The organism is Pseudomonas sp. P97.38 (genome assembly GCF_001269745.1).
In the GTDB taxonomy this organism is placed as follows: Bacteria; Pseudomonadota; Gammaproteobacteria; order Pseudomonadales; family Pseudomonadaceae; genus Aquipseudomonas; species Aquipseudomonas chlororaphis_E.
The window spans coordinates 56,750-113,284 of sequence record NZ_LHVJ01000010.1; the positions used below are offsets into that span (position 1 = coordinate 56,750).

53 protein-coding genes and 2 pseudogenes (2 of these 55 only partly in view) are annotated in these 56,535 nt (G+C 64.5%); 23 read left to right on the forward strand and 32 right to left on the reverse strand.

Annotated elements, in window-relative coordinates:
- Positions 1-1,582, forward strand: the 3' portion of a protein-coding gene (locus AD664_RS04875; RefSeq protein WP_053144801.1) for a dipeptidase. Its footprint begins 158 nt before the window's first position; the window shows 1,582 of its 1,740 coding nt (coding positions 159-1,740); its start codon lies beyond the left edge, outside the window; the stop codon is at positions 1,580-1,582.
- A 63-nt stretch (positions 1,583-1,645) separates the two neighbouring features.
- On the opposite strand, the gene AD664_RS04880 is transcribed toward AD664_RS04875, so the two are convergent.
- Positions 1,646-1,873, reverse strand: coding sequence for a DUF3079 domain-containing protein (locus AD664_RS04880; RefSeq protein ID WP_047738039.1), 228 nt, complete (start codon positions 1,871-1,873; stop codon positions 1,646-1,648).
- Positions 1,874-2,060: 187 nt separating this feature from the next.
- Between AD664_RS04880 and AD664_RS04885 the strand changes: the two genes are divergently transcribed.
- Genes AD664_RS04885 through AD664_RS04900 form a run of 4 tightly spaced genes read left to right on the forward strand, consistent with a single transcriptional unit; the run spans position 2,061 to position 5,181 of the window.
- Complete coding sequence (locus AD664_RS04885; RefSeq protein ID WP_053144803.1) at positions 2,061-2,591, forward strand: iron transporter; 531 nt, start codon at positions 2,061-2,063, stop codon at positions 2,589-2,591.
- 2 nt (positions 2,592-2,593) lie between these two features.
- A complete protein-coding gene (locus AD664_RS04890) occupies positions 2,594-2,956 on the forward strand; it encodes a cupredoxin domain-containing protein (protein ID WP_053144805.1) in 363 nt (120 codons plus the stop codon).
- Positions 2,957-2,977: 21 nt separating this feature from the next.
- On the forward strand, positions 2,978-3,832 hold the full coding sequence (locus tag AD664_RS04895) for an FTR1 family protein (protein WP_053144807.1): 855 nt from the start codon (positions 2,978-2,980) through the stop codon (positions 3,830-3,832).
- A complete protein-coding gene (locus tag AD664_RS04900; protein ID WP_053144809.1) occupies positions 3,820-5,181 on the forward strand; it encodes a 4Fe-4S binding protein in 1,362 nt (453 codons plus the stop codon). The genes AD664_RS04895 and AD664_RS04900 overlap by 13 nt, the downstream gene beginning before the upstream one ends.
- A gap of 174 nt (positions 5,182-5,355) precedes the next feature.
- Here the strand turns inward: AD664_RS04900 and AD664_RS04905 are convergent, their stop codons facing one another.
- From AD664_RS04905 to AD664_RS04960, 12 genes and pseudogenes are all read right to left on the reverse strand, one after another.
- Entirely contained in the window at positions 5,356-6,417 is a 1,062-nt protein-coding gene (locus AD664_RS04905) for a methyl-accepting chemotaxis protein (protein WP_371260944.1), read from the reverse strand.
- Positions 6,418-6,453: 36 nt separating this feature from the next.
- A pseudogene (locus AD664_RS28125) lies at positions 6,454-6,975 on the reverse strand (MCP four helix bundle domain-containing protein); the annotation flags it as partial.
- Between the two features lie 112 nt (positions 6,976-7,087).
- Positions 7,088-7,783 carry an anaerobic ribonucleoside-triphosphate reductase activating protein gene (locus AD664_RS04910; RefSeq protein ID WP_053144813.1) on the reverse strand — a complete coding sequence of 232 codons (696 nt, stop codon included), beginning with the start codon at positions 7,781-7,783 and terminating at the stop codon, positions 7,088-7,090.
- Positions 7,780-10,002 (reverse strand): annotated as a pseudogene (locus tag AD664_RS04920) (ribonucleoside triphosphate reductase). The gene AD664_RS04910 and the pseudogene AD664_RS04920 overlap by 4 nt, the downstream one beginning before the upstream one ends.
- Before the next feature lie 278 nt (positions 10,003-10,280).
- A complete protein-coding gene (moaA, locus tag AD664_RS04925) occupies positions 10,281-11,273 on the reverse strand; it encodes a GTP 3',8-cyclase MoaA (protein WP_053144819.1) in 993 nt (330 codons plus the stop codon).
- A gap of 24 nt (positions 11,274-11,297) precedes the next feature.
- Positions 11,298-12,260 carry a peptidylprolyl isomerase gene (locus AD664_RS04930; RefSeq protein ID WP_053144821.1) on the reverse strand — a complete coding sequence of 321 codons (963 nt, stop codon included), beginning with the start codon at positions 12,258-12,260 and terminating at the stop codon, positions 11,298-11,300.
- 10 nt (positions 12,261-12,270) lie between these two features.
- Positions 12,271-12,951 carry a respiratory nitrate reductase subunit gamma gene (narI, locus tag AD664_RS04935; protein ID WP_053144823.1) on the reverse strand — a complete coding sequence of 227 codons (681 nt, stop codon included), beginning with the start codon at positions 12,949-12,951 and terminating at the stop codon, positions 12,271-12,273.
- Positions 12,944-13,699 carry a nitrate reductase molybdenum cofactor assembly chaperone gene (narJ, locus tag AD664_RS04940; protein WP_047738027.1) on the reverse strand — a complete coding sequence of 252 codons (756 nt, stop codon included), beginning with the start codon at positions 13,697-13,699 and terminating at the stop codon, positions 12,944-12,946. Before narJ ends, narI begins: the two co-directional genes overlap by 8 nt.
- A 2-nt stretch (positions 13,700-13,701) precedes the next feature.
- Positions 13,702-15,240, reverse strand: coding sequence for a nitrate reductase subunit beta (gene narH / locus AD664_RS04945; RefSeq protein WP_042732204.1), 1,539 nt, complete (start codon positions 15,238-15,240; stop codon positions 13,702-13,704).
- 10 nt (positions 15,241-15,250) lie between these two features.
- Positions 15,251-19,018, reverse strand: a complete 3,768-nt coding sequence (locus tag AD664_RS04950) for a nitrate reductase subunit alpha (protein WP_053144825.1) — start codon at positions 19,016-19,018, stop codon at positions 15,251-15,253.
- A 66-nt stretch (positions 19,019-19,084) separates the two neighbouring features.
- Positions 19,085-20,482 (reverse strand): NarK family nitrate/nitrite MFS transporter, encoded by a 1,398-nt coding sequence (locus AD664_RS04955; protein ID WP_042729947.1) that lies wholly within the window; start codon positions 20,480-20,482, stop codon positions 19,085-19,087.
- Positions 20,460-21,761 (reverse strand): nitrate/nitrite transporter, encoded by a 1,302-nt coding sequence (locus AD664_RS04960; protein ID WP_053144827.1) that lies wholly within the window; start codon positions 21,759-21,761, stop codon positions 20,460-20,462. Before AD664_RS04960 ends, AD664_RS04955 begins: the two co-directional genes overlap by 23 nt.
- A gap of 309 nt (positions 21,762-22,070) precedes the next feature.
- Here AD664_RS04960 and AD664_RS04965 point away from each other — a divergent pair, with 309 nt between their 5' ends.
- From AD664_RS04965 to AD664_RS04975, 3 genes are all read left to right on the forward strand, one after another.
- On the forward strand, positions 22,071-23,870 hold the full coding sequence (locus AD664_RS04965) for a HAMP domain-containing protein (RefSeq protein ID WP_053144828.1): 1,800 nt from the start codon (positions 22,071-22,073) through the stop codon (positions 23,868-23,870).
- Complete coding sequence (gene narL / locus AD664_RS04970) at positions 23,867-24,514, forward strand: two-component system response regulator NarL (protein ID WP_042729950.1); 648 nt, start codon at positions 23,867-23,869, stop codon at positions 24,512-24,514. The genes AD664_RS04965 and narL overlap by 4 nt, the downstream gene beginning before the upstream one ends.
- Before the next feature lie 223 nt (positions 24,515-24,737).
- On the forward strand, positions 24,738-25,415 hold the full coding sequence (locus AD664_RS04975) for a Crp/Fnr family transcriptional regulator (RefSeq protein ID WP_042729951.1): 678 nt from the start codon (positions 24,738-24,740) through the stop codon (positions 25,413-25,415).
- Positions 25,416-25,576: 161 nt separating this feature from the next.
- On the opposite strand, the gene AD664_RS04980 is transcribed toward AD664_RS04975, so the two are convergent.
- The 8 genes from AD664_RS04980 to norR all read right to left on the reverse strand — a co-directional run bounded on the left by AD664_RS04980 (position 25,577) and on the right by norR (position 32,649).
- Positions 25,577-25,951 carry a putative zinc-binding protein gene (locus AD664_RS04980; RefSeq protein WP_053144831.1) on the reverse strand — a complete coding sequence of 125 codons (375 nt, stop codon included), beginning with the start codon at positions 25,949-25,951 and terminating at the stop codon, positions 25,577-25,579.
- Positions 25,951-26,421, reverse strand: a complete 471-nt coding sequence (locus AD664_RS04985; protein WP_042729953.1) for an SCP2 domain-containing protein — start codon at positions 26,419-26,421, stop codon at positions 25,951-25,953. Before AD664_RS04985 ends, AD664_RS04980 begins: the two co-directional genes overlap by 1 nt.
- The gene (locus AD664_RS04990) at positions 26,415-27,305 is read right to left on the reverse strand and encodes a U32 family peptidase (RefSeq protein ID WP_053144833.1); all 891 of its coding nucleotides are present in this window, start codon (positions 27,303-27,305) and stop codon (positions 26,415-26,417) included. Before AD664_RS04990 ends, AD664_RS04985 begins: the two co-directional genes overlap by 7 nt.
- Before the next feature lie 11 nt (positions 27,306-27,316).
- On the reverse strand, positions 27,317-28,312 hold the full coding sequence (locus AD664_RS04995; protein WP_042729955.1) for a peptidase U32 family protein: 996 nt from the start codon (positions 28,310-28,312) through the stop codon (positions 27,317-27,319).
- A gap of 81 nt (positions 28,313-28,393) precedes the next feature.
- The gene (gene glp / locus AD664_RS05000; protein ID WP_053145046.1) at positions 28,394-29,617 is read right to left on the reverse strand and encodes a gephyrin-like molybdotransferase Glp; all 1,224 of its coding nucleotides are present in this window, start codon (positions 29,615-29,617) and stop codon (positions 28,394-28,396) included.
- Between the two features lie 32 nt (positions 29,618-29,649).
- Positions 29,650-30,204, reverse strand: coding sequence for a molybdenum cofactor biosynthesis protein B (gene moaB / locus AD664_RS05005; protein WP_042729956.1), 555 nt, complete (start codon positions 30,202-30,204; stop codon positions 29,650-29,652).
- Positions 30,205-30,293: 89 nt separating this feature from the next.
- Positions 30,294-30,941: a pyridoxamine 5'-phosphate oxidase gene (gene pdxH, locus AD664_RS05010; protein ID WP_053144835.1), complete on the reverse strand. Its 648-nt coding sequence runs from the start codon at positions 30,939-30,941 to the stop codon at positions 30,294-30,296.
- A 175-nt stretch (positions 30,942-31,116) separates the two neighbouring features.
- Entirely contained in the window at positions 31,117-32,649 is a 1,533-nt protein-coding gene (gene norR / locus AD664_RS05015; RefSeq protein WP_053144837.1) for a nitric oxide reductase transcriptional regulator NorR, read from the reverse strand.
- A 160-nt stretch (positions 32,650-32,809) separates the two neighbouring features.
- Between norR and ytfE the strand changes: the two genes are divergently transcribed.
- Positions 32,810-33,484 (forward strand): iron-sulfur cluster repair protein YtfE, encoded by a 675-nt coding sequence (gene ytfE, locus AD664_RS05020; RefSeq protein WP_042729959.1) that lies wholly within the window; start codon positions 32,810-32,812, stop codon positions 33,482-33,484.
- Between the two features lie 136 nt (positions 33,485-33,620).
- Here ytfE and AD664_RS05025 read toward each other — a convergent pair whose 3' ends face one another.
- Together AD664_RS05025 and AD664_RS05030 are read right to left on the reverse strand one after the other, a co-directional pair.
- The gene (locus tag AD664_RS05025; protein ID WP_053144839.1) at positions 33,621-34,061 is read right to left on the reverse strand and encodes a hypothetical protein; all 441 of its coding nucleotides are present in this window, start codon (positions 34,059-34,061) and stop codon (positions 33,621-33,623) included.
- Between the two features lie 22 nt (positions 34,062-34,083).
- Entirely contained in the window at positions 34,084-35,274 is a 1,191-nt protein-coding gene (locus AD664_RS05030; RefSeq protein ID WP_053144841.1) for an NnrS family protein, read from the reverse strand.
- Between the two features lie 567 nt (positions 35,275-35,841).
- On the opposite strand from AD664_RS05030, the gene AD664_RS05035 reads away from it, so the two are divergent.
- Complete coding sequence (locus tag AD664_RS05035) at positions 35,842-36,525, forward strand: Crp/Fnr family transcriptional regulator (protein ID WP_042729963.1); 684 nt, start codon at positions 35,842-35,844, stop codon at positions 36,523-36,525.
- The gene (locus AD664_RS05040; RefSeq protein WP_042729964.1) at positions 36,522-36,722 is read left to right on the forward strand and encodes a hypothetical protein; all 201 of its coding nucleotides are present in this window, start codon (positions 36,522-36,524) and stop codon (positions 36,720-36,722) included. Before AD664_RS05035 ends, AD664_RS05040 begins: the two co-directional genes overlap by 4 nt.
- 3 nt (positions 36,723-36,725) lie before the next feature.
- Here AD664_RS05040 and AD664_RS05045 read toward each other — a convergent pair whose 3' ends face one another.
- From AD664_RS05045 to AD664_RS05070, 6 genes are all read right to left on the reverse strand, one after another.
- A complete protein-coding gene (locus tag AD664_RS05045) occupies positions 36,726-38,564 on the reverse strand; it encodes a nitric oxide reductase activation protein NorD (RefSeq protein ID WP_053144843.1) in 1,839 nt (612 codons plus the stop codon).
- A gap of 87 nt (positions 38,565-38,651) precedes the next feature.
- Positions 38,652-40,079, reverse strand: coding sequence for a cbb3-type cytochrome c oxidase subunit I (locus AD664_RS05050; protein ID WP_053144845.1), 1,428 nt, complete (start codon positions 40,077-40,079; stop codon positions 38,652-38,654).
- Positions 40,080-40,082: 3 nt separating this feature from the next.
- Complete coding sequence (locus tag AD664_RS05055; RefSeq protein ID WP_042732967.1) at positions 40,083-40,523, reverse strand: cytochrome c; 441 nt, start codon at positions 40,521-40,523, stop codon at positions 40,083-40,085.
- Positions 40,524-40,701: 178 nt separating this feature from the next.
- Positions 40,702-40,959 (reverse strand): cytochrome C oxidase subunit IV family protein, encoded by a 258-nt coding sequence (locus AD664_RS05060; protein WP_053144847.1) that lies wholly within the window; start codon positions 40,957-40,959, stop codon positions 40,702-40,704.
- A 12-nt stretch (positions 40,960-40,971) separates the two neighbouring features.
- Positions 40,972-41,556, reverse strand: coding sequence for a cytochrome c oxidase subunit 3 (locus AD664_RS05065; RefSeq protein ID WP_053144849.1), 585 nt, complete (start codon positions 41,554-41,556; stop codon positions 40,972-40,974).
- Positions 41,540-42,343 carry a CbbQ/NirQ/NorQ/GpvN family protein gene (locus tag AD664_RS05070; protein WP_053144851.1) on the reverse strand — a complete coding sequence of 268 codons (804 nt, stop codon included), beginning with the start codon at positions 42,341-42,343 and terminating at the stop codon, positions 41,540-41,542. The genes AD664_RS05065 and AD664_RS05070 overlap by 17 nt, the downstream gene beginning before the upstream one ends.
- Before the next feature lie 335 nt (positions 42,344-42,678).
- Between AD664_RS05070 and nirS the strand changes: the two genes are divergently transcribed.
- The 11 genes from nirS (at position 42,679) to AD664_RS05125 (ending at position 51,728) form a co-directional block, all read left to right on the forward strand.
- Positions 42,679-44,220, forward strand: a complete 1,542-nt coding sequence (gene nirS, locus AD664_RS05075) for a nitrite reductase (protein ID WP_234408026.1) — start codon at positions 42,679-42,681, stop codon at positions 44,218-44,220.
- Positions 44,221-44,244: 24 nt separating this feature from the next.
- Positions 44,245-44,556, forward strand: a complete 312-nt coding sequence (locus tag AD664_RS05080; RefSeq protein ID WP_042732948.1) for a c-type cytochrome — start codon at positions 44,245-44,247, stop codon at positions 44,554-44,556.
- A 170-nt stretch (positions 44,557-44,726) separates the two neighbouring features.
- A complete protein-coding gene (locus tag AD664_RS05085; protein ID WP_053144855.1) occupies positions 44,727-45,056 on the forward strand; it encodes a cytochrome c in 330 nt (109 codons plus the stop codon).
- Entirely contained in the window at positions 45,053-46,231 is a 1,179-nt protein-coding gene (locus tag AD664_RS05090) for a cytochrome D1 domain-containing protein (RefSeq protein WP_053144858.1), read from the forward strand. Before AD664_RS05085 ends, AD664_RS05090 begins: the two co-directional genes overlap by 4 nt.
- A 2-nt stretch (positions 46,232-46,233) precedes the next feature.
- On the forward strand, positions 46,234-46,707 hold the full coding sequence (locus AD664_RS05095) for an Lrp/AsnC family transcriptional regulator (RefSeq protein WP_053145048.1): 474 nt from the start codon (positions 46,234-46,236) through the stop codon (positions 46,705-46,707).
- Entirely contained in the window at positions 46,688-47,200 is a 513-nt protein-coding gene (locus AD664_RS05100) for an Lrp/AsnC family transcriptional regulator (protein ID WP_053144860.1), read from the forward strand. The genes AD664_RS05095 and AD664_RS05100 overlap by 20 nt, the downstream gene beginning before the upstream one ends.
- Positions 47,193-47,636, forward strand: coding sequence for an Lrp/AsnC family transcriptional regulator (locus tag AD664_RS05105; RefSeq protein ID WP_053144861.1), 444 nt, complete (start codon positions 47,193-47,195; stop codon positions 47,634-47,636). Before AD664_RS05100 ends, AD664_RS05105 begins: the two co-directional genes overlap by 8 nt.
- Complete coding sequence (locus AD664_RS05110) at positions 47,611-48,147, forward strand: Lrp/AsnC family transcriptional regulator (RefSeq protein ID WP_047737996.1); 537 nt, start codon at positions 47,611-47,613, stop codon at positions 48,145-48,147. The genes AD664_RS05105 and AD664_RS05110 overlap by 26 nt, the downstream gene beginning before the upstream one ends.
- Before the next feature lie 26 nt (positions 48,148-48,173).
- Positions 48,174-49,355: a heme d1 biosynthesis radical SAM protein NirJ gene (gene nirJ, locus AD664_RS05115; protein ID WP_053144864.1), complete on the forward strand. Its 1,182-nt coding sequence runs from the start codon at positions 48,174-48,176 to the stop codon at positions 49,353-49,355.
- Positions 49,356-49,392: 37 nt separating this feature from the next.
- Entirely contained in the window at positions 49,393-50,235 is an 843-nt protein-coding gene (cobA, locus tag AD664_RS05120) for a uroporphyrinogen-III C-methyltransferase (protein WP_053144866.1), read from the forward strand.
- Positions 50,232-51,728, forward strand: a complete 1,497-nt coding sequence (locus AD664_RS05125; protein WP_053144868.1) for a nitrite reductase — start codon at positions 50,232-50,234, stop codon at positions 51,726-51,728. The genes cobA and AD664_RS05125 overlap by 4 nt, the downstream gene beginning before the upstream one ends.
- Positions 51,729-51,936: 208 nt before the next feature.
- On the opposite strand, the gene AD664_RS05130 is transcribed toward AD664_RS05125, so the two are convergent.
- The 3 genes from AD664_RS05130 to AD664_RS05140 all read right to left on the reverse strand — a co-directional run bounded on the left by AD664_RS05130 (position 51,937) and on the right by AD664_RS05140 (position 56,134).
- A complete protein-coding gene (locus tag AD664_RS05130; protein ID WP_042731725.1) occupies positions 51,937-53,121 on the reverse strand; it encodes a porin in 1,185 nt (394 codons plus the stop codon).
- Positions 53,122-53,465: 344 nt separating this feature from the next.
- On the reverse strand, positions 53,466-54,740 hold the full coding sequence (locus tag AD664_RS05135) for a glucarate dehydratase family protein (protein WP_053144870.1): 1,275 nt from the start codon (positions 54,738-54,740) through the stop codon (positions 53,466-53,468).
- Positions 54,737-56,134: an MFS transporter gene (locus tag AD664_RS05140; RefSeq protein ID WP_042731727.1), complete on the reverse strand. Its 1,398-nt coding sequence runs from the start codon at positions 56,132-56,134 to the stop codon at positions 54,737-54,739. Before AD664_RS05140 ends, AD664_RS05135 begins: the two co-directional genes overlap by 4 nt.
- A 107-nt stretch (positions 56,135-56,241) precedes the next feature.
- Here AD664_RS05140 and AD664_RS05145 point away from each other — a divergent pair, with 107 nt between their 5' ends.
- Positions 56,242-56,535: the 5' end (the start) of a LysR substrate-binding domain-containing protein gene (locus AD664_RS05145; RefSeq protein ID WP_053144872.1), read on the forward strand. 597 nt of this gene lie beyond the right edge of the window; the window shows 294 of its 891 coding nt (coding positions 1-294); its start codon is at positions 56,242-56,244; its stop codon lies off the right edge, out of view.

The window sequence follows — 56,535 nt, forward strand, 5'->3', positions numbered from 1 at the left end:
GACAACCGTCGGCAAGAGCGACGCGGCAAAAACCGCCGGCCTCGCCCCGGCCATCGACGGCTTCCTCGGCAACAAAACCCTGACAGCCGAACAACAGAACGAGATCCATCGCCTGTTGGGCCTCTATGCGCGGGTCAAATACGGCGCCGCAGCCACCGAAACCCTCAAGGAGCTGGTGGCGATCCCGACTTACCGCAAGGAAGGCGTGGCCCAGCACGAGAACCCCGAGTTCCTCAAGATCGCCGAGAAGATCAAAAGCCTTGCCCAGTCCTTCAACCTGAACTTTCGCAACGTCGACAATCGCGTCTACGAGATTTCCCTCGAAGGCAGCGGCGACGAGGTCGTGGGCATCCACGCCCATGCTGACGTCGTGCCGGTGACGCCGGAAAACTGGGTATTGAAAGATGGCACCCGGCTCGATCCGTTCAAGGTGACCCTGGTGGGCGACCGCATGTACGGCCGCGGCACCGAGGACGACAAGAACGGCATCGTGGTCGCGCTGTATGCGATGAAAGTCATCAAGGAAGAAAACCTGCCGCTGGCACGCCATTTCAAGCTGCTGGTGGACACCACCGAGGAAACCACCGGTGACGCGATTCCTTATTACTTCGAGCACAACCCGACGCCCAACTACAACCTGGCGCTGGATGGCGGCTACCCCGTGGTGATTGCCGAGAAAGGCTACGGCACCGTCATGGCGAACTTCGCCCGACGCGAGGCTCAGGGCAAGGGCGCGCAGATCACCGCGCTGACCGGCGGCCTGGCGACCAACCAGATCCCGTCGACGTCGGTGGCCACCTTCGTCACCGACCAACCCGCCGAATTGGCAGCCAGCCTGCTCAAGGCCGGCACCGAGTACGCCAAGGGCAATGGTGGCAACTTCGAGGTGACCAGCCAGGTCGTCGGCAAGGATGTCCAGTTGACCTTCACCGGCGTTTCCGCGCATTCCTCCGAGCCCGAATCAGGCGTCAACCCGGTCGCGCGGATGCTGGGCTTCATCAACAGCCTCGACGGCAAGGTCGCGCTCAAGCACAACCACATCACCGATGCGGCCCGCTACGCCGCCGACAACTGGGGCCTGGACTACCTGGGCAAGCAACTGGGCATCGGTTTCTCCGACGCGTTCATGGGCCCGCTGACGGCGTCGCTGACCTATGTCGGGATGGACGACAAGACCTTCAAGCTGGCGGTCAACCTGCGGGTGCCGGTGGGTAAATCCACCGAGACGCTCAAGAGCGAAATCGCTGGCAAGCTGGCCGACTGGAGCAAGCGGACCCATGTCGCGGTGGCCTTCGACTATTCCATCGACGAGCCGATGTACCGCAACCCTGAAGGCGAATGGGTCAAGGCGTTGCTGGCGGTGGCCAGTGAAAACCTTGGCATGGAACACAAGTACGGCACGTCCGCCGGCGCCACCTCGGTCCATGACCTGCCCAACGGCGTGCAATTCGGGCTGGCGATGCCGGACGTCAAGTACACCGGTCACAACGACAACGAGTTCAAGACGGTCGAGCAGTTCCTGCTGGATTTGCAGATCGTGACCGAGATGATGGGCCGGGTTGGCCAGCTGCCGAAGCTGTAACCGCAAGTCAGACCTGCGGGCCTTGTGGCGAGGGGATTTATCCCCTCGCCACAAGGGTCCAGCTTATTTCTCCGGGTGCTTTGCAAACTCATCCACGGTTTTGTCGGTGATGTCAGTCAGTTCCAACCCCCAATCCCCATGCAGGTACCAGTCCTCGCCGATCATCTCGGCCGGGTGCATGGTGCGGTCGGCGCCGTTGCCACAGGCCAGGGCCGTTGCCGCGCAGTAACGGTCGCAGCCCCAGCAGATGCGCTCCGGGTGCTTGGGACTGAGGGGAAAGGGCTTGGCCATGGGGACCCCGCGAACAGATGGGTGTACCTGCACCCTAGCGCCTCGGGCCCGGACCAACCTTGATTTCGATCAATAAGCGCCTGGGCATCCGCTTCGCACAATCACGCTGAAAATTGACAATAATCATTATTATTCGCAGCAAAGCTTCCTAGACTCGCTCATCTCTTACGCCGTCCAGGAAGTCACCATGCGTACCCTCGCCCCGCTGTCCCTCGCCTTGCTGTTTCTCGCACCGTTGGCCCAGGCCAAGGAATACCCCATCGGCGAACCGCAACTGTGTCCGGGGCTGGAAGTTGGTGCGGTCTACCTGCAACCGATTGAAATGGCCCCCGCCGGGATGATGCGCGCGACCGCCGATTCCGACGTCCACCTGGAGGCCGACATCCGCGCCACGGCGGACAATCACCAAGGCTTCCAGGAAGGCAGTTTCGTGCCCTACCTCAACGTATCGTTCCAGTTGAAGAAACAAGGCAACGACACCGAACTCAAGGGTGATTTCCATGCCATGGTCGCCAATGACGGGCCGCACTATGGCGACAACGTCAAGCTGCTCGGCCCCGGCAGGTACCAGCTGACTTTCACCGTCCTGCCGCCGGGCGGCCATGGGTCCCTCGGCCGCCACACCGACAAGGAAACCGGTGTCGCCCCGTGGTTCGAGCGCTGTGAATTGCACTACGAATTCGTCTACGCCGGGATCGGTAAAAAAGGCGGGTACTGAAGATGGATCGTCCATGCCGCGGACGGCTACTCACCCGCCGTCGACATTTGGCCGGGTGGCTGCTGGCGGGCCTGATGCTGCCGTCGATCGCCCATGCCGAGTTGCCCACCTACGAGCTGAGCATGCGTGACGGCCATTTCACCCCGCCAGTGCTCCAAGTGCCGGCCGGACAGCGCTTCAAGATCGTGTTGAAGAACATTGGCCAGGGCCCGGCGGAATTCGAGAGCACGCCGCTGCGGGTGGAAAAAGTGCTGTCGCCGGGGGTCACCACCTTCGTGGTGATCCATCCCCTGCGGCCGGGGCACTATCCGTTTTTCGACGAGTTCAATCCGCAACTGCCCGAGGGCGGGATTCTCGCCCAGTAGTCGCCCGCAGGAGACACGTGCATGACTCAATCGATGTTTATTGTCTGGCGCGAAAGCGTCGAGGCGTTGCTGGTGATCGGCATTCTCCAGGCCTGGGTCAGCCAGCAACGCCAGGCCCGGTCGTTACTGCGCTACGTGTGGGGCGGCGCCGGGCTGGGCCTGCTGCTGTCCGGTGTGCTGGCCGGGCTGATCATGCTGGCGGGCGAAGCCATGAGCGGCGCGGCCAACGAATGGTTCCAGGCGGCCCTGGCGTTGCTCGCCAGTGGACTGATCGTGCAGATGGTCGGTTGGATGCATCGCCATGGGCCGATGCTCAAGCGTGACCTCACGCGCCACGCCGATCAACGCCTGGGGCGCCAGGGTGGGCTGGGGTTGCTGATGTTGGCGTTGCTGGCGGTCAGCCGCGAGGGCAGCGAAACGGTGGTGTTCCTGTATGGCGCCGGCGCCCGCCTGCAAGGGCCGTCGCTGGGCCTGTTCGCCGTTGGCGCAGTGGCGGGCCTGGCGTTGGCGCTGCTGACCGTCTCGCTGTTGCACGGCAGCCGCCGGTTCATTTCATGGCCGCGGTTCTTTGCCATCAGCGAAGCGATTCTGTTGCTGCTGGGCGCGGCGCTGCTGGTCAGCGGCATCGAGCGCGTGGGCGGGCAATTGCTCGCAATGGACTGGCCCGAGGCGGTGTATCGCGGCATTGGCGACGCGCTCTGGGACAGCAGTGCGCTGCTGGACGACGGGCACGGCCTGGGTGGCTTCCTCGCTGATTTTGCCGGCTACCGGGCCAGCCCCAGCGCACTGACCTTGTTGGCGTGGCTGGGTTACTGGGGCCTCGTCGCCGGTTGGCTGCGGCCACGCAAAGCGGACGGCCTTCCATGCCCGACGTAAACCCCTGGCTCCAGCGCCTCGGTGACGGCATGCGGCGCCATGGGTCAACGATTCGCGCAGTGCAATGGGCCGTGGTGCTGTTCTACGCGGTGTTGCTGGTGGTGCCCGCCTTCTCGCCCCTGCCCGGCAGCCAGGCACGCCTGTTCGATAACCTCACGCTGGTGGCGCAGTTCCTGTTCTGGGGGCTGTGGTGGCCGTTTGTGTTGTTGTCGATCGTGCTGTTCGGCCGGCTCTGGTGCGGCGTGCTGTGCCCCGAGGGAGCCTTGAGCGAATGGGCCAGTCAGTACGGCAAGGGCCTGGGCACGCCACGGGCGTTGCGCTGGGCCGGCTGGCCGACCCTGGCGTTCTGCCTGACCACGGTCTACGGGCAACTGATCAGCGTCTATGACTACGCCCAGGCGGCGCTGTTGATTCTCGGCGGCTCGACCGTCGCGGCGGTGATCGTCGGGCTGCTGTTTGCCCGAGGCAAGCGCGTGTGGTGCCGCTATCTGTGCCCGGTCAGTGGCGTCTTCGCCCTGCTCGCGCGCCTGGCACCGCTGCATTTCCAGGTGAACGAGCAACGCTGGCTGGAGAACCCCGCGCCACGTCGTCCGCCGCCCAATTGCGCACCACTGCTGGACATCCGCCGCCTACGCGGCGCCGCCGATTGCCATGCCTGTGGGCGTTGCAGCGGCCAACGCGACGCGGTGCGCCTGATTGCCCGCTCCAGCAACGAGGAAATCCTCCACTCAACGGCCGACACGCTCTCGCCTTGGGAACCACGCCTGTTGTTGTTCGGCGTCATCGGCCTGGCGATGGGCGCCTTCCAGTGGACCGTCAGCCCCTGGTTCATAGCCCTCAAGCAACACCTGGCCGAATGGCTGGTCAGCCATGACCTGACCTGGCCGCTGCGGGACAACGCGCCCTGGTGGCTGCTGACCCACTACCCCCAACTCAACGACAGCTTCAGTTGGCTCGACGGCTTCTGCATCGTCGCGTACCTGGGCATGAGTGCGCTGGTGATCGGCACGTCGCTGACGTTGCTGATGCGCCTGGCCGCGTGGTTCTCGGGGGATTCCGCACAATATTGGCCCCTGGCCATCACCCTGACGCCTCTCGGTGGTGCAGGCCTGTTCCTCGGTTTGTCGGCCACCACGGTGAAGCTGCTGCGCTATGAAGGGCTGTTGCTCGAATGGGTGCAGCCGGCGCGGGCCGCGCTTTTACTGGCGGCGATCGCCTGGAGCCTGTGGCTGGGTTGCAAACGCCTGGAACCGATGCCCTCAACTCGACGACGGCCCGCCATGACCTGCCTGGCATTGGCCAACGGGTTGGTGGGCTATGGCTGGTGGTTGCAGTTTTGGGGGTGGTGAGGCAAACCCTGTGGGAGCGGGCTTGCTCGCGAATGCCGTGTGTCAGTGGTGCATAGGCAACTGAGAGACCGCTTTCGCGGGCAAGCCCGCTCCCACAGGCTGTGCGCAGTGTGTCGGTGATGCATAGGTCACTGAAAGCATGCTCCCACAGAGGGTCCGGGATACCCCACCCCGCTACACCTTGAAGCGCGCCACCGTCTGGTGCAGTGAGCCGGCCATCTGGGCCAGGTCCTGGCCTGCGCTGTCGGTGTGCCGGGCGCCCAGCAGCACTTGTTCGGACAGGTTGCGGATGCCCACCAGGTTGCGGTCCACCTCGCGGGCCACCAGCGCCTGCTGCTCCGTGGCGCTGGCGATCATCAGGTTGCGCTCGTTGATCTGCGAGATCGAGCGGGCTATTTCATCCAGGGCCTCGCCGGAACGTTGGGCCACTTGCAGCGTGGTCTGCACCAGCTCGCTGTTGTGTTGCATGGCTGTCACCGCGTGCCCGCTGTCCTCGCGGATATTGCCGATCATGTCCTCGATTTCCCGGGTTGAATCCTGGGTGCGATGGGCCAGCGCCCGGACCTCGTCGGCCACCACGGCAAAGCCGCGGCCGGCGTCCCCGGCCCGAGCCGCTTCAATGGCGGCGTTCAGTGCCAGCAGGTTGGTCTGCTCGGCCACGTTGCGGATCACGTCCAGCACCGAACTGATGTCCTGGACCCGCCCGGCCAGTTGCTGGATCCGCCCGGAGGTGTCCGTTACGCCGTCCGCCAGCGCGGTGATGGAGGCGACCGTTTCCTGGACTTGCTCGCGACCGCGCTGGGCGGTGCGCTCCGACACCCGCGAAGCTTCGCTGGTGCTCACCGCGTTACGCGCCACCTCGTCCACGGCGGCGGTCATCTGGTTCACCGCCGCCGCGGCCTGTTCGATTTCCTGGCCCTGCAACTGCAAGGTGCTGTTGGTCTGGCTGCTCACGGCACTCAACTCTTCCGAGGAACTGGCCACCCGATCCACCGACGCCGCGATGTGCCGGACCATGCCGTTGAGGCTCTGCTGCATGTCGTGCATGTGGCTCATCACGCTGTCGTTGGCGCCGACGCCCACCGGCACCCGGATCGTCAGGTCGCCCTGGGCGATGTGGCTCAGCACCCGTGCCGCATCGTCGGGCTCGCCGCCCAAGGGCCGCGTCACGCTGCGGGTCACTAGGATCGCGACACTGGCGACCACCGCCAAACAGGCCAGAACCAACGCCAGCATGTTGCGCCGCGCGTCGCTGTAGCGCACCTGGGCCTGGCGTTCGCGCTCGACAAAGACCTTGCCCTGCATCGCCATGATCCCTTCGAGGCTCTTGTACACCTCCTGCTCCGCCGGGATCACGCCTTGCTTGAGTTGCTTCATCGCCTCATCCGTCGCGCCCTGGCGGATCAACGCCTGCACCTGGACGAATGCGGCGACGTAGGCCTCGCGGCGCTTCTTCAACTGCGCGTACGCCGCCTGGCCTTCGGGCTGGTCGAACAACGGTTCGAGGGTGGCAAAGGCCTGGGTGATGCGTTGCCGGGTGGCGTCGATGGACTGCTGGACTTGCCCATTGTCCTTGTCGATCAACAAGTCACGGGTGTTCCTGGCGTTATCGCGCACACCGGTGGCGATGACCATGATCGGGTCGATCTTCGGCCAATCCTGCCGCACGATCTGCTCGGCCTGGTCGCGCAGCATCGCCAGGTCGTTCAAGGCGTACAGCGCCAGGGCGATCAGGGCCAATGGCGCGATGGCAAAGCCGATCACGATGCGTTGGGCGGTGGTGAGTCTGGTCATGTCAAATGCTCCCTGTTCAACTACCTGCCGGCTGGCAGCGCATTTGAAAACCCAAAAAAAGGAATGGCCCGGTGGTTCCGGGCCGCGGTGAATCGTGCCCTGCAGCGGTCGGTCAACTGCGCAACACGAACGCGGGGAACAATTCGCGCATGGCGGCCCACAGCTCGGGTTGCAAGCCTTGTGCCGAGACGCTGGAAAGATGAGGGTCGAGCATCCGCGCAGTGCGCACCAGTTGCACGGCAAAGCGCCTGACGCCACGTTCGCTCAGGCGCCGGGCCAGGGTCAGCAACCGCTCGGGATCGAACAGGTGCCAATGCACCGTGGTGCGACATTCGTAATCCACGCCGCTGTCGAGCAGGTGGTCGAGGCTGCGCCAGTTGGCGCTGCCGCTGCCTTCGACCCGGGTCACGTCCAGGGCATCCTCGGGCAGGGCCTTGATGTCGAACCCCACCCAGTCGGCTTGCCCGACCACCTTGGCAAAGGCCGCCGGCTTGATGCCGGCGCTGTGCAAGCCGATGCGAAAACCCATCTGCCGCACTTCGTCCATGGCCGAGGCGAGGCCGTCCTGCAAGGTCGGTTCGCCGCCACTGAACACCACGGCGTCGAGCAGGTCCTGGCGGCGTTGCAGGAACGCCAACACCCGGCACCAATCCACTTCCTCGCTGCCACGAGGCGGGATCAGTTGCGGGTTATGGCAATAACGACAACGCCAGGCGCAGCCTTGGCAGAACAGCACGCACGCCAGTTGGCCCGGGTAATCGAGGGTGGTCAGGGGCACCATGCCCCCGACCCGCAGCACTCGACTCATGGACGCCCGGCCGCGCGTTCGGTGAAGTGCAGCCGCTCGCGATGCTCGGACTGCTTGCCGGGGTTGAACGCCGCCACCGGGCGGTGATAGCCCATCACTCGGGTCCAGACTTCACAACGTTGACGTTGCGCTTGCGCGACAGGGGTGTGTGGGGCCGTGCTCGATGCATTCATGGTAAAGCTCCTTGCGGTCGATGGATCGGATCAGTGGACGCTGCCGGCCTGTTGCTGTTGCAGCAGCAAGGCCTCGTCGCATTTGGGACAGAACTCGTGTTCGCCGGCCAGGTAGCCGTGGACCGGGCAGATGGAAAAGGTCGGCGTGATGGTCAGGTACGGCAGGCGGAAGCGCCCGAGCGCCTTGCGCACCAGTTGCTTGCAGGCCTGCGTGGAGGAGATCTGCTCGGCCATGTACAGGTGCAACACGGTGCCGCCGGTGTATTTGCACTGCAGTTCGTCTTGCAGTTCGAGGGCCTCGAACGGGTCGTCGGTGAACCCCACCGGCAGTTGCGAAGAGTTGGTGTAGTACGGCGCCGCCGGGCTGCCGGCCTGCAGGATGTCGGGGTAGCGCTTGAGGTCTTCCTTGGCGAAACGGTACGTGGTGCCTTCGGCTGGCGTGGCCTCCAGGTTGTAGAGGTGGCCGGTTTCCTCCTGGAAGCGCAGCAGCGTCGCACGCACGTGGTCCAGCAGCCTCAGGGCGAAGGCCCGGCCCTGTTCGGTGTGCAGGCCCTGCTGGTCATCGGTGAAGTTGCGCAGCATTTCGTGCAGGCCGTTCACGCCGATGGTGGAGAAGTGGTTGCGCAAGGTGCCCAGGTAACGCTTGGTGTAGGGGTACAGGCCGGCGTCCATGTGGTGCTGGATGACCTTGCGCTTGACCTCCAGGCTTTCCTTCGCCAGCTCCATCAGGGCATCGAGGCGTTGCAGCAAGGCACTGGTGTCGCCCTTGTACAGGTAGCCCAGGCGAGCGCAGTTGATCGTCACCACCCCGAGCGAGCCGGTCTGCTCCGCCGAACCGAACAGGCCGCCACCGCGCTTGAGCAGCTCGCGCACGTCCAGTTGCAAGCGGCAGCACATCGACCGCACCTGGTTGGGTTGCATGTCCGAGTTGAGGAAGTTCTGGAAGTACGGCAACCCGTAGCGTGCGGTCATCTCGAACAGGCGGTCGGCGTTTTCGCTGTCCCACGGGAAGTCATGGGTGATGTTGTAGGTCGGGATCGGGAACGTGAACACCCGCCCTTTCGCGTCGCCGGCCTGCATCACTTCGATGTAGGCGCGGTTGAGCAACTCCATCTCCGCTTGCAGGTCGCCATAGGCGAACGGCATCTCTTCACCGCCGATGATCGGGATCTGCTCGCGCAGATCCTGTGGGCAGACCCAGTCGAAGGTCAGGTTGGTGAACGGCGTCTGCGTGCCCCAGCGCGACGGCACGTTAAGGTTGTAGATGAACTCCTGCAACGACTGGCGGACCTCATCGTAGCTGAGGTTGTCCTTGCGCACGTAGGGTGCCAGGTAGGTGTCGAACGAGCTGAACGCCTGGGCGCCGGCCCATTCGTTCTGCAAGGTGCCGAGGAAATTCACCATCTGCCCCAGGGCGCTGCTCAGGTGCTTGGGCGGCCCGGCCTCGACCCGCCCCGGCACGCCGTTGAGGCCATCGTGCAGCAGCGTGCGCAAGGACCAGCCGGCACAGTAGCCGGCGAGCATGTCCAGGTCGTGGATGTGCAGGTCGGCCTCGCGGTGCGCCTGGCCGATGGCCTGGCTGTAGACCTCGTCGAGCCAGTAGTTGGCGGTGACCTTGCCCGACACATTGAGGATCAGCCCGCCGAGGGAATAGCCCTGGTTGGCGTTGGCCTGCACGCGCCAGTCTTCGCGGTCGAGGTATTCGTTCATCGATGTGGCGACTTCCACCAACGTGCGGCGATCGCGGCGCAGGCGACCATGCTGCTCGCGATAGACGATGTAGGCGCGCATGGAGAGGAAGAACCCGGCGTCCATGAGCACCCGCTCGACCCTGTCCTGGATCTGCTCGACGTTCAGTCGCGTTTGCCCTTCCAGACGCGCCAGCACCGCCTCCAGCAACCCTTCGGCTTGCGCCTCGGCGTACTCGCCGGTGGCCTTGCCGGCGGCGATCAAGGCCTGGCGGATCTTGTCCGCGTCAAAGGCCACCACGCTGCCGTCGCGCTTGTGCAGGCGGTTGCACCCTACTGAGATCAATGTGCTTTGCATTTGGGCTCCAGACACTACATATAGGCTTTTTTAATTCATAAACCACAATATGCAGTGAAGGGTACGGCTGAAAGGTGGGTTTGCAATTGATTGATGTCAAGAATCGGGAGAAGGCCTGAAGAACAATTTGGGGGCTTTGCGATGAGGGTGAGTCAGTGTGTGGGAAGAGGATGTACCGGCCCCTTCGCGGGCAAGCCCGCTCCCACACGCGATCTTCAGTGAAGTTCCTGTGGGAGCGGGCTTGCCCGCGAAGGCGATGGCACAAGCGACGAGTATCCTCACCCCCCACTCATGTTCATGAACCGCACGACCTGCACCTCGCCACCGGGGTTGAAGTCGTGGCGCTGGGGTTTGCCGCGCAAGGCCTGTTGCACCGCCTGGATCAGCGGCAGGTCTTGCAGCGGATAGCGTCGTAGCAGCCCGCGCAGGTCAAGGGAGTCCTCCTGCCCCAGGCACAGCAGCAAGCGCCCTTCGACCGTCAGGCGCACGCGGTTGCAACTGGCGCAGAAGTTATGGGTGTTTGGCGAAATGAAGCCGATCCGGGTGTCTGGATGCCGCTCCAGGCGCACATAGCGCGCCGGCCCGCCGCTGCTTTCGGCGCTGTCGAGCAAGCGATGCCGGCTGGCGATCGCAGTTCGCACCTCGTCGCTGGAACAGAACGACTCGCCGCGGGAACGCCCCACCTCCCCCAACGGCATTTCCTCGATGAAGCTGATGTCGATGCGTTGGTCGATGGCGTACTGCACCAACGCAGGCACCTCGTCGAAATTGCGTCCCTTCATCACCACGCAGTTGAGCTTGACCCGCTCGAAGCCCGCCGATTTCGCCGCCTCAATCCCGGCCAGCACCTGGTCGAGGTTGCCATTACGGGTGATCGCCCGAAACCGCTCTCCGTCCAGGCTGTCGAGGCTGATATTCATGCGCTTGACGCCAGCATCGACCAACGGCCGGGCCAGTCGCCCCAGCTGCGAGCCGTTGCTGGTCATCACCAGCTCACGCAGGCCGGGCAAGGCCGCGATATCACGGCACAGCCCGACGATGCCCGGACGGATCAGCGGCTCGCCACCGGTCAGGCGAATCTTCTTCACCCCCAGCCCCACGAACAGCCGCGCCAAGCGCTGCAACTCCTCCAGGGTCAACACCTGCTGACGGGGCAGGAACGTCATGTTTTTCGCCATGCAATACACACAGCGAAAATCACAACGATCGGTCACCGACATCCGCAGATAATCGATCTGGCGTCCAAACCCGTCCTGCAACACGGCGTTCATGGTTATCCCCTGGTTGACCCGGTGCTACTGCACCAGCGGCGAATCGGCACCCTGCAGACGAATGCCGCGGATGTCCGCCGCACCGATCAGGGTCTGCAGGTATTGCACCAGCGCTTTTTGCCAGACGCCTTGCTGCAACTGGGTACGGATCGCCGTCGCCACCGCCTCGTAGGGCAGCGGCTGGCCGTCGATGCGCTGGTCGACACTGATCACGTGCCAGCCATAGCGACTTTCCAGCGGCTTGCCACACAGCCCCGCCGGCAAGGCGAACAGCTGGCGCTCCAGCTCAGGCACCGTCTGACCCTTGCTGATCTGCCCCAGCGACCCGCCCTGCTCCTTGGACGGACAGGCCGAGTACTTCTGGGCCAGCTCGGCAAAGCTGCCTGGGAACTGGTCCAAGCGTTCCAGCAGCAGTTCGGCCTGGACGTGGGCGAGGCTGCGGGCCTCGGCATCGTCCGGCGCGCATTCGAGCAGGATGTGCCGCACCGCCAGCAACGGAGCGCTGTGAAAGCGCGCCCGATTGCTGTCGTAATAGCGCAGGCAGGTGGCCTCGTCACAATGCGGCACCTGCACCTCCTGTTCGAGCAACAGCCGTGTCGCCGCTTCCTCTTCGTTTTCACCGGCACCGACTTGCAGGGACAGGCCCAGCTCGGCGATGCGCTGCTGCAGCAACTCACGGATCACCAAGGCCCGCGCCGCCTGGTAGAGCGCCTCTTCGCGGCTGTCCGCCGGGTGATACTGCAGCTCCTGGGCCATCGCCTGCGGGGTGATCGACACCCCGTTGACGCTGATGATCGGCCATTCCTGTTCACTGCTGGCGATCAACTCGGCCGGCGCCTCGTCCACCGCCACCGGCGCCGCCTGGGCCGGTGCGTACTGCACCGGTCCGACCTCGGCCATCGAGGCCGTCACCGGCGCGGCCTTTGCCGAAGAACCGCAGCCGCCGCTGCCGCCGTTACCGCCACCACATCCGCATCCACTGGCCATGATCGCCTCCTCAGAACTTCTGCCGAACGATTTGATAACGACGTCCCAGGTACCAGACCGGCGCACTGATGATGTGCACCAGACGGGTGAACGGGAACAGCACGAACAGGGTCAGGCCCAGCGCCACATGGAGCTTGTAGACCAGGCTCACCGGCGCGATGGAAGTCGCGGCTTCCACCGGACGCAACAGCACGGTGTTCTGTGCCCAGTCCGCCAGCATCACCATCACCGAACCGTCCATGTGGCCGGTGGAAGCGACGATGGTCAGCAGGCCCAGCACCAGTTGCACCAGCAGTACCACCAACACCAGGATGTCCGAGGTGTTGGACGTGGCACGCACCCGTGGATCGGTCAGGCGGCGGTTGAGCAGCATCAACAAGCCGATCAGGCCCAGCACGCCGAAGAAGCCACCGGAAACCATCGCCAGCAACTGCTTGTGCTCGGTGCTCAGCACATGGTGGTAGATCGCTGCCGGCGTCAGCAGGCCGACGAAATGCCCGGCCAGCACGAACAGCACCCCCACGTGGAACAGGTTGCTGGCCACGCGCATGCCGCTCTTGTTCAGCATCTGGCTGGAACCGGCCTTCCACGTGTACTGGGACAGGTCGAACCGTGCCCAGCTACCGATCAGGCAGATCGCCAAGGCGACATACGGATAGACCCCGAACAACAACAGATCCCATTTAGACATTGCCCACCTCCCCGGCCGGCGCAACGGCCTGCCCTTCATGCTGAAAATCCACCCAGTGCAACGGCACCGCACTTTCTTCCCTGGCCTTGCCCGGCGCGCTGGGCAGCGAACCGCAACGGTCCTGCTGCTCGGCCTTCAGGAAGTCCACCGCCTCTTCCTCCCAGATCCGGTCCAGGGCTTCGAGGGAGTCATCCCTCGGCTCGGCCTTGACCTGCTCACGCAGTTCGGCCACCGCGCCCTGGGGCTCGGCCCCGGCGATTTGCAACAAGGCCCGGAAGCAACTGGCATAGGCGCTTTCACGCTCCTCCAGGCGCGCGGCGAGCAACGCCAGCAAGTGCGCGACATCGGCCAGTCCCTCGCGGGCCTCGAGGTCCTCGCGGGTGGAGAGGTATTCCAGGTACAGCGGGATGTAATCCGGCAGCTCCTTGACGCCGATGGCGAAACCGGCCTCTTCGTACTGGGCCATCATGTCCACCATGGCCTGGCCCCGGTCGCGGGACTCGCCGTGGACATGCTCGAACAGCAGCAACGACAGCGACCGGCCGCGGCCGAACAGCGCGCCGTAGTGCTCCTGGCCGTCCATCAGGTCCTTGGCGCAGATCACTTCCAGCAGCTCGAACAGACCGGCGCGCTGGTTGGGACTGATTTCCCGCGCCTGGAGGATCGCCTCCTCCAGCTCGTCGCGACCGGCCACCAGGGTCTCGGTCGGGTAGTCGAGCAACAACGAAATCACCTTGAGAATGCGCATGGTCAGTCCTCCCACAACTGCACGGTCTTGATCACGTCGCGACGGTTGGCCTTCTTGCCGCCGAACATGTTGGTGTCGGAACTGCCGCTGCAACCGCTGCCGAAACTGAAACCGCAACCGGAGCGTTCGGCGAACGCGTCGCTCATCGCGTCTTCACGGTGGGCACTTGGCACGACGAAACGGTCCTCGTAGTTGGCAATCGCCAGGTAGCGGTACATCTCTTCCACCTGGTTCACGCTCAAGTCGACATCGGCCAGCACTTTCAGGTCTTTCACGCCGTCGACCTGCTCGGAACGCTTGTAGGCACGCATCGCCAACAGACGCTTGAGGGCCAGCTTGACCGGCTTCTCATCGCCAGCGGTCAGCAGGTTGGCCAGGTAACGCAGCGGAATGCGCAGGCTGTCGACGTCCGGGATCACCCCGTTCATGCCGACGGTACCGGCCGCGGCGGCGTTCTGGATCGGCGACAGCGGCGGCACGTACCAGACCATTGGCAGGGTGCGGTACTCGGGGTGCAACGGCAGCGCGAGTTTCCAGTCCACGGCCATCTTGTACACCGGCGAACGTTGCGCCGAATCGATCACCGATTGCGGCACGCCATCGGCCAGGGCCTGGCGGATCACCGCCGGGTCGTTCGGGTCGAGGAAAATTTCCAGCTGTTTCTCGTACAGGTCCTGCTCGTTGGCGGTGCTGGCCACTTCGCTGATACGGTCGGCGTCATACAGCAGCACGCCTAGGTAGCGGATCCGGCCGACGCAGGTTTCAGCGCAGACAGTCGGCATGCCGGCTTCGATGCGCGGGTAGCAGAAAATGCATTTTTCCGACTTGCCGCTCTTCCAGTTGAAGTAGATCTTCTTGTAAGGGCAGCCGCTGATGCACATGCGCCAGCCGCGGCATTTCTCCTGGTCGATCAGGACGATGCCGTCCTCCTCGCGCTTGTAGATCGCCCCGCTCGGGCAAGACGCCGCGCACGCCGGGTTCAGGCAGTGCTCGCACAGGCGTGGCAAGTACATCATGAAGGTGTTTTCGTACTCGCCGTAGATGTCCGCCTGGATCTTGTCGAAGTTCTTGTCCTTGCGCCGCTTGGCGAATTCGGTACCGAGGATTTCCTCCCAGTTCGGGCCCCACTCGATCTTCTCCATGCGTTTGCCGGACACCACCGAACGCGGCCGCGCAACAGGCTGGTGCTCGCCCAGCGGTGCGGTGTGCAGGTGCTGGTAGTCGAAGTCGAACGGTTCGTAGTAGTCGTCCAGGCTCGGCAGGTCCGGGTTGGCAAAGATGTTCGCCAACACGCGGAACTTGCCGCCGATGCGTGGGTTGATCGAGCCGTCGGCGTTACGGATCCAGCCGCCCTTCCACTTGTCCTGGTTTTCCCATTCCTTGGGGTAGCCGATCCCAGGCTTGGTCTCGACGTTGTTGAACCAGGCGTATTCCATGCCTTCGCGGCTGGTCCAGACGTTTTTGCAGGTGATCGAACAGGTGTGGCAACCGATGCACTTGTCCAGGTTCAGGACCATGCCGATCTGTGAACGAATTTTCATCTCAATCTCCTCAATCCAGCTCAGTCGGCAGGGGACGCGGCAGGTCATCGCCGCTGGAACCGTCGAGCCAGTCGACCTTGGCCATCTTGCGCACCACGACGAATTCATCGCGGTTGCAACCGACCGTGCCGTAATAGTTGAAGCCGTAGGCCTGCTGGGCGTAGCCACCGATCATGTGGGTGGGCTTGAGCACCACGCGGGTCACCGAGTTGTGGTGGCCGCCGCGGGTCTTGGTGGTTTCCGAGCCGGGCACGTTCACGATCCGTTCCTGGGCGTGGTACATCATCACCATGCCCTCCTTGACCCGCTGGCTGACCACCGCGCGGGCGGTCAGCGCGCCGTTGGCGTTGAAGCACTCGACCCAGTCGTTGTCCTCGATGCCGGCGCGCCGGGCGTCGATCTCGGAGAGCCAGATGATCGGGCCGCCACGGCTCAAGGTGAGCATCAGCAAGTTGTCGGTGTAGGTGCTGTGGATGCCCCATTTCTGGTGCGGGGTGATCCAGTTCAGGACGATCTCGGTCTCGCCGTTGCTGCGCTTGCCCTTGACCACGTCGATGGTGCGGGTGTTGACCGGTGGCCGGTAGCTCATCAGTTGCTCGCCGAACGCCTGCATCCAAGGGTGATCCTGGTAGAACTGCTGGCGGCCGGTGATGGTGCGCCATGGGATCGACTCATGGACGTTGGTGTAGCCGGCGTTGTAGCTGACGTGATCGTCTTCCAGGCCGGACCAGGTCGGGCTTGAAATGATCTTGCGCGGCTGGGCCTGGATGTCACGGAAGCGAATGGCCTCGTGTTCCTTGGGCACGGCCAGGTGGCTGTGGTCGATGCCGGTGAACTCCGACAAGGCCGCCCAGGCCTTGACCGCCACGTGGCCGTTGGTTTCCGGGGCCAGGGACAGGATCACTTCGGCGGCGTCAATCGCGCTGTCGATTTTTGGCCGGCCCTGGCTGATGCCAGCTTCGACCTCGTGGTGGTTCAGTTCGCCAAGGAATTTCACCTCGGCCTCGGTGTTCCAGTTGATGCCCTTGCCGCCGTTGCCGAGTTTCTCGAGCATCGGGCCCAGGGAAGTGAACTGCTTGTAGATGTTGGGGTAGTCGCGCTCCACCACTTGCAGGTTCGGTGCGTTCTTGCCCGGTTGTGGCGCCTCGCCGGCGGTTTTCCAATCGGTGCCGCCAAACGGTTGGGCCAGTTCACCGACGCTGTCGTGCATCAGCGGTACGGTGACCAGGTCTTTTTCCACGCCCAGGTGGCCGACCGCCATGGCCGAGAACGCCTTGGCGATGCCCTTGTAGATTTCCCAGTCCGAACGCGATTCCCACGCAGGGTCGATGGCCGCCGACAATGGGTGGATGAACGGGTGCATGTCGGAGGTGTTCATGTCGTCTTTTTCGTACCAGGTGGCGGTCGGCAAGACGATGTCCGAATACACGCAAGTCGAGGACATGCGGAAGTCCAGCGTGGTCACCAGGTCGAGCTTGCCGATGGCACCCTCGTCCACCCACTCGGCTTCGGTTGGCTTGCAGTGGCCAACCTTGCCAATGTCTTCGTTCATCACGCCGTTCTTGGTACCCAGCAGGTACTTGAGCATGTACTCGTGGCCCTTGCCCGAGGAACCCAGCAGGTTGGAGCGCCAGATGAACATGTTGCGCGGGAAGTTCACCGGGCTGTCCGGTTGCTCGCAGGAGAAGCGCAGGGAACCGTCCTGCAGCGACTTGACCACGTAGTCCTTGGGTTCCAGGCCCGCGGCCGCGGCGTCGCGGCAGATGTGCAGCGGGTTGGTGTTGAGTTGTGGCGCGCTGGGCAGCCACCCGGCCCGTTCGGCGCGGATGTTGTAGTCCAGCGCGTGCTCGGGGAACTGCGACTTGTCGGCCAATGGCGAGAGCACATCGTGCATGCTCATTTTCTCGTGGCGCCACTGGGAGCTGTGGCCGTAGAAGAAGCTGGTGCCGTTCATCTGCCGCGAAGGACGGTTCCAGTCCAGGCCGAAGGCCAGGGGCAGCCAGCCGCACTGCGGACGGAGTTTTTCCTGGCCAACGTAGTGGGCCCAGCCACCGCCGGTCTGGCCGATGCAACCGCAGAGCATGAGCATGTTGATCAGCCCGCGGTAGTTCATGTCCATGTGGTACCAGTGGTTCATCGCCGCCCCGACGATGATCATCGAGCGTCCACGGGTCTTGTCGGCGTTGTCGGCGAACTCGCGGGCGATCTGGATCGCCTTCTCGCGGCTCACGCCAGTGATCTGCTCCTGCCAGGCCGGAGTGCCAGGCACCGAGGCGTCGTCGTAGTCCTTGGCAACGTTGGCGCCGCCCAGGCCACGGTCGATGGCCAGGTTGGCCGCCGACAGGTCGAACACGGTGGCCACTTTCGCCACGCTGCCGTCGGCCAGCACCACGCTGTGCACCGGCACCCGACGGAACTGCACCGCGTCACCGGCCACGTGCTGGAAGTGCTCCTGAGTTTCACCGGCGAAGTACGGGAACGCCACTTCGGCCACATCACCGCCGATCAGGCTGAGCTTGAGGTCGGTCTCGCGGCCCTCGCCACCTTCACGCGGCAGAATGTTCCACTTGCCCTTCTCGCCCCAGCGATAGCCGATGGAGCCTTGCGGCGAAACCAGTTGGCCGTCGGCGTCCAGGGCGATGGTTTTCCACTCGGGGTTGTTGTCCTGGCCGAGGTTGTCGGTCAGGTCACTGGCTCGCAGGAAGCGATCGGGCTGGTAACCCGATCCCGGAGCGGCGCCGAGCATCGGCTTGAGCATCACCAGCACCGGCAAGTCGGTGTAGCGCTTGGCGTAGTCGGTGAAATAGGCGCTCGGCTTGTCCAGGTGAAACTCTTTGAAGATCACATGGTTGAAGGCTTGGGCCAGTGCGGCGTCGGTACCCTGCTTGGGGTTGAGCCACAGGTCGGTGAGCTTGGCGACTTCCGAATAGTCCGGGGTGATCGCCACGGTCTTGGTGCCCTTGTAGCGCACCTCGGTAAAGAAGTGTGCGTCGGGGGTGCGGGTCTGCGGGACGTTGGAGCCCCAGGCAATGATGTAGTTGGAGTTGTACCAGTCGGCCGATTCCGGCACGTCGGTCTGCTCGCCCCAGACCATCGGCGAGGCAGGCGGCAAGTCGCAGTACCAGTCATAGAAGCTCAGGCACGCGCCGCCGATCAGCGACAGATAACGCGCGCCAGCGGCGTAGCTGACCATCGACATCGCCGGGATCGGCGAGAAGCCCACCACGCGGTCCGGGCCGTACTGCTTGACGGTGTAGACGTTGGCAGCGGCGATGATCTCGTTGACTTCTTCCCAGCTGGAGCGGATGAAGCCACCCATGCCACGCTTGCTCTTGTAGGAGTCAGCCTTGGCCTTGTTCTCGACGATGCTGGCCCAGGCTTCCACCGGCGGCAGGGTCTGGCGCGCCTGGCGCCACAGCTTGAGCAATGGCTTGCGGACTTTCGGGTACTTGAGGCGGTTGGCGCTGTAGATGTACCAGCTGTAGCTCGCCCCACGCGGGCAACCGCGCGGCTCGTGGTTGGGCAGGTCGTTACGGGTGCGCGGGTAGTCGGTCTGCTGGGTTTCCCAGGTAATCAGGCCGTTCTTGACGTAGATTTTCCACGAGCACGAACCGGTGCAGTTCACCCCGTGGGTAGAACGCACGATCTTGTCGTATTGCCAGCGGGAACGGTAGACGTTCTCCCAGTCCCGAGACTCCTTGCGGGTCTCGCCGTGCCCCTCGGAAAACTCGCCTTGCTTGCGGTTGAAGAACCGCAGTTGATCCAGTAAATGACTCACAGTGTCTTTCCTCTCAGGCTTGCTCCGCGGGGTCTGCGCCCCGCCCACGCAACAGTTGAATTCGTCTTAGCAGGGGGTCGCGGCACCCTTGCGCGCGTACCACCACCAGGTCACCACGATGCAGCTCAGGTAGAAGCCGACGAACATGTAGAAGGCCATCTCCGGGCCGCCGGTCAGGGCCATCGAAGTGCCGAAGGACTTGGGAATGAAGAACGCACCGAAGGCGCCCATGGCCGAGCTGAAACCGAGCACCGCTGCCGACTCCTTGCCGGCGTCCTTGAGCGCCTGCTCACGCAGCTCGGGCTTTTTGCCCAGGGCGGCCTTTTCATGCAGGGTGCGGAAGATCACCGGGATCATGCGGAAGGTGGAGCCGTTGCCCACGCCGGTGGTAATGAACAGCAGCATGAACATCCCCAGGAAGCCGTAGAAGCTGCCGCCCTGCCCGCCTTGTGGCAGGAAGTGCATGACGCCGAACACCATCACGATCATCAGCACGAAGTTCCACAGGGTCACCTTCGCGCCCCCGAGCTTGTCCGCCAGCCAGCCGCCCAGCGGCCGTACCAGCGCGCCCACCAGCGGGCCCAGGAAAGCGAACTTCAGGGCGATGACGTCCGGGAACGAGGTCTTGATCAGCAGTGGGAACGCGGCGGAGAAACCGATGAACGAACCGAAGGTGGCCAGGTACAGCCAGCACATCAGCCAGTTGTGCTTGCGCTTGAAGATCACCGCCTGCTCGCTGAACGAGGCACGGGCGCTGGACAGGTCGTTCATGCCGAACCAGGCGATCACGGTCACGGCGAGGATGAACGGCACCCAGATGAAACCGGCGTTCTGCAACCACAGCGAGCTGCCATCGGCCAGCACCTGTGGTTGGCCGCCGAGGAAGCCGAACACGCCGAAGGAAATCACCAGCGGCACGCTGAACTGCATCACCGACACGCCCAGGTTGCCCAGCCCGGCGTTCAGGCCCAGGGCAGTGCCCTGCTGGGACTTGGGATAGAAAAAGCTGATGTTGGACATGCTCGAGGCGAAGTTGCCGCCGCCGAAACCACAGAGCAAGGCGATCAGCACGAACACGTTGTAGGGCGTGCTCGGATCCTGCACGGCGAAGCCCATCCACAGCGCGGGCACCAGCAGCGAGGCCGTGCTCAGCGCGGTCCAGCGGCGACCGCCGAAGATCGGCACCATGAACGAGTAGAACACCCGCAAGGTCGCCCCCGACAGCCCTGGCAAGGCGGCCAGCCAGAACAGCTGGTCGGTGCTGAAGCTGAAGCCGATGGCGTTCAGGCGCACGATCACCGTGCTCCAGACCATCCACACCGCGAAGGCGAGCAACAGCGCCGGGATCGAGATCCACAGGTTGCGCCGAGCGGTCTGTTTGCCGCTACGCCCCCAGAATGCTGGGTCTTCCGGGCGCCAGTCATGAATGACCGGGCCTTTGTCAGGCGTTTGCAGAACGGACATGTTCTTCTCCTTGGGCAATGCTGGAAAACGGGGGTTGGCTGGTGGCGGGCGACTTGCCCAGCAGTGGGCGCTTGCGGATTTCGCTGACGTACATCCAGATCAGCGAGACCCAGACCACGCCGTACAGCAACATGAAGCAGGACGAGCGCACGCCGGTGAGGTCCACCAGGGCGCCAAACAGGATCGGCAGCACGAACCCGCCCAGGCCGCCGGCCAGGCCGACGATGCCGGACACCGCGCCCATGTTGGTCGGGTAGTCGTTGGCGATGTACTTGAAGACCGAGGCCTTGCCGAACGCGAAGGCGATGCCCATCACGAACAGCAGCACGGTGAACAGCGTGGCGTTGAGGCCGATGTGGAAATCGACGATGCCGTTGACGGTCTGCACTTGCAGTTGTGTCTGCGGGTACGACAGCAGGAACAGGCAGATCCAGCTGACCCACAGCACCCACCAGGTCACGCTCTGGGCGCCCCAGCGGTCCGACATCCAGCCGCCGACGGCCCGCAGCACGCCGCCAGGCAGGGAGAAGCAGGCCGCCAGCAGTGCCGCGCTTTGCAGGCTGAAGCCATACTCCTGCACGTAGTACTTGGTCATCCACAGGGCCAGGGCCACGTAGCCGCCAAACACGATCGAGTAGTACTGGCAGTAGCGCCACACGGCGGGCTCTTTCAATGCCTTGAGTTGCTCGCGCAGGCTTGTGCTGCTGACGCTGCGGTGCTCCTTTTTCTCGGCGGTGAGGAACCAGAACAGCAGCGCGGTGATGAACAGGATGGCGCTGAACACCTTGGGCACCAGGTGCCAGGTGCCCAGGGCGATCAGCGCCGGGGCCAGGAACTTGGTGAGCGCGGACCCGGCGTTGCCGGCACCGAACACGCCCATGGCGAACCCCTGGTTCTGTTTGTCGAACCATTTGGCGACGTAGGCGATGCCGACCGAAAACGAGCCGCCGGCCAGGCCGACGAACAGGCCCAGTACCAGGAATTGCCAGAACTGGGTCGCCAGGGTGATCAGGTACAGCGGCAGCACGCAGGACAGCATCAACAAGAAGAACACGATGCGTCCGCCGAAACGGTCGGTCAGCAGCCCCAGGGGCAACCGCACCAGGGAACCGGTCAGCACCGGCGTGGCGGCCAGCAGGCCGAATTGGGTCTCGTTGAGGGTGAGCATTTCCTTGATCGGAACGCCCAGCACGGCAAACATCATCCAGACCATGAAGCACACGGTGAAGGCCAGGGTACTCATCCCTAGTACCAGCCCTTGTTGCACTTGCGCTCGCATCGCGATGCACTCCCGTCATTTCGTTGAGCGCAGCCTAGTGATGCGAACCCGGTAAAAACTTGACGTGGATCAAAGAGCTTCCTGGGGGTACTGACCTATCCTTGGCCGGCCTACCTCCAAGGAGGTAGATCTGGATATTGCTGGAACCCTTTGTTTATCAATATCTTGAACAGATTGGCCGGGATTTTTATGGAAGCGCAGCGGCCGACAACTCTTTAGAGGTAGTGCACCCAGGATCGGCTGCCATACCCCAAGGTCCAGGCGCCCTCCCATGTCCGGGTTTCAGTTTTTCCTGCAAGGCCAGCGATCATGATGCGCTGGCTGCGCAGCTCCCTGCCCGCTCGCGCCGGGCTCGCCGTGATCCTGATCGCAGTCCTCGCCCTGGCCAGTTCCCTGAGCGCCGGGTTGATCGCCTGGTTCAGCCAGGGCGATGCTGCCGCCATCAACACCGCCGGCTCCGTGCGCATGGAGACCTACCACCTGAGCTGGAAGCTGGCGGCCGGTGCCACCGAGGACGTTCCGGCCATCGTCGACAGCCTGCAACAGCGCCTGGACAGCCCTGCCCTGCGCGCCGTACTGGAAGACGGACCGGCCACGTCCCTGCATCGCAGTTATCGCGACCTGCAACAACGCTGGAACCAGACCCTGCGCCCCGCCATCGAGCGCGGCGACGCGGCGTTCTTCCAGGCCAGCGCCAGCTCCTTCGTCGAACAACTGGACCAGTTCGTCACGCTGCTGCAACGCCAGAGCGAACACAAGCAGGGTTGGCAGCAGACGATCCAGGGCGTGGCGCTGTTCAGCACCATGATCATCCTGTTGATCGGCCTGTATGAGTTGCAGTACGGCGTGGTCACGCCGTTGCAGGAACTGGTGGACGCCACCCAGCGTTTTCGCCGGGGCGAGTTCCAGGTGCGGGTCAACCATCAGTCCGAGGATGAGCTCGGCCAGTTGGCCACCAGTTTCAACACCATGGCCGAGACCATCGAGCAATCGCATCGGACCCTGGAAAACCAAGTCCAACAGAAGACCCTCAACCTGCAACAGGCCAACGCCGCCCTGGAGCTGCTGTACCAGAGCAGCCGCAGCCTCGCCACGCGTCAGGCCAACGCCGAAGGGCTCGATGAGTTGATCCGGCGCTTCCAGCAACGGCTGCCGGGGCTGCGTCTGTCGCTGTGCCTGCAAGGGCAATTGCAGGCACCGGCCCGCCAGTTGCTGGCCCTGCACGGCGCCAACGGTCGCCAGGTCTGTGCCAGCAGTGACTGCGCCACGTGCGAACAACACCAGAGCGGCCGGCCGCTGACCTTCAGCATCAGCAACCAGGGCAACGACCTGGGCGAACTCAAGGCCCATTTCCTCGACGGCCACGCGGCGCAGCCTTGGGAGAGCGCCCTGATCCAGGCCCTGGCGAACCTGATCGGCACCACCCTGTCGCTCAAGCGCCAGCGCGAACAGGACCATCGCCTGCTGCTGCTGGACGAGCGCACCATCATCGCCCGCGAACTGCACGACTCCCTCGCCCAGGCCCTCTCGTACATGAAGCTGCAAGTCAGCCGCATGCAGACCCTATTGCGTCGTGGCGAACCGGTGCAGACCCTGGAAACCGTCACCGCCGAGCTGCGCGAGGGCCTCAACAACGCCTATCGCCAGTTGCGCGAGTTGCTGACCACCTTCCGCCTGCAGATTCACGACGACGGCCTGGTGGAAGAGCTCAAGGACACCGCCGAGGAATTCTCCCACCGCGGGGACTTCCAGGTGCACCTGCGCATCGACCCCCTGGCCTTCGAGCTGTCGGCCAGCGAGCAGATCCACATCCTGCAGATCACCCGCGAGGCCTTGTCGAACTGCCTGCGCCATGCCCACGCCGAAAACGCCTGGCTCGAACTGCGCCAGGAAGGCGAGACCGTCCGGTTGTCCATCGAAGACGATGGCCGGGGGTTCAGTGGCGAGGTGGACCAGCGCGAGCACCATGGCCTGAACATCATGAACGAACGCGCCCGCAGCCTGCGGGGCCAACTCCGGATTTTCTCCCGTACACCCCAGGGCACCTGCATCCAGGTGCATTTCCAACCGGAATTCCTGGGCCAACCCACCGAAGGCATCGCAACATGAACGCCCCCCTGCGCCATACCCTCCTTTTGGTCGACGATCATCCGATGATGCGTCGCGGGATCCGCCAGATGCTCGAGCTCGAAGACGATCTGCAGATCGTCGGCGAAGCCAGCCACGGCGAAGAAGCGCTGACACTGATCGAACCCCTCAAGCCCGACCTGGTGCTGCTGGACAACAACATGCCGCAGATGAACGGCATCGAGACCCTGCGGCGGCTGCGGGCCATGCACTACAGCGGCAAGGTGCTGCTGTTCACCGTCTCCGACGCCGAGGACGACATCCGCGACGCCCTGCGCCTGGACGCCAACGGCTACCTGCTCAAGGACATGGAGCCCGAGCTGCTGATCCAGTACATCCGCGATGCCCTCGCCGGCGCGCTGGTGATCAGCCCCGGCCTGACCCGGGTCATGGCCCAGGCCCTGCGCTCCCCCCCGCGCCAGGCCGAGGTGGAACTGACCGACCGCGAACGCCAGGTCCTCAAGACCATCGCCGCCGGCTACAGCAACAAGGTGATCGGCCACAAGCTGGGCATCACCGAGGGCACGGTCAAGGTCCACGTGAAGAACCTGCTGCACAAGCTCGGCCTGCGCTCGCGGGTCGAAGCCGCGGTGTGGGCGATGGAGCATCTGCGCGGCGCCGGTTAGATGACCAACACATTCCTCTTGTGGGAGCGGGCTTGCCCGCGAAGACGGCGGCACATTCAGCACAGATGCAAGCTGACCCACCGTCAGCGGCAGCAAGCTCCCTCGCCACAAGGTGTTGTGCAGGACTGACCTGACGGTCTCCATCCCTCTTCCGAGGTAGGCCTGCCGAGGCATAGGCCGGCGTTGCCTGGCGCCCTACCATGTTCGTACCCGGAGGTATGCCATGCTGACTCACCCTTCCATCGTTCTACTGTTGCGCCGTCATCACCTGTTCAGCCAATTGCCGGAGCGGGTCTTCGAAGACGTCTGCAACCTCGCCGTCCTCAAGCGCCTGGAATGCAACGGCACGCTCATGCACCAGGGCGACCCGGCCAAGCGGTTTTTCCTGTTGGTCAGCGGCCAGGTCAAGCTGTTCCGGGTCACGGGTGAAGGCCAGGAAAACCTGGTGGAGATCATCCAGCCAGGGCAGACCTTCGCCGAAGCCCTGTTGTTCAGCCAGGCCCGCTGCTACCCGGTGAGCGCGTCGGCGATCAAGGACAGCGTGCTGGTGAGCATCGAAGGCACCCATTACCGCAAGGCCCTGGAAGACCAGCCCAAGGTCTGCCTGGCGATCCTGGCGAGCATGAGCATCCACCTGCACCAGCGCCTCAAGGACATCGACAACCTGACCCTGGCCAGCGCCAGCCGGCGGGTCATCAACTTCCTGTTGCAGGAACGCGACCCACGGGACGGCCAGGTGGTGCTCCAGGTGTCCAAGCGCCTGGTGGCTTCCAAGCTGGGGATTCAGCCGGAAACGTTCTCGCGCATTCTTCATCGATTGGTGGACGGCGGCCTGATCGCCATGGAGCGGCGCAACATCCGCATCCTGGCTGAGGAAGCGCTGGAGGCTTACCAGCAATAGTCCGGGCAAGTGCACCGTGGCGAGGGAGCTTGCTCCCGCTGGGCTGCGCAGCAGCCCCAAGAAGGCCGGACGCAATCAATCTGACGCACCGTTGGGGCAAACCTGGGGGTGCTTCGCCCCCAGCGGGAGCAAGCTCCCTCGCCACGGGATCGGGGTTTGTCTCAGGGACTTCGATCAACCTCCAGCATCGCTATCAACCGCTCGAACAACGCCTCCCCCTCCTCTTGCGTGCAATCGACCCCGAAGCGCTTGCGCCAGCCCAACTGACTCAAAATCACATGCACATCCGCTCGCAGGTCATGCTGCTGTAAACACGCCTGGACGCATTGCAAAGGACACCCATCCAGCGCAATGATCCGCCGCCCCGAGCGGGCCTTGTTGACCAGCGGCGCCACATGTCCGCCGACCCCGACGATGCAGGACATCTCGGCCAGGCCGGCACGGTCCAGGCGCAGGGCGACGTTGTTGGCCAGTTGCGCGACGTTGGAGCAACCGGAGCAGGAATACACCAGGGGCAATGCGTTCGGCGTCTTCATCACACGGTCGCCAGGCCCTTGCCCGCCCGTTCCAGGTTGCGCCACAACCACGGCGGCAAGACCTCGGGATCAAGGCTGTCGATCAGGTTCTTCAGGGCCAACCCCAGTTCCGTGTCCCCCTCGATCACCAGTCGCCGTCGGAAGAACAAGGTGTCCGGGTCTTCCTGGCGGCTGGCCAACAGCAGGAACTCGCGCCAGTTGCCACGAATGGTGACCTGGGCTTCGGCCCGCTCGGCGATGCGCAAGCCGTCCCGCGCCAGGGTCAGGTACCAGCACAACTTCAGGTCCGGCACCCGCAGGCACAACCAGCGACCGCGCAACAGGTCGAAGCCGCCATCGCGCAGCGGTTCGGCCAGGCAGCGGTTCAGTGCCTGCTGCAAGGCCAGGCGCTGGACCACGAACGGCACCTTGCCCACCAGGGGCAGCACCCGGTCGGCGCCCTTGAGCAACCATCGCTTTGGACTCAGCACAGGCCCGCCTCCTCTACTTTCAGCATGCCGGCATGGCCGTGCCAATAGCCGTTGCAGCCCTCCACGAACACCGGAGGCGTCTCGCCGCGGCGAACCCGATCGAACGCATTGACCACCTCGTCCATGCCCTGGGCCCGCGGGCTCAAGCGCAACACCTGGGCCCCGCAGGCCACCAGGGCGTTGTAGTCGGCCAGCAGATTGCTGACCTCGCCCGACATCGTCTGGATGCCGTTGAGGGTGAACAACGGCTGGCCCTCCTGGCTGCTCAACGCCAGGCCGTCGGGGTAGTTGATACAACAGAACTGACAGTCGTCCTTGGGCCGGTTTTCGGCCCGCGCGGTGAAGCAGCGCGCCGAATACGCCAGCGGCAGATGACCGTAGGCGAAGATCTCCACTTCGGGCACTGCGCAATCCATTTCCCGCACTTGCTCCAGCACGTCGCTGATCAGCGCCGCCGAACACTCCACCGGCGGCACCCAGCGGACCATGCCGCTGTCGAGCAACTGGGCCAGCGAATGGCCGTTGTACAGGTTCAGTGCCGGCCCGCCCACGAAGGGCAGTTTGCGCTCGGCCAGGAACTGCACCGCGCCCATGTCGTTGGCCTCCACCAGCAATTGGCCGTTGTCGCACAGCCGCCGCAACGAGGACAGTTCCGAGGCGGCCTCGATCAGTGTCAGGCTCGACAACACGATCTGCGCCTGGCTGCACGCTTGCAGCTCGCGGCCCAGGCCGAGCCATTGATCCAGGGAGAATGCCCGGCGCTTCGAGCACACGGTTTCCCCCAGGTAGATCACGTCCAGCGGCAATGCCGACATCTGGGCATAGAAATTCCCCAGTTGGGTTTTGTCCCAGTAAAACAGGACCGGTCCGAGACTGAGTTTCATGGGTTCCTTCCTCATTGCCATGATCGATGGTAGGCGCCCAGGGTGGTCTGGCTGCCTTCGGACAGCCCGGCCAGGACCTGGCGCCATTCTTCTTGGACCCGGAACCGTTGCGGCGCGGCGCGGTGGGCATCCAGCGCGGCGCGCCAGACCCGGGTCACCTGCTCGACGTAGGCCGGGCTGCGCTGGCGCCCTTCGATCTTCACCGCCTCGACGCCGATGGCGGTGAGTTCCGGCAGCAGGTCCAGGGTGTCGAGACTGGTGGGTTCCTCCAGCGCATGGAAACGCTTGCCGCCCACCAGGAAACGACCCTTGCACAGGGTCGGGTAGCCGGCCGGCTCCTCGGGGGTGTAGCGGTCGATCAGCACCTCGCTCAGGCGTGCGCTGAGGCCTTGGGCGTCTTCGCTCCAACGCACCGCCTTGGCGGGCGAGCAGACGCCACACAGGTTCGGCGACTCGCCGGTGATGTAGGAAGACAGGTGGCAGCGACCTTCGGCCATGATGCACAAGCTGCCGAAACCGAAGACTTCGATCGGCACCGGGCTGGCGGCCGCCACTTGGCGCACCTGGGCCAGGGAGAGCACCCGCGGCAGCACGGCGCGGCGGATGTCATAGCGCTCGGCGTAGAACGCCAACGCCGCGGCATGGGTCGCCGAACCCTGTACGGACAGGTGCAGCGCCAGGTGTGGATGACGCTGGCGAGCGTAGCCGAGCACGCCCGGATCGGCGGCGATCAGCGCGTCCACGCCGAAGTCGGCGGCACGGTCCACGGCGCGCTGCCAACGTTCCCAACCCTTGGGTTGCGGGTAGGTGTTGACCGCCACATAGAGCTTGCGCTGATGCTGGCGGATGTGGGCGACAGCGGCGTCGAACTGCTTGTCGTCCATGTTCAGCCCGGCGAAATGCCGAGCGTTGGTGTCATCGCGAAAACCGACGTAGACGGCATCGGCGCCTTGGCGCACCGCCGCTTTGAGCGCAGGCAGATTCCCTGCCGGGCAAACCAGTTGCATGGGGCATCCTCGTGAGCGAACCAAGATGGCCGCCAGTCTAGCCAGCCCGAGGCCGGCCACCTTGACGGCAATCAATTGCCGTCAATGCATCAATCCGGCGAACGGCAGGTACATCACCGGTTCATGTTTGTGGACCTGGGCTTCGCACTCCACCACCGCCAGGCCGTCGGCCCAGCAGGCGGCCGTCAGCATCGCCGAGCTTTGCTGGGGGTGCAGTTCCACGCACGGGTGGCCTGTGGCATCCGTCATCAAGCGGGCACGCAGGTATTGCCGGCGCCGATTGCGCTTGAGCCAGTCGAACCCCGCCGGCACCCGCAACGGCACCGGCTGCACATCGCCGACGCCCTGAGCGCGGAACAGGAACGGGCGCACGACAATCAACGCGGTGATCAACGCCGCCGACGGATTGCCCGGCAGGCCGATCCAGGGCTTGCCCTCCACATCGCCGAAGGCCAGCGGCTTGCCCGGCTGGATTGCCAGGCGCCAGAGGTCGATATTGCCCAGGGCCGCGATGGCCTGCTTGAGGTGGTCTTCCTCGCCCACCGAGACACCACCGGAGGTCAACAACACGTCGCACTCGGCGGCGGCCAGGCGCAACGCCTGCCGGCTGGCCTGGAGTTGATCGGGCATAACACCGAAGTCATGCACCTCGAACCCCCAGCCACGCAACAACGCGGCCAGCGTGTGGCGATTGCTGTTGTAGATCTGCCCCGGCACCAGCGTCTCGCCCGGCTCGCGCAGTTCATCGCCGCTGCTGAGCAAACCCACCTGCAGCGGGCGAAACACCTCGACCTTGGCGACCCCGGCACCGGCCAGCAGGCCCAACTCCTGGGCCCGCAGGCGCGTACCGGCCTTGAGCAAGCAGTCCCCCTGCCGACGTTCCTCGCCTTCCTTGCGTACGTGATCGCCACGATTGACCGCCGGCAGCCAGACCCGCTCGCCTTCGACCCGACAGCTTTCCTGCGGCACCACGGTGTCGGCGCCGGGCGGCAGCGGCGCCCCGGTGAAGATCCGCACGAGCTGACCCGTTTGCAGCGGCTCGCCCGGCCCATCACCGGCGGCAATGCGCCCACTCAACGCCAGGGCGCCGCCAGCGGCCGGCACATCGGCGGCGCGCACGGCGTAACCGTCCATGGCGCTGTTGTCCCAGGCTGGCAGGTTCATCGGGCAGAGCACGTCGCTGGCCAGCACGCGGGCCAGGGCCAGGTCCAGGGCGATCCGCTGCACGGGCGGTGGCGGCGGCGCCTGGTCGAGCAGGTGCCGAATCGCCTCATCTACCGGCACCAGCGCTCCACTGTCACACACCGAGCCGCAGAGGGGCGCGTGCACCAGGGCGCTCACGAGCGCGTCTCGCACGCCACCGGGGCGACGCCGTCCTGCGGCTTGAGGTGCACAGTGAAATTGCACGGCCCGGTGCGGCTGTCCAGTTGCCCGGCCAGGATCTGCTCCCAACCGGTACGGCAGGCGCCTGGCGAACCCGGCAGGCAGCACACCAGCACGCCGTTGCTCATGCCCGCCAGCGCGCGCGATTGCAGGCTGGACATGCCGATCTCGGCCAGCGAGACCTGGCGGAACAACTCACCGAAGCCGTCGACGTGCTTGTCCAGCAATGGCGCAACGGCTTGAGGCGTGTTGTCGCGCGCGGTGAAGCCAGTGCCGCCGGTCATCAGCACCACTTGCACGCTGGGGTCGGCGATCCACTGCGAGACCTTGGCGCGGATCTGGTAGATATCATCCTTCACCAACCCGCGGTCGATGAGCACATGCCCGGCGGTTTGCAGCAGATCAGCCAGGGTCTGGCCAGAGGTGTCGGTCTCGAAACTGCGGGTATCGCTGATGGTGAGTACCGCGATGTTCAACGGTTGAAATTGGCGTTGCGTCAGATGGGCCATGGCGAGCCGTCCTGTCAGAAAAAGATGGCCCAGCCTGAACCGCAATCGTGACCGGGCCTATTCCTCCTTGGAGGTACCTCCCTCGGCGGTCAAGGGGCCAGGCGGCTGCGCTGCCACCCGTCCTCTTGGCAGCGATAGTCGAGGCGATCATGCAGGCGATCGGCGCGCCCCTGCCAGAACTCCAGCCGCTCGGGGCGCAAGCAGTAGCCGCCCCACTGTTCGGGACGCGGCACCGGTTGTTCGGCGAAACGCCGTTGGGTGTCCGCCAGCCGGGCGTCGAGGTCGGCGCGATTGGCCAGCGCCTGGCTCTGCGGCGACGCCCACGCGCCAAGCCGGCTGGCCAACGGCCGAGACTGGAAATAGGCATCCGACACCGCCGGATCGAGCCGCTGGACAGGCCCTTCGATACGCACCTGGCGTTCCAGGCCCGGCCAGAAGAACGTCATGGCGGCCCAGGGATTGACCGCCAGGTCGCGGCCCTTGGCGCTGTCGTAGTGGCCGAAGAAGGTGAAGCCCGTTTCGTCGAAGCCCTTGAGCAACAGCACCCGGCAATGGGGCCGACCCTGTGCATCCACGGTCGCCAGGACCATGCTGTTGGCCTCCACCGGCGCACGTTCAGTGTCGCGGGCCTGTTGCATCCACAGACCGAACAGCACCAGCGGATCGTCCGGGGCCCGGGCCTCGTCGAGGCCATCGCGAGTGTACTGGCGGCGCATGTTTGCCAGGGAAAGGGGCATGGGGGGATCTCCACTGTGGTTTGGGCCAGTGTGGGGTCCCCTGCATGGGCGGGCCTTGATTATTGTCAATGCCGGTTCTTGTGCTGCTCAGGATGGCCACTTCGCGAGCAAGCGCGCTCCCACATTGGACCGGCGTTCACGCCCCCCCTGTGGAAGCGAGCCTGCTCGCCAAGCCCTACTTGAGCCCCAGCCGCCGCGCCAGTTTATGCAGGTTGCTCGGGTCGACCTCCAGCAGCCGCGCTGCGCCTGCCCAGTTCTGGCCACAACGGTCCAGGGCCTTGAGAATCGCCTGGCGCTGGCAGGCATCGACGGCCTCGCCCAGCGGTGGAAGCGGCGCATCGGCGGATTCATGGGGCTGTTCGAGCAAGGCCTGCGCGCCGCCGGCACTGGCGTTGACGTCGAGGTCGAGCACCTGCGGCTCCAGGGTCATGATCAGGCTTCGACTGGCGCCATGGCTCAGTTGCTTCAACGCGGCGCGGCTGATCACGTGCTCCAGTTCCCGCACGTTGCCCGGCCAGCTGTAGGCCAGCAAGGCCTGCTCGGCGGCCGGTGACAAGCGCAACCCGCGCAAGCCCAGGCGGGTGCGGTTCAGTTCGAGGAAATGCCCGGCCAGCATCAACACATCATGCCCACGCTCGCGCAGGGGTGGGATCGGCACCGGGTAGACCGAGAGCCGGTGATACAGGTCGGCACGAAACAGCCCGTCGCGAATGCTGTCGGGCAGGTGCCGATTGGTGGCGGCGATGATTCGCACATCGACGTGCAGCGGCTTGTCCGCCCCCAGTCGCTGGATCTCGCCGTTCTGCAAGGTGCGCAGCAGCTTGGCCTGCACGCTCAACGGCAATTCGCCCACTTCATCGAGAAACAGCGTGCCGCCATTGGCCGCATCGAAACGCCCGGCCCGGTCGGTCGTCGCCCCGGAAAACGCGCCTTTGACGTGCCCGAACAATTCGCTTTCGGCCAGAGACTCCGGCAGCGCCGCGCAGTTGACCTGGACCAGCGGCTTATGGCCGCGCCGAGACAGGCGATGCAGACGCCGGGCGAACAACTCCTTGCCCACGCCGGTTTCCCCCAGCAACAGCACCGGCAGTTCCGAGTCGGCCAGGACATCCAGCTCGTTGAGCAACTGCTGCAAGCCTTCGCTGCGTCCGAGGATCTCGCCCTCTTCCGCCGGCAGCCGCAGGTCCGCCGGGTCACTGCGCGATGCCCGCAGGCTGCGATTCTCCTGCTCCAGGCGGGTGACCCGCACTGCCGCCTCGATCTGCAACGTGCAGCGCTTGAGCTCTTCATGGGCGCGGCTGTCGAAGGTCCCGGCGTGCAGCGCATCGAGGGTGATCGCGCCCCACAACCGGCCTTCCACGTACAGGCTCACGCCCATGCAGTCATGCACCGGCAGCGGTTCACCGACGTGGGGGTCGAGCAGGCCGTCATAGGGGTCCGGCAGGCGGCTGTCCGGCTCGAACCAGGTCGGTTCGCGCGAGGCCATGATCGCCGCCAGGCGTGGGTGCTGGGCAATCACGAAGCGCCGGCCCAGCGCTTCATGGACCAGGCCCACGGTCGCCACGGGCCGCAGGCTGTCATCGTCCAGGCGCAGCAGGCCCACGGCGCCGCAATTGAAGTATTCGCGCAGGGTCTGCACCAGACGCTGCAACCGCACGGCATTGGGCAGCTCGACGATCAGGTCGGCGGCCAGGCTTTCACGCAGCATGGTAGTGATTACCCTCCAGGGTCCGATTGACCCCGTACCGCCAGGGTCAGATTGACCCTGGCCAAAAAATTATGGTTGATTTTCAATGCGTTGCACTTGGCATGCGGCCTGCTAAGTCTGCTTATCTGTCCCGCTCCGGGATTCAACCCAAGGAAACATGATGAGCCTCGACCTGCTGGAACAAAGCCTGGGCCAACTGGCCTGCGACATTCCCGGTGCCACGCGTACCTTTCATCACTACAACCTCGACTTCTGTTGCGGCGGGCAAAAATCCTTGCGCGAGGCGGCGCTGGGCAAGGGCCTGAACCCGCTGCTGATCGCCGACGCCCTCAAGACGCTGCAAGCTGCCGGCGAACTGGGCCATGACTGGCGCGACGAACCCCAGGCGCTGCTGATCACCCACATCCTGGAACGCTACCACGCCCGCCATCGCGAACAACTGCCGGAACTGATCCGCCTGGCCCGTCGCGTGGAACTGGTGCACGGCAACCGCGCCAGTTGCCCCAATGGCCTGGCCGACCACCTGGAGGACATGTACCAGGAACTCGAAGGCCACATGCTCAAGGAAGAACAGGTGCTGTTCCCGATGCTGCAACACGGCCTGGGCGAACGCGCCTCGGCACCGATCCAGGTACTGCGCTACGAACACGACCAGCACGGTGAAGCTTTGGAAACCATGCTCACCCTGACCGACCAGATCACCCCGCCCTCCGATGCCTGCAACACCTGGCGCGCCCTGTACCGCGGGCTGGTGGAGTTTCGCGACGACCTGATGCAACACATCCACCTGGAGAACAACGTGCTGTTCGTCAACGCGATGAAGCCTGCTCACTAACCTCAAACAACACATACCCCTTGTGGGAGCGAGCTTGCTCGCGAAGGCGGCGTGTCAGCCGACATCAATACTGGCTGATTCACCGCCTTCGCGAGCAAGCCCGCTCCCACAGGGGTTCAGTGCTGCCCTTTCCTACTCAAAACTGCCAATAGAACATCCCCTTGGCCAACAGCACGATCAGCAGCATGTGCCCCAGGATGCTGCGCCGCAGCCAGCAGGCACGGGCCGGGCTCAATCGGCCCCGCGTAAGCCAGAACGCCAGCAACAGGTAATGCCCGATGATGCTCGTTGCCAGCAGGATCTTCAGGCTCAGCAGCAGGCCGAAGCTGCTGTCCAGCGGATGACTCAACGCCCCGCGATGCTGCCAGGCCAGGCCAATGCCGGCGCCGTAGAGCAGCAGCACCACACCGTGCAGCACGTGCCGTGAACGCTGGGCGATCGCCTGGTCGGCGGCGGCCTTGGCCGTCTCGGCCAACGGCCGGCGCGCGGCGTGCCAGATGCAGACTTCGAAAAACACAGTGCCTATGAACGCGATGGCCGCCAACAGGTGCGTGACCAGCAAGACCCCATACATCATCGATTCACTCCGCCCAAGGGACTCATCCCGGGTGTCCATCCACCCGGGCCTGCAACAACATCGGACCGTAGCGCCAAGCGTAGAGCCCGAACGCCAGGGCCCAGCACAACCCGGCCACCCACAGCGCGGCGAAGGGCAAGACCAGCACCAGCAACACGCGACTCAGGCACGCCAGGTTCAGCAGCACGAATGCCAGCGTCATCCCTTTGGGCGGTTCAAGGGCACGCCCGGTGTGGCCCAGGCTGACCCGGGCAATCATCGCCAGGATCAACCCGGCCATGGCACCGATGGTCAGGCTGTGCACGGCCAGGCTCGGCGTCACCGGCGCGCCGAAGTGCCACAGCGCCATGCCCAGGCAGGCCAGCGCCAACCAGGCGTAGGCCAGGTGCAACGACCACAGCAACGGCACACGCCACAGATCACGATCATGCCAGCGCACCAGCCGGATCCCATGGCCCAGCGCTAACGCACCGAATAACAGGCCGACCGCGCCGTTGGCCGACAACGCCGGTCCGAAGGCGTACAGCAACGCCACCAGGGCCGATCCGCCCAGCAACAGGCGATCGAGCCACGGCCAGGGGGCGACGCCTTCGACCCGGCCGAGGCCACGTTGGGTGAAAAATGGAATCACCCGCCCGCCGATCAGGCCCATCATGGCCGCCACCAGCCACAGGCCGGTGAGCACGCTTTGGCGTTGCAACCCCTCGTCGTGCCGGACCAGGCCGTACACGGACAGCCCATCGGCAGCGGCCAACAGCAGCAACACCAGCACGATCGGGTAGTTACGCTTTTGCCGCACGCGCCACAAGGTGACGCCCATCCAGGCCGCCACGGCCAGGGCGAAACCCAGTTCCAGCAGCGCCAGCACCGGCCAGGGGGCATCGGCCAGCCAGGCCAGTCGCGCCCCCAGCCAGACCAGCGCCAGCGCCGCCAAGCGCTTGCCACTGAGCCCCGGGGTGCCCGTCCAGGTCTGGACCGCCGTCAGCAGGAAGCCGGCAATGATCGCCAGGCCGAAACCGAACAGCAGCTCATGACGGTGCCAGGCCAACCAGCCGCCAGCCGGCTGCCAGCCCGCCAGGCGCCCACTGAAGGCGGCCAGCCACAAGGGCACCGCCAGCAGCGCCAGCACACACCCGGCCAGGAAAAACGGCCGGAACGCCAGGCGCCATACCGGCAGGATGGCCATGGCCTTGCGACGGTCGAGCACTTGCATACCTCACTCCTTACCTCACCCACGGACTGCCCGCTGGCAAGGGTCGACAAACAGGGTTCGAATGATCGGTGATCGCCGCCCGCGGGACTTGTCTCAGATCAAGCCCGCTCACTGGCGATCGCCGGTCTCGCAACGGCACTTGCAAGGGCCTTGCCGGAAGCGCCCATTCACCTTGAGAAAACCCCGCCCACCGCTGTGGAGCGAGCCTGCTCGCGAAGGCGGTCGTGCGAGTGCACCGGCTTGCCTGGCACACCGCCTTCGCGAGCAACCCCGCTTTCACAGGAGATTAGGGTAATTTTTACCTGATGACGGTGATTTTCACCCTTTTCTGAAAGGGTCATTTTTACCCTGCTTGCCGTCAACCGCCCAAGGACAAGGCTTGCAAGCATGGCCCGGCTCTTGCTCAGGGACGGCATAGACCTCTTGCCGGAAACCGCCCATGAAACCTGTCGCCCTGTCGCTCACCTGGTTCGTCCTGCTTTCCTGCGTCCTGGCGCTTGCCAGTGGCCTGTCCCTGAGCCTGGTCTGAAACCCGAGCATTTCTTTCTCATTACAAGGATCCACGCCATGGTGCTCCACCGTGTCCATCACCAGATTCTGCGCAGCCACCACCTGTTCGAGCCCCTGAACGAAGAGCAGCTCGACGAACTGATGAGCTCCAGCCAACTGCTGAACATCGACAAGGGCGACCCGCTGTTCCGCCAGGGCGAACCGGCCCAGGCGTTCTACTTCGTGATTTCCGGGGCGGTGAAAATCTATCGGCTGACCCCGGACGGCCAGGAAAAAGTCTTCGAGGTGATCGGTGAGCGGCAGACCTTCGCCGAAGCCATGATGCTGATGGACACCCCCAACTACGTCGCATCGGCCGAGGCTGTCGGGCCGACCCAGCTGTATCGCCTGTCCAACGCCACTTACATGCGGCTGTTGCAGAGCAATGGCCGATTGACGTTCGCCCTGCTGGCCAAGCTCTGCGTACGCCTGCACCAGCGGGTCAACGAGATTGAAACGCTGTCGCTGAAAAACGCCACCCACCGCGTGGTGCGCTACCTGCTGACGCAACTGGTGCGCCTGCAAACCGTCGACAGCCAGTTCGAACTGCCGATGGCCAAGCAATTGATTGCCGGGCACCTGTCGATCCAGCCGGAAACCTTCTCGCGGATCATCCGGCGCCTGATCGATGAAAAGATCATTACCCAGGACGGCCGCCAGATCGCCATTCTTGATCGCCTGCGCCTGGAGCAGTTCGAATGAGCCCGCACATCACCTGCCTGTATTGCCAGCAGGCCAACCCCGCGCCAGAAACCGAATGTCGCCAGTGCGGCATGCCCCTGCCGGCCGAGGCCGCGTTGGCCGGCGAACGCCGGCTGCGGCGCTTCACCTGGTTTTGCGTCGGCTTGACGGTGTTTTGCACCGTCATGTTTTTCTGGCTGCCCCGCGACATCGTCTGACCCTCAATCCTGCGTCAATTGCCGGTACAACTGCGGCAGGCGCAGGGGCAACTGCTCGGGCTGGCGAATCAGGGTGTAGCCGTTGGCGCCGAACATGTACGGCAGGTAATCCCCCGCTTCACGGTCGATGGTGATGCAGAACGGCGTCAGCCCCTGGCGCCGTGCCTCCAGCACGGCCTGGCGGGTATCTTCCACGCCGTAGCGTCCCTCGTAGAGGTCCAGGTCATTAGGCTTGCCGTCGCTGAGCAGCAACAACAATCTGCGCCGCCGCTTGCAGCCCGCCAGCCGTTGGGTGGCCTGGCGGATCGCCGCGCCCATGCGCGTGTAGTAACCGGGTTTGAGCCCCAGGATCCGGCCACGGGTGTGGTCGTCGTAGCGCTGGCCGAACGCCTTGAGCTCATGCAGGCGCACTTGCTGGCGGCGCAGCGAGGAAAACCCGTACAAGGCAAAGTCGTCCCCCAGCACCGCGAGGGTTTCACCGAACAGCAACAGGCTGTCGCGAATCACCTCGATCACCCGGTGCTCGTCGTTGAGGTGGGCGTCGGTGGACATCGACAGGTCGGCCAGCAGCAGGCAGGCCAGGTCGCGGCGGGTCTGGCGCTGTTCCAGGAACAGGCCGCGCTCGCTGCACTGGCCGTGCTGGCGCTCGACATGAAAATCCAGCCAGGCCTGCAGGTCCAGCTCCGAACCCTGGGTCTGCTGGCGCAGCCATTGCCGATCGTTGCGCAGGTGTTCGAACTGGCGCCGCAGTCGCTGGGCTGAAGGCCGCAGGCGTGCCGGCAACGGCTGGGCCTCGCAGTCGCGGGGCACAAAGGTCTGCACGCTGACGAAATCGGTTTGCAGGTGCTGTTTGCGGTAATCCCATTCCGGCAACAGGATGCCTTCACCGAGGGGAAGGTCATCCACGTCGGCGGGCGGCAGGTCAAGGTGCAGTTTCAGGCCACCGCCCTTGCGCAACCGGGTGCGCGACAAGGTCAGGTGGTCCAGGTCTTCGGCCACGCGGGCAGCGTCCGGGTCTTCGCGGTCATCCGCCCAGCGATCCAGGTCCACGTGTTCGGTCCAGCTGAACAGGTTTTCCAGGCGAACGATCAACAGCCCGCCGTCGCGGCTGCTGTCGTCGATTCGTTCGGCACGCTTGCGGCCGCCCTGCTGCTCCCCGGGTGGCGTCGCCAGGTACTGCTCGGACTCTTCGAGATTGGCCGCCTGGGGATCGGCCAGCGACTGGGGTGGGTACAGCCACAGCGGCAACGGCCAGACCGCCCGTTCACTGCGCGGAAAATGCTCGACACTGCCGGGGTCGCGCAACGCCTGGCAGACCGCGCGCTCCAGGGCGGCCTCGGCGCTGTTGAGCGTGGCAGGATCGGGCCGCAGGGACAGGTGCGCGTCCACCAGCCGCCGGTACCGCACGGCCATGGCCGGGTAGCGCTGCAGCACGGCCTGGGTCCAGCGCTGGTTGTCCCGCCCCCAATGCCGCATCTCTCCCGCCTGCGCCGCCAGCAGCGCAAGCCAGCGGTACAGCTCTTCATTCAGTGCAGCGTCGGGAAAGGTCGCCAGGCTCGCCGGCAGACGTAGATTGTCGCCATCGCACCAGGCCAAAGGCACCTGCTTGCAGGTACCGGCAATCTGTTGCAGCAGGCTGCGCCGCAGCAGCAAGTCACGTTCGCTGACGGCTTGCACCCCCAGGTGACGAGCCCCGCCCGTGGCGCGAAGCATCACATGCAGCGCGCGTTGCCGGGGCATCAGCGCCACCTGTGCCTCGGGAAAATCGACACTGGCGCGGCGGGTGATGAACCGGTGCCAGACACTGCCGACCCATTCTTCCAGCTCAAGGGTAAAGGCCATGGTTGTCCTCCTTTCAAGCCGAATCCATTGTGGCGAGGGGGGTTATTCCCTCACCACACATGCGTTCGGCTTAGTCGTTGTGGCGACTCATGACGGCACCACGGCGGCCGGTGCACGCAGGGCGGCACGACCACGCTGACGGAAGCTGAGCAGGTAGCACAGCAGCCCCAGCAGGAAACCGACGCCACTGATCAGACGCGCCCAGAACAACGGCCGCAGGTGATCCATCGTCGCCATGAAGGGCAAGGCACTGCCGTCCACCGCCCAGCGTTGCAACCACACTTGCACGACACCTGCGGCGGTGAGGAACAAGGTGATCATCACCATCGACAGGGTCATCAGCCAGAAGCCCCAGATTTCCAGTTTCTGCGAACGCTCGTCGGCCGCCTCCCCCAACCCGCGCAAGCGTGGCATGGCGTAGCTGATCAAGGTCATCACGATCATCGCGTAGGCCCCGTAGAAAGCCAGGTGGCCGTGGGCCGCGGTCAGTTGCGAACCGTGGGTGTAGTAGTTCACGGGCGCCAAGGTATGCAGGAAGCCCCAGACACCGGCACCGAAGAACGCGGTGACCGTGGTGCCCTTGGCCCACAGCGTGGCGGCGCGGTTGGGGTGATGACGACGACGGTTGCGCACCATGCTGAAGGCGAAGATCACCATGGCCAGGAACGGCAGCGGTTCCATCGCCGAGAAGATCGAACCGACCCACAACCAGACCTGCGGCGCGCCGATCCAGAAGAAATGGTGACCCGTGCCGATGATGCCGGTGATCAACGCCATGGCGATGATCACGTAGAGCCATTTTTCCACCACTTCGCGGTCCACGCCGGTGATCTTGATCAACACGAAGGCGAGCATCGACCCCATGATCAGTTCCCAGACGCCTTCGACCCAGAGATGCACCACCCACCACCAGTAGTATTTGTCGCGGGCGAGGTTTTCCGGGTTGTAGAAGGAGAACAGGAAGAACACCGCGAGGCCGATCAAGCCGGTCATCATGACCATGCTGACGGTGGTCTTGCGGCCCTTGAGCAGGGTCATGCCGATGTTGTAGAGGAACCCCAGGCAAACCACCACGATGCCCATCTTGGTGATGGTGGGTTGCTCAAGGAACTCACGGCCCATGGTCGGCAACAGGTCGTTGCCGGTGATTTTCGCCAGGGTCGCATACGGCACCGACAGATAGCCCAGGATCGTCATCACCCCGGCGGCGGCAAACACCCAGAACAGCACCAGCGCCAGTTTCGGGCTGTGCAGTTCGCGATCGGCCTCCTCCGGTATCAGGTAGTACGCCGCGCCCATGAAGCCGAACAGCAGCCAGACGATCAGCAGGTTGGTGTGGACCATGCGGGCCACGTTGAAGGGGATCAGCGGGAACAGGAAGTCGCCGACCACGTATTGCAAGCCCATGATCAAACCAAACAGGACCTGCCCCAGGAACAGCATCAGGGCAAACACGAAATAGGGTTTGGCAACGGCCTGCGAGGCGAATTTCAGATGCGGATTAGCCATGCTCATCTCTCAGCCCTCCTTGTTTGGCGGCCAGCCATTGGTGTTGATTTTCGAACTCCACTTGAGGAACTCGGCGATGTCGTCGACCTCCTGTTCGCTCAAGTTGAATTGCGGCATGGCCCGGCGACCGGGCACGCCCAGCGGCTGCATTTTCATCCACGCGTGCAGGAACGGCTTGAACGCCTCATCGCCGCCGCGGCGGTTGACCACATTGCCCAGCTCCGGCGCGAAGTACGCGCCCTCGCCCAGCAGCGTATGGCAGCCGATGCAGTTGTTGCGCTCCCAGACGCCCTTGCCGCGAATCACCGATTCGGTCAACTGCGCCTGGTTGCTGCGTTCTGGAAAGGTCTGTTCCGTGTGGTAGGTCAGGGCCAGGAATATCAGGAAAAAGAACACGCTTCCCCCGAAGTAAATATTCCTGGCCATGCCTTTGGTGAAGGTATCTGACATGGTCACTTCCTCATTGCTTGGCGTGTTCATTCTAGGAAGCGAGCCCCTCGAAACCGCTTGATGGCGATCAAGAATCTCCGATGGTTTTGGTGGGTTGTTCCGGCACAGTCCGAAAGACAGGCAAGCTTTTGTGGCGAGGGAGCTTGCTCCCTCGCCACAATGGGAGGTGCGCCGGGATTCAGATCGTGCGAGAGATGACGATCCCTATAACGGTCGCCAGCAACGCAGCCCAGCTCAACACCAGCCGCCGCCACAATCGCGGCGCGTGGCGCAGCTCCATGAAGCCGTCGGCGATCAGCCAGGCCTTGGTCACCGCGACCACCAGGATGGCGATGGACACCAGCCCGGTCGCCGCGATCTGGCCCAGGGCAACGGTGCCGGCGCTCAACACGGCCAGCGTCATCCAGCAGGCGATCAGGACACGGGAAGCCGACATGAGCACCTCCGCTCAATCAAGGATGTAGACAACCGGGAACAGCAGCACCCAGACCAGATCGACCATGTGCCAATACAGCACGCCGGATTCCAGCCCACTGTTGCGCTGCGCCCGATAGCGACGTCGCCGACACCCCTCGGCCAGCCAGGCGAGGATCACCATGCCCAGCAACACATGGAGAAAGTGAAACGCGGTGAGGATCCAGTACAACGTGAAGAATGTGTTGTGCTCCATCCCCAGGCCGTTCGCCAACAGATGGGCGTACTCCGTGAGCTTGATCCCCACATAGCCGCAGGCGAGCAGCAATGCCACGCACAGCAGCCGTGCGGCGTGACGCGGCCGGTCGCGCCTGACCTGCTCCTGGGCCAGCGCGGCGAACAGCCCGGCGGTGAGCAGGCTGAGGGTCATCGCCAGGCCCGTGGAGCGATCCAGCAGATGACGGCCTTCGCTGAACGTCTGTGGGTCCAGCGCCTGGGCGACGGTGAACGCCAGGATCAGCAGCGCGAACACCGACAATTCGGCGAGGATGAAAAACCACATCGCCAGGTCCCCCGGCAAACGCCGGGGCGTGGCCGGGGTTTCAGCCGAAGTGGACATCGACCACTTCCATCAGCGCGGCAACCGTCTGCGGGTCGTCGCTCAAGGGCTCGGCCAGGCAAGCCAGGCAGGCCTGGCGCGGGTCCATCCCGGCGCCGATCATGCGCGCGGCAAAAATCAGCAGGCGCGTGGAAGCCACCTCCTCCAGGTCGTGCTGGTCGAGTCGGCGCAGCGCCTGCCCCAAGCGCACCACCTGGGCCGCCAGCGGCAACTGCACGCCGGCCTCGCGAGCGACGATGCGCTCTTCATCGGCGACCGCTGGATAGTCAAAGCGCATCGCCACGAAACGCTGGCGAGTGCTGGGCTTCATGCCTTTGAGCAGGTTCTGGTAACCGGGGTTGTACGACACCACCAGCATGAACGATGGCGGCGCCTGGAGCACTTCCCCGGTGCGCTCCAGGTACAACTGCCGACGATCATCGGCCAGCGGGTGCAGCACCACGGCCGTGTCCTGCCGCGCCTCGACCACCTCGTCGAGGTAGCAGATGCCGCCCTCGCGCACGGCGCGGGTCAGGGGGCCGTCCTGCCACCACGTGCCCTGGGCGCCGATCAGGTGACGGCCCACCAGGTCGGCGGCGCTCAGGTCATCGTGGCAGGCCACGGTGTACAGCGGCAGTTTCAAGCGATGGGCCATGTGCTGGACGAAGCGGGTCTTGCCACAACCGGTGGGGCCTTTGATCAACACCGGCATGCGGTGCTGCCAGGCCTGCTCGAACAGCGCCTGCTCGTTGTCCTGGGGTTGGTAGAAGGGTTCGTCCGGCTGTTGCAGAGAGTGGATGGCGTTCATGACAGGACCTGATCAGGCAACTCGATTGCCGCCCACGCTACGGGGCCCTGCGACAACCTGGCAAGGGCTGCGGCGGGCAAACTTGATCGCCGTCAAGCGATCAAGCACCGGCCTGGGCATAGCCTTGCAGGGCACCCAGAACCTGCGCGCCGAACGCCTGTTACGGCACACCATGCAGGTCATGCCTGAGGAGAAATGGAATGCTGATCAGCCACAAAAAATCGTGGGTCTTGAGGGTCGGGGCGTTATGTACGGCCCTGATCGCCGCCCACGCCTTTGCCAACGACCCCGCGCCGGACCAGCCGCGCCTGGTCAAGACCGAAGGGGCGCCCGACATGAGCCAGGCCGACTTCGACGCGGCCAAGGAAATCTACTTCCAGCGCTGCGCCGGCTGCCATGGCGTGCTGCGCAAAGGCGCCACCGGCAAGCCCCTGACACCGGACATCACCCAGGCCCGTGGCCAGGCCTACCTGGAGGCGCTGATCACCTACGGCTCGGCCGCCGGCATGCCGAACTGGGGCACCTCCAATGCGCTGACCAAAGAACAGATCACGACGATGGCCAAGTTCGTCCAGCACACCCCGCCGACACCACCGGAATGGGGAATGGCCGAGACCCTCAAGACCTGGAAAGTGCTGGTCAAGCCTGAAGACCGCCCGACCCGGCAACTCAATACCCTCAACCTGCAGAACCTGTTCTCGGTGACCCTGCGTGACGATGGCAAGATCGCCCTGGTGGACGGCGACAGCAAGAAGATCGTCAAGCTGATCGACACCGGTTATGCGGTGCACATCTCGCGTATCTCGGCGTCCGGGCGTTACCTGCTGGTGATCGGCCGGGACGCCAAGATCGACATGATCGACCTGTGGCCGAAAGAGCCGACCAAGGTCGCGGAAATCAAAGTGGGCATCGAAGCCCGTTCGGTGGAAACCTCCAAGTTCAAGGGCTACGAAGACAAGTACACCATCGCCGGTTCCTACTGGCCGCCGCAGTTCACCATCATGGACGGCGAGACCCTGGAGCCGAAGCAGATCGTCTCGACCCGCGGCATGACCGTCGACACCCAGCAGTACCACCCCGAACCACGCGTGGCGGCCATCATCGCCTCTCACGAATGGCCGGAGTTCATCGTCAACGTCAAGGAAACCGGCAAGGTGATGCTGGTCAATTACCAGGACATCAAGAACCTCACCATCACCAGCATCGACGCTGCGCCGTTCCTTCATGACGGCGGTTGGGACAGCAGCCATCGCTACTTCATGACGGCCGCCAACAACTCCAACAAGGTCGCGGTGATCGACTCCAAGGAGCGCAAGCTCACCGCCCTGGTGGACGTCGGCAAGACCCCGCACCCGGGACGCGGCGCCAACTTCAACCACCCACTCTATGGGCCGGTGTGGGCCACCAGTCACCTGGGCGATGCCGGCGTCTCGCTGATCGGCACCGACCCGGTCAATCACCCGCAATACGCCTGGAAACAGGTCGGTTCGCTGCAAGGCCAGGGTGGCGGTTCGCTGTTCATCAAGACGCACCCCGAGTCCCGGCACCTGTACGTCGACACCACCTTGAGCCCCGACGCCAAGCTCAGCCAGTCGGTGGCCGTGTTCAACATCGACAAGCTCGATGCCGGTTACACCGTGCTGCCGATTGCCGAATACGCCGGCATCAAGAAAGGCGCCCTGCGCGTGGTGCAACCGGAATACAACAAGGCCGGCGATGAGGTCTGGTTCTCGGTCTGGAGCGGCCAGGACGACGAGTCGGCCCTGGTGGTGATCGACGACAAGACCCTCAAGGTCAAGAACGTGATCAAGGACAAGCGCCTGATCACGCCCACCGGCAAATTCAACGTCTACAACACCCAACACGACATCTATTGAGCTCCATCAATAAGAGGAAAAACCATGAAGCCTATTCTGATCGCACTGGCCCTGACAGCGGCCGCCAGCCTGCAACCGGCCCTGGCCGAAGACGGTCCGACGCTGTTCAAGAGCAAGCCCTGCGCGGCCTGTCACTCCATCGACACCAAGGTAGTGGGCCCGGCCCTCAAGGACGTCGCAGCGAAGAACGCCAACGTGCCCGGAGCCCAGGACGTGCTTGCCAAGCACATCAAGGAAGGTACGCAAGGCAACTGGGGCCCCATGCCGATGCCGGCCAACCCGGTGACTGAAGAAGAAGCCAAGACCCTGGCTGCGTGGGTCTTGACCCTCAAGTAACCCCACAAGACCCGTGGCGAGGGAGCTTGCTCCCGCTGGGCTGCAAAGCAGCCCCAATCACAACCTGACGACTCAGTGTGTCAGGCCAACCCTGGGGGGCTGCTGCGCAGCCCAGCGGGAGCAAGCTCCCTCGCCACGGGACCGTACACCGCTTTAATTCAGGAGGCGTCATGGAACGACACAGCTCAACAACCCTGATGACCGCCCTGCTCCTCGGTTTTTCCATCGGCGCGCAGGCCTCTCCCGACCCGCAGCGTCAAGCCCAACTGCAACACCTGCTGGACCAGGACTGTGGCGCCTGCCACGGCCTGTACCTGACCGGCGGCCTCGGTCCACCGCTGACCCACGCCGCGCTGGCCGGAAAGTCCCGCGACAGCCTCATTGCCACCGTCACCCTGGGTCGCCCCGGCAGCGCCATGCCTGGCTGGGCACCCCTGCTCGGCCCCGACGACATCCGCTGGCTGGTGGACCGGCTTCTTCAAGGAAAACCTGCCTCATGATCCGTTCATTGCTGACTTCATCGGCCCTCGCCCTGCTGCTCTGTGCCTGCACCCAGGCACCGCTTCGCGGCACCGGCGACCTGGGCGTGGTGGTCGAACGCGCCACGGGCAGCCTGCAAATCATCGAAAGCGATACCCGCACCGCCCTCGCCCGCGTCGAAGGCCTGGGCGACCTGTCCCACGCCTCGGTGGTGTTCTCCCGCGACCAACGCTATGCCTACGTGTTCGGGCGGGACGGCGGCTTGAGCAAGGTCGACCTGCTGACCGCGCGCATCGAGCGACGCATCGTCCAGGGCGGCAACAGCATCGGCGGCGCGATCAGCCAGGACGGCAAGCTGATCGCCGTCTCAAACTACGAGCCTGGCGGTGTCAAGGTGTTCGATGCCGCCACCCTGGACCAGGTCGCCGACATTCCCGCCACGCCATTGCCTGGCGGGGACAAGCGCTCACGCGTGGTCGGCTTGGTGGATGCGCCGGGGCAGCGCTTCGTGTTCAGCCTGTTCGACACCGGCGAAATCTGGACGGCCGACTTCAGCCAGGGCCTCAACCCGCGCATCGAGCGTTTCACCGGCATCGGCCAGCAACCCTACGACGCACTGATCTCCCCGGACGGGCGCTACTACATGGCCGGGTTGTTCGGCGAAGACGGCATGGCCCAACTCGACCTGTGGCATCCGGAGCGCGGCGTAAAACGCGTACTGGGGCACTACGGACGCGGCCAGGCCCGGCTGCCGGTGTACAAGATGCCTCACCTGGAAGGCTGGGCCATCGCCGACCAGCAAGCCTTCGTGCCCGCCGTCGGCCATCACCAGGTGCTGGTGATGGATGCTCGCGACTGGCGACAGACCGACGCCATCGCGGTGGGCGGACAACCGGTGTTCGTCACTGCGCGTCCGGACGGCCGGCAGCTGTGGGTCAACTTCGCCTACCCGGACAACGACCGCGTCCAGGTCATCGACACCCAGACCCACGCCATTGTCGCGGACCTGCGACCAGGGCCTGCGGTGCTGCACATGGAGTTCACCGCCCGGGGAGACCAACTGTGGCTGTCGGCCCGGGATGGTGGCGACGTGCAGGTCTGGGACCCCTATCGGCTTGAACGCCTGGGCCGCTTGCCCGCCCTGAGCCCCAGCGGCATTTTCTTCAGCAGCCGCGCGCACAAACCGGGGTATTGAGCATGACCGCGAACCCCTTGGCCCGGCGCCTGATCGATCGTTTCCAGCATGGCCTGCCGTTGTGCGCCGAACCTTACCGGGCCATGGCCGAGGCCTTGGGCTGCACCCAGGCCCAGGTGCTCGATTGCTTGCAGTCCCTGCACCAGGCCGGCGCGTTATCGCGGATCGGCCCGGTGTTCGAACACACCCGCGCCGGGGCCAGCACCCTCGCCGCCCTGGCGGTGCCCGAAGACCGCCTGCATCAGGTCGCATCGCGTATCAGCCAGTACCCGGAAGTCAATCACAACTACGCACGCGAACACCGCTACAACCTGTGGTTCGTGCTGACCGGTCCGAACCGTGCCCACCTGGACACCATTCTCCAGGAGCTGGAGCACGACACCGGCCTGACGCCCCTGGACCTGCCCATGCTGACCGCCTACCGCATCGACCTGGGCTTTGCCCTGGAGGCCTCCCATGCAAAACCCCTTGAGTGAGCAACAGTCGCTGGCGCTGCGCCGCGCACTGGAAACCGGACTGCCGTTGACACCGCGCCCGTTCCAGGCCCTGGCCGAACAGATCCAGGCCAGTGAACAGCAGGTTCTCGACCAGGTGCAGCATTGGCACGAACAGGGGCTGTTCCGGCGCGTCGGGCTGGTGGTCAATCACCGCGCCCTGGGGTTCACCGCCAATGCCATGCTGGTGCTGGACGTGCCGGACGCCCTGGTCGACGAGGTCGGTCGGCGCCTCGGCCAGGCCGCGGGCATCAGCCTGTGCTACCAACGCCCGCGGCGCTTGCCCCAATGGCAGTACAACCTGTTCTGCATGATCCACGGGCGCCAGCGTGACCGTGTCGAGGCCCAGGTCCAGGCGCTGCTGGCCGAGCAGTTGCTGGACGACCTGCCTCATCAACTGCTGTTCAGCACGCACCTGTTCAAACAATGCGGCGGGCGCTTCGCCCCACCCGTGGGAGCACGGATCGATGGATGACCTGGATCGACGCCTGATCAACCGCCTGCAATTGGGCCTGCCGCTGGTGCGCCATCCCTGGCAGGAACTGGCCTGCGAACTGGGCAGCAGCGCAACCGAACTGCTCGACCGCTTGCACGAACTGCTCAACGACGGCGTTCTCACGCGCTTCGGCCCGATGTTCGACATCGATCGCCTGGGCGGCGCCTTCACCCTGGCAGCGCTGGCGGTGCCCGAAGCCCGCTTCGACGCCATCGCCGAGCTGCTCGCGGACATGCCCGAGGTGGCCCACAACTACCGGCGCGAACACAGCTGGAACATGTGGTTCGTGCTGGCCTGCCCCAGTGAACAGGCGATCCACGACAGCCTGCTGCGGATCGAACGCCTGACCGGCCTGGTGCCGCTGAACCTGCCCAAAGAGGAGACCTACCATGTCGGCCTGTATTTCCCCCTCTGAGTCGCACCTGGACGCACCACCTGACCAGGCTGAAACCTCCCTGGCGCTGCGCCTGGTGGAGCTGACCCAGGAAGGCCTGCCATTGCTCGAAGACCCGTGGAGCTGGCTGGCCGAGCAGTTGGGCCTGAGCGTGGAGTCGACCCTCGACCTGCTCAAGCGCTTGCAGGCCGAAGGCGCGATCCGGCGCATTGCCGCCGTGCCCAATCACTACCGCCTGGGCTACCGCCACAACGGCATGACGGTCTGGGACGTGGCCGACGCCGACATGCCGCGCCTCGGTGCGCTGCTGGGCGCCCAGCCCTTCGTCAGCCACTGCTATCGGCGCCCGCGCCGGCCTGGCTGGCGCTACAACCTGTTCGCCATGGTCCACGGCCGCAGCCGCGAGGAAATCGACAGCTACCGCGATCACCTGCGCTACCTGCTGGGGGACGCCTGTCGCGCCGATGACATGCTGGTGAGCAGCCGGATCCTGAAAAAAACCGGCCTGCGCCTGTCGCCTGGCACACGCTGAGCCCGCGTCGACTCAAGGAGCGTTTTATGTTGAGGATCAGCCACTACCTGCGCGCCCTGGCCGGCCACTGCCCGGCTCCGCGCACCGTGCCACCGGGCAGCCTGAGGCCGCCCGTGGTGATCTGGAACCTGCTCAGGCGCTGCAACCTGACCTGCAAGCACTGCTACGCCACGTCCGCCGACAGTGTGTTTCGCGATGAGCTGGACACCCCGGCGGCGCTCCAGGTCATCGACGACCTGCATGACGCTGGCGTGCGTGTGCTGATCCTTTCGGGCGGCGAACCGTTGCTGCGCGATGACCTGTTCCAGCTCTGCGCCTACGCCCGCGACAAGGGTTTCTTTCTCGCCCTGTCCAGCAACGGCACGCTGATCGACGCCGACAACATCCAGCAGATCGGCGCGGCGCAGTTCGACTACGTCGGCATCAGCATCGACGGCCTGGAGGCCACCCACGATGCCTTCCGCCAGCTCAAGGGCAGTTTCGCCCGCTCCATGGCGGCCATCCGGCTGTGCCGCGAGCAAGGGATCCGGGTCGGCCTGCGCACCACCCTCACCCAGCAGAACCACGCCCAGTTGCCCCGGTTGCTGGACCTGATGAACGAATACGACGTGCAGAAATTCTACCTGTCGCACCTCAACTACAGCGGCCGGGGCAAGCGCAGCCGCAAACTCGACGCCCACCAACAGATGAGCCGCGAGGCCATGACCCTGATCTTCGAGCGGGCCTGGCGCGACATCGAGCAGGGGCACGACAGCGACTTCGTCAGCGGCAATAACGACGCCGATGCCATCTTGCTGCTGCAATGGGTCGGCCGCCGGTTGCCCCAGCACTACGCCGCGCTGGAGCAGATGCTGCGGGCCTGGGGCGGCAACGCGTCGGGCAGCGGCATTGCCAATATCGACAACACCGGCGAGGTCCACCCCGACACCTACTGGTGGCAGCACTCGGTGGGCAATGTCCGCCAGACCCCGTTCAAGACGCTCTGGCTCGACCGCCCCGACGCCTTGCTGCACAAGCTGCGTGAACATCCACGGGCCGTAGGCGGCCGCTGTGGGCAATGCCGCTGGCTGGCCATCTGCAACGGCAATACCCGCACCCGCGCCTGGGCCGACGGCGACCTGTGGGGCCAGGACCCCGGTTGCCACCTCAGCGACGACGAAATCGGCCTGCACGCCATTCCCAGCGTTGCCCTGCCTGTCGCTCGCTGAGCCAACGGCGAACATGCTACCGAACCAAGGAAGTCCCATGCCTGCCCCCATCGTTCTACCCGTTGCCCTGCAATCGCCATTCAGACCGGGGGAAGTCGCCCTGGTCGGTGCCGGCCCCGGTGACCCGGGCCTGCTCACGTTGCGTGCCTGGAGCCTGTTGATGCAGGCCGATGCCGTGGTCTATGACCGCCTGATCAGCCCGCAACTGCTGGGCCTGATTCCCCTGACTTGCGCCCGGCACTACGTGGGCAAGGCCGCCGGCTGTCACAGCCTGCCCCAGGCGCAGATCAACGAACTGCTGGCCGACCTGGCCGACCAGGGCCAACGCGTGGTCCGGCTCAAGGGCGGCGACCCGTTCATCTTCGGCCGTGGCGCCGAAGAACTGGAATACCTGCTGGCCCGGGGCATCGATTGCCAGGTGGTGCCCGGCATCACCGCCGCGGCCGGTTGCACGGCCTACGCCGGCATCCCCCTGACACACCGGGATTTCGTCAATTCCTGCCGGTTCATCACCGGCCACCTGCAACGCGAAGGCGATCTGGACCTGCCCTGGCAAAGCCTGGCGGATGATAGCCAGACCCTGGTGTTCTACATGGGCCTGTCGAACCTGGGCACCATCGCCACGCGGTTGATCGAGGCCGGCCTGGCCGGCCGGACCCCGGCGGCATTGATCTGCAATGGCACGCGTCCCGACCAGCAAGTGCTACGCGGTACCGTCGAGCAACTGCCGAGCATGGCCCAGGCCTGCGCCGAAGGCCTGCCGACCCTGACCGTGATCGGCAAGGTGGTCGACTTGTTCGCCCATCAGCCGCTGCACCATCCGGCACACCTTCACCCCGTGGCACAGGCCCGGACCGCTGCCGCGAAGGTGGCGCTGTGAAGCGCTGGTGGTGGTTGCCCTGGCTGTGGATCGGCGCGGCCCAGGGCGCCGTCGCCACGGCTCCCGACCTGGACCAGGCCGAACGTAACTACCAACAGCACTGCCAGCAGTGCCACGGTGTAAACCGCATCGGTGGCGCCGGGCCGGCGCTGTTGCCCCAGAGCCTGAGCCGGATCAAGCCTGACGAGATCCGCGAGGTCATCACCCAGGGGCGTCCGGCCAGCCAGATGGCGGCGTTCGGCGGCGTGCTCGATGCCGCGCAGATCGAGGGCCTGGTGCAGTACCTCCAGCGTCCCCCCGCGGTCGAGCCGCGCTGGGACGAGGATGACATTCGCCGCAGCCATCGGGTGCTCGAAGACCTCGCCAGCCTGCCGACCACCCCCCAGCACAAGGCCGACCCACTGAACCTGTTCGTGGTAGTGGAAGCGGGTGACCATCACGTCGATGTCGTCGACGGTGACCGTTTCGAGGTGCTGGCCCGCTTCGCTTCGCACTTCGCGGTACACGGTGGGCCGAAATTTTCTCCCGACGGACGCTTCGTCTACCTCGCCTCCCGGGACGGCTGGATCAGCCTGTACGACCTGCACAACCTCAAGCTGATCGCCGAAGTGCGGGCCGGCCTCAATACCCGCAACCTGGCGGTGAGCAAGGACGGGCGCTGGGTGCTGGTGGGCAACTACCTGCCCGGCAGCCTGGCGGTGCTGGACGCCCGGGACCTGTCGCTGGTCAAGACCATCGCCACCCTGGGCCGGGACGGACAGGCGTCACGGGTGAGCGCGGTGTACACCGCCCCGCCCCGCAACAGCTTCATCGTCGCCTTGAAGGATGTGAAGGAGGTCTGGGAGCTGCCCACCGGTCCGAACCCGGATTTCGTGCCGAGGCGCATCGACGCCGAGGATTACCTGGATGACTTTTCCTTCTCGCCGGATTACCGGCAGTTGCTCGCCACCTCGCGCAAGGCCCAGGGCGGACAGGTGATCGACCTCGACAATGGCCGGGTGGTCACCGACATTGCCCTGCCGGGCATGCCGCACCTGGGCTCGGGCACCTATTGGCGGCGTGACGGCCACTGGGTGCTCGCAACGCCGAACATCAGCAAAGGGCTGATTTCGGTGATCGACCTCGACACCTGGAAAGTCATCAAGCAGATCCCGACCCTGGGGCCGGGCTTCTTCCTGCGCAGCCACGCCAATTCGCGCTACGCCTGGACCGACGTTTTCTTCGGCCCCGATAACGATGCCATCCACCTGATCGACAAACAGACCCTGGAAATCGCCCACACCCTGCGCCCCGTGCCCGGCAAGACCGCCGCCCACGTCGAATTCACCCGCGACGGACGCTACCTGCTGCTGAGCATCTGGGCCACCGATGGGGCGCTGATCGTCTACGACAGCAACACCCTCCAGGAGATCAAGCGCCTGCCCATGAACAAGCCTTCAGGCAAGTACAACGTGGGGAACAAGATCGAGTTTGCCGAGGGGACGTCTCACTGAAAAAAGGGGGCTGATGCGCAGCCCCCAATATCAATCAGCCTCAGGGCCGCTTCGCGCCCCGGCGGGAGCAAGCTCCCTCGCCACAAAAGTAGCGTTCGACTGCATTTTTGAATACGGATGCAATCCTGTGGCGAGGGAGCTTGCTCCCGCTGGACTGCGCAGCAGTCCCAAAACCGACCTCACACACCTCAGCTGAAGAGGATCACCCTTACCAGGTGAGCACCGCACCCACCGCAAACGTATCGGTGTCTTCATTCTGGGCACTGGTGTCGTGGCCGTTGATTTCGAACTGGTTGTACTCGGCCACGAGCTTGAGGTTGTCGTTGACGTCATGGAACAGCGCGATGCCACGGGTTTCATAATCGGCGCCGCTGCCCACCACCCCGTTGCCGTCGTCATCGGTCTTGCCGTAGGACAACGCCAGGCGGTTCTTGCCCAGCTTGTACGAGCCCTGCAACAGGTAGCCCTTGCTGTCGACATTGCGCAACGTGGCTTCGCCGGCATTGTTGGTGAAGAACGGGTTGATGCCCTTGGCCTGGAATCCCGAGCCGGTCAGCGACAAGCCCCCCATCTTGGCCTGCACGCCGTAGCCCAGGCCCTTGGAGGTCACTGACTCGACGTTGGAATCGGTATTGTCCGACGTCTGGTAGCTGCCGTTGAGCCAGCTGTAGATCTTCGCCCCGCCCAGGTCGAACTGGTAGGTGATCTCGCTCTCGGTGCGCGGGTTTTCCTGGTAGGCCTTGCCGGTGGCGCTGTTGTCGTTGGTGTCTACCGGGTCCATGATCCCCACCGCCACCCGCAGCCCCTCCATCACCGGCGTTCGGTAAGTGATCTGCGAGGTCGGGAACGGATACGGGTAACCGCTGCCGATGTTGCCGAACGAGACTCCGCCGCCGTCCACCAGCCCCAGCGTATCGCTGACCTGGCCATAACCGGCCAGCAGTTCGTCCAGCAGGATGTTGGAGCGGGCAAACAGGCCGAAGTCCTTGCCGATCAGCACCTCGCCCCACTCCGGGTTGGCGACGGTGCCGTAGAACTGCCGCACGTCGATGGCGGTATCGGTGCCGTTGGTCTCGCTGTCGTTGATGGTCACCCAGAACGAAGCGCGAGCGCCCAGTTTGAGGTCATCGACCTGCTTGCCCATGTTGAAGCCCAGGTAGTTGGGCAGGAAGCCCATCTTCACCCGCGCCTGGCGCCGGTCATACTGCTCCCCTGCCCGGTCCACGTCGCTGTTGACGTAGAAGGCGTTGATGTAGCCGTCAGTGGAAAAAGTGGTCTGGTCTTTGTCGTACAGCATGATTTCGGCTTGGGCCCAGGGCGTCAGGCCGAATGTCGAAAGACTGGCGATGACCGCAGGCAAAAAACGATGGCGGGTATTTTTATTGTTGTGCATGGCGCGCTCCGCGACGTGGGACGGGATGTCGGAGGCGATTATCGAAAGGCCGTGGGCGGCGCCATACGCTGCCTTGGAGGCAATTGGCGAGTGCTTTGGTGGCGCGGGTTTGAAGCGGCAGTTTGGGTGTAAGACTGCGATGCCCGCAGGTGCAATACTTCAGGCCCAACCCTGACCACCTGTGGGAGCGGGCTTGCTCGCGAATGCGGTGTGCCAGTCAATAGCGATATTGGATGTAACGGCCCCTTCGCGAGCAAGCCCGCTCCCACAGGTGGGTGTGACATGGCTGTTGTGGTGAGCAGGCTTGCTCCCGTTGGCCTGCGCAGCAGGCCGCCTTCTTGGACTCAGAACCTCGGCTTGACGGTCTTCCAGTCCGGCCGGTAGCGCTGCATCTGCCGCACATCATCACGCTGGCGGATGCCGCAACTGAGGAACTGGTCATGCAGCTTGCCCAGTTGATCGCGGTCCAGCTCCAGCCCGAGGCCCGGAGCCCGGGTGATCTTCACGCAACCGTCGACGATCGGCAGCTTGCCGCCCTTGATCACTTCTTCATCCGGTTCCTGCCAGGGGTAATGCGTGTCGCAGGCGTAGTCCAGGTTCGGCACCGCTGCCGCGACGTGGGCCATGGCCATGAGGCTGATGCCCAGGTGCGAATTGGAATGCATCGACACACCCAGGCCGAAGGTGCTGCACATTTTCGCCAGTGCCTGGGTGTCCCGCAGGCCACCCCAGTAATGGTGATCCGCGAGCACAATCTGCACGCTGTCCAGCGCCACGCTGCGTCGGAACTCGTCGAAATCGGTGACCACCATGTTGGTCGCCAACGGCAGGCCGGTGCGTTTGTGCAGTTCGGACATGCCCTCCAGCCCCGGCGTCGGGTCTTCGTAATACTGCAGGTCATCGCCGAGCAACTCGGCCATGCGAATGGAGGTCTCCAGCGACCAGTTGGCGTTCGGATCGATGCGCAGCGGGTAGCCGGGAAACGCCTGCTTCAGCGCCTTGATGCAGGCGACTTCGTGCTCGGGCTCCAGGGCGCCGGCCTTGAGCTTGATGCTCTTGAAACCATACGCCTGGATCATGCGCCGGGCCTGGGCGACGATCTGCTGCTCATTCAAGGCCTCGCCCCAGCTGTCTGGCGGGTACGGCGAATCGATGTGCTCGGCGTACTTGAAAAACAGGTACGCGCTGAACGGGACTTCATCGCGGATCGCACCGCCGAGAAGATCCACCAGCGGCACGTTCAGGTAATGGGCCTGGAGGTCCAGGCAGGCCACTTCAAAGGCCGAGTAGGCATTGCTGACCGCTTTACTCGCATGGGAGCCCGGCGCCAGTTCGGCACCGGCGACACTGGCCGGTCGTTGCGCGGCGACAGTCGCCTCGACAATGGCCCGCAAGCGATTGAGGTTGAACGGGTCCAGGCCGATCAACAGGTCCTGGAGTTGCAGCTGGATCGCCAGGGCGGGCGCATCGCCGTAGCTCTCGCCCAGGCCGATGTAACCGTTGTCGCTTTCGATCTCGATGATCGAGCGCAGCGCGAACGGCTCATGGATGCCGCTGGCGTTGAGCAACGGTGGATCGCGAAATGCAATGGGTGTGACCGTGACGCGTTTGATCTTCATACAGCGGCTCCCGATGGGCCAGGGTTCAAGGCTTGGCGTTTTTCCGGCTGATCGGCGTCGGCGATGGGTTCGGGCCGACCGGACAATGAGTTGGGTGTGTCGCGCCCCGGTGAAGTGCGGGCGAAAAAGATCACCACGGCGGCGATCAGCGAAGTGATCGCCAGGCCATACAGGCCGCCTTCGATGGAACCGGTGGTCTGTTCCAGGAAACCGAAGGCCGTGGGCGCGACGAAGCCGCCGAGGTTGCCGATGGAGTTGATCAGCGCGATCACCGCGGCCGCGATGCGAGCGTCCAGATAGCCCTGGGGAATCGGCCAGAACAGCGCCGAGGCGGCCTTGAAACCGATCGCGGCAAAACAGATCGCGACGAAGGCGAAGACCGGCCCGCCCGTGGTGGACATGAACATGCCGAACGCGGCAATCACCAGCGTGACCGCGACCCAGGCCTGCTGGAACTTCCAGCGCCCGGCCAGGGCGGCAAAGCCGTACATTGCAACGATGGAGATGATCCACGGGATGGAATTGAGCAAGCCGACCTGGAAGTCCCCCAGGCTGCCCATCTTCTTGATCATGCTCGGCAACCAGAACGTGGCGCCGTAGATGGTCAGGGCAATGGAGAAGTAGATGAAGCAGAACAGCAGGATCTGCCGGTCGGCCAACAGCTTGAACACCGACGGCTTGATCACCTGGGTCGCTTCCCGAGCCCGTTGTTCCTCGGCAATGGCGGCGGTCAGTACGGCTTTCTCTTCAGCGGTCAGCCATTTGGCCTGGCTTGGGTGCGATTGCAGCCAGAACCAGACGAACCCGCACAACACAATGGAGGCGAAACCTTCGATCAGGAACATCCACTGCCAGCCGTGCAGGCCCAGCCCGCTGACGTGCAGCAGCGCGCCCGACACCGGCCCGGAAATCACCGAGGCGATGGCCGAGCCACTGAGGAAAATCGCCATCGCCTTGCCGCGCTCGTTGGCCGGCAGCCACTGGGTGAAGTAATAGATGATGCCGGGGAAGAACCCCGCCTCCGCTGCGCCGAGGATAAAGCGCAGCACGTAAAAGCTGGTCTCGCCGCGCACGAAGGCCATCGCCATCGCCGCTGCGCCCCAGGTGAACATGATGCGGGTCAGCCAGGCCCGCGCGCCGTAGCGCTGCAGCAGCATGTTGGAGGGAACTTCGAACAGCGCGTAGCCGACGAAAAACAGCCCGGCGCCCAGGCCGTAGGCCGCGGCACCGATGCCCAGGTCGGTTTCCAGGTGGCTGCGCACGAAGCCGATGTTGACCCGGTCGATGTAGTTGACGATGAACATCACCACCACCAGCGGCAGTACGTGACGTTTGACCTTGGCCGCCGCGAGCGCCAGGGTGCTCGCCGACGTGGAGTCCGGTACGTTGTTCAAGGGTGCCTCCCGATCATTGTTTTTGTGGGGAACGGGACGATGATGGACGCCGGGGATTGTTCCCGTCTAATCTAACTTGGCACTTGATTGATACCTGGATTGAATCAATGTTTGAACTGGCCCAACTGCGCTGCTTCACCACCGTGGCGACCGAACTCAACTTCCGTCGAGCCGCCGAACGCCTGAACATGACCCAGCCACCGTTGAGTCGGCAGATCCAGTTGCTGGAACATCACCTGGGAGTCGAACTGTTCACCCGCAGCACCCGCAGCGTGGCGCTCACCGCCGCCGGCCGGGCGTTTTTCCTCGAAGCCCAGAACCTGCTGGAACAAGCCCAACAAGCGGCCGTGGCGGCCCGGCGCTTCGCCCAGGGTGACATCGGCTCGGTCACCATCAGCTTC

Bases quoted from the DNA above. Each gene is read 5' to 3' on its own strand.
- AD664_RS04880 (WP_047738039.1), bottom strand. From the start codon at position 1,873: ATGGCCAAGCCCTTTCCCCTCAGTCCCAAGCACCCGGAGCGCATCTGC.
- AD664_RS04885 (WP_053144803.1), top strand. From the start codon at position 2,061: ATGCGTACCCTCGCCCCGCTGTCCCTCGCCTTGCTGTTTCTCGCACCG.
- AD664_RS04890 (WP_053144805.1), top strand. From the start codon at position 2,594: ATGGATCGTCCATGCCGCGGACGGCTACTCACCCGCCGTCGACATTTG.
- AD664_RS04895 (WP_053144807.1), top strand. From the start codon at position 2,978: ATGACTCAATCGATGTTTATTGTCTGGCGCGAAAGCGTCGAGGCGTTG.
- AD664_RS04900 (WP_053144809.1), top strand. From the start codon at position 3,820: ATGCCCGACGTAAACCCCTGGCTCCAGCGCCTCGGTGACGGCATGCGG.
- AD664_RS04905 (WP_371260944.1), bottom strand. From the start codon at position 6,417: ATGCTGGCGTTGGTTCTGGCCTGTTTGGCGGTGGTCGCCAGTGTCGCG.
- AD664_RS04910 (WP_053144813.1), bottom strand. From the start codon at position 7,783: ATGAGTCGAGTGCTGCGGGTCGGGGGCATGGTGCCCCTGACCACCCTC.
- moaA (WP_053144819.1), bottom strand. From the start codon at position 11,273: ATGAACGCCGTGTTGCAGGACGGGTTTGGACGCCAGATCGATTATCTG.
- AD664_RS04930 (WP_053144821.1), bottom strand. From the start codon at position 12,260: ATGGCCAGTGGATGCGGATGTGGTGGCGGTAACGGCGGCAGCGGCGGC.
- narI (WP_053144823.1), bottom strand. From the start codon at position 12,951: ATGTCTAAATGGGATCTGTTGTTGTTCGGGGTCTATCCGTATGTCGCC.
- narJ (WP_047738027.1), bottom strand. From the start codon at position 13,699: ATGCGCATTCTCAAGGTGATTTCGTTGTTGCTCGACTACCCGACCGAG.
- narH (WP_042732204.1), bottom strand. From the start codon at position 15,240: ATGAAAATTCGTTCACAGATCGGCATGGTCCTGAACCTGGACAAGTGC.
- AD664_RS04955 (WP_042729947.1), bottom strand. From the start codon at position 20,482: ATGTCCGTTCTGCAAACGCCTGACAAAGGCCCGGTCATTCATGACTGG.
- AD664_RS04960 (WP_053144827.1), bottom strand. From the start codon at position 21,761: ATGCGAGCGCAAGTGCAACAAGGGCTGGTACTAGGGATGAGTACCCTG.
- AD664_RS04965 (WP_053144828.1), top strand. From the start codon at position 22,071: ATGATGCGCTGGCTGCGCAGCTCCCTGCCCGCTCGCGCCGGGCTCGCC.
- narL (WP_042729950.1), top strand. From the start codon at position 23,867: ATGAACGCCCCCCTGCGCCATACCCTCCTTTTGGTCGACGATCATCCG.
- AD664_RS04975 (WP_042729951.1), top strand. From the start codon at position 24,738: ATGCTGACTCACCCTTCCATCGTTCTACTGTTGCGCCGTCATCACCTG.
- AD664_RS04980 (WP_053144831.1), bottom strand. From the start codon at position 25,951: ATGAAGACGCCGAACGCATTGCCCCTGGTGTATTCCTGCTCCGGTTGC.
- AD664_RS04990 (WP_053144833.1), bottom strand. From the start codon at position 27,305: ATGAAACTCAGTCTCGGACCGGTCCTGTTTTACTGGGACAAAACCCAA.
- AD664_RS04995 (WP_042729955.1), bottom strand. From the start codon at position 28,312: ATGCAACTGGTTTGCCCGGCAGGGAATCTGCCTGCGCTCAAAGCGGCG.
- moaB (WP_042729956.1), bottom strand. From the start codon at position 30,204: ATGGCCCATCTGACGCAACGCCAATTTCAACCGTTGAACATCGCGGTA.
- pdxH (WP_053144835.1), bottom strand. From the start codon at position 30,941: ATGCCCCTTTCCCTGGCAAACATGCGCCGCCAGTACACTCGCGATGGC.
- norR (WP_053144837.1), bottom strand. From the start codon at position 32,649: ATGCTGCGTGAAAGCCTGGCCGCCGACCTGATCGTCGAGCTGCCCAAT.
- ytfE (WP_042729959.1), top strand. From the start codon at position 32,810: ATGAGCCTCGACCTGCTGGAACAAAGCCTGGGCCAACTGGCCTGCGAC.
- AD664_RS05025 (WP_053144839.1), bottom strand. From the start codon at position 34,061: ATGATGTATGGGGTCTTGCTGGTCACGCACCTGTTGGCGGCCATCGCG.
- AD664_RS05030 (WP_053144841.1), bottom strand. From the start codon at position 35,274: ATGCAAGTGCTCGACCGTCGCAAGGCCATGGCCATCCTGCCGGTATGG.
- AD664_RS05035 (WP_042729963.1), top strand. From the start codon at position 35,842: ATGGTGCTCCACCGTGTCCATCACCAGATTCTGCGCAGCCACCACCTG.
- AD664_RS05040 (WP_042729964.1), top strand. From the start codon at position 36,522: ATGAGCCCGCACATCACCTGCCTGTATTGCCAGCAGGCCAACCCCGCG.
- AD664_RS05045 (WP_053144843.1), bottom strand. From the start codon at position 38,564: ATGGCCTTTACCCTTGAGCTGGAAGAATGGGTCGGCAGTGTCTGGCAC.
- AD664_RS05050 (WP_053144845.1), bottom strand. From the start codon at position 40,079: ATGAGCATGGCTAATCCGCATCTGAAATTCGCCTCGCAGGCCGTTGCC.
- AD664_RS05055 (WP_042732967.1), bottom strand. From the start codon at position 40,523: ATGTCAGATACCTTCACCAAAGGCATGGCCAGGAATATTTACTTCGGG.
- AD664_RS05060 (WP_053144847.1), bottom strand. From the start codon at position 40,959: ATGTCGGCTTCCCGTGTCCTGATCGCCTGCTGGATGACGCTGGCCGTG.
- AD664_RS05065 (WP_053144849.1), bottom strand. From the start codon at position 41,556: ATGTCCACTTCGGCTGAAACCCCGGCCACGCCCCGGCGTTTGCCGGGG.
- AD664_RS05070 (WP_053144851.1), bottom strand. From the start codon at position 42,343: ATGAACGCCATCCACTCTCTGCAACAGCCGGACGAACCCTTCTACCAA.
- nirS (WP_234408026.1), top strand. From the start codon at position 42,679: ATGAGCCAGGCCGACTTCGACGCGGCCAAGGAAATCTACTTCCAGCGC.
- AD664_RS05080 (WP_042732948.1), top strand. From the start codon at position 44,245: ATGAAGCCTATTCTGATCGCACTGGCCCTGACAGCGGCCGCCAGCCTG.
- AD664_RS05085 (WP_053144855.1), top strand. From the start codon at position 44,727: ATGGAACGACACAGCTCAACAACCCTGATGACCGCCCTGCTCCTCGGT.
- AD664_RS05090 (WP_053144858.1), top strand. From the start codon at position 45,053: ATGATCCGTTCATTGCTGACTTCATCGGCCCTCGCCCTGCTGCTCTGT.
- AD664_RS05095 (WP_053145048.1), top strand. From the start codon at position 46,234: ATGACCGCGAACCCCTTGGCCCGGCGCCTGATCGATCGTTTCCAGCAT.
- AD664_RS05100 (WP_053144860.1), top strand. From the start codon at position 46,688: ATGCAAAACCCCTTGAGTGAGCAACAGTCGCTGGCGCTGCGCCGCGCA.
- AD664_RS05105 (WP_053144861.1), top strand. From the start codon at position 47,193: ATGGATGACCTGGATCGACGCCTGATCAACCGCCTGCAATTGGGCCTG.
- AD664_RS05110 (WP_047737996.1), top strand. From the start codon at position 47,611: ATGTCGGCCTGTATTTCCCCCTCTGAGTCGCACCTGGACGCACCACCT.
- nirJ (WP_053144864.1), top strand. From the start codon at position 48,174: ATGTTGAGGATCAGCCACTACCTGCGCGCCCTGGCCGGCCACTGCCCG.
- cobA (WP_053144866.1), top strand. From the start codon at position 49,393: ATGCCTGCCCCCATCGTTCTACCCGTTGCCCTGCAATCGCCATTCAGA.
- AD664_RS05130 (WP_042731725.1), bottom strand. From the start codon at position 53,121: ATGCACAACAATAAAAATACCCGCCATCGTTTTTTGCCTGCGGTCATC.
- AD664_RS05135 (WP_053144870.1), bottom strand. From the start codon at position 54,740: ATGAAGATCAAACGCGTCACGGTCACACCCATTGCATTTCGCGATCCA.